Here is a 57,671-nt window from a genome sequence, read left to right as displayed (position 1 = left end):
CTCTTTGCGCAGGTTCTGGATTCGGTTTACGAGTTCGCGGGCCAGTCCTTCCTTGGCCAGCTCATCCGTGACGGTTACGTCCAGGGCAACGGTGATTTCACCGTCTGAGGCCACCTTCCATCCGGGGATGTCTTCGGTGAGGATGTCCACTTCGTCGGGGGTGATGACGACGGACTCCCCGTCAACGTCCAGGGTAAAGGATCCGGAGGTATCAAGCTGGTTGATGTCTTCCTGGCTCATCTGGTTGATCTTACCGGCCACGGCCTTCATCTGCTTGCCGAGCCGCTTACCCAGCACCCGAAAATTGGGCTTGATGGTTTTCTTGAGGAAGTCCTTATCGGTCAGGAATTCCACTTCCTTCACGTTTACTTCTCCCACAATGATGGGCGTAACGGCCGCTACCCGACGCTGAAACTCTTCGTCGAGGGCGGGCACGAGGATTTTCTGAAGGGGCTGACGCACCCGGATTTTCTCCCCCTTGCGCAGACTGAGCACCAGGGAGCTGATCCGTTGGGCGTAGTCCATCCGGCGTTCCAGGTCTTCGTCGATCCTGGCTTTGTCCGCTGCTTCGAGCAGCGAGAGGTGTACCGAGTCCACGGCACCTGCGTCCGCGCCATTGTTCGTCAGATTGCGGTAGAGCCAGTCGGCGAAGAAGGGGGCCACGGGAGACATCAACTGGGCCACCCGTTTGAGGCAGGTATCCAGCGTTTGGTAGGCCGCCCGCTTGTCGAGGGTCATTTCACCCCGCCAGAAACGGCGACGGCTCTGCCGCACGTACCAGTTGGAGAGTTCGTCGTTCACGAAGGACTCGATGGCCCGACAGGCCGGGGTGGCATCGTAGTCCGCGAAGTAGGCGTGCACCTCCGCGGTCAGCGAATTCAGGCGAGAGATGATCCAGCGGTCGATTTCGGCCAGGTCCTTGTGCGCTACGGGCGCGTCCTCGCTGGGGCGATAGCCGTCGATATTGGCGTACAGGGCGTAGAATCCGTAGGTGTTGTAAAGGGTGCCGAAGAATTTCCGACGCACCTCGTCCACCCCGTCAATATCAAACTTGAGGTTTTCCCAGGGGTCGCTGTTGCTGATCATGTACCAACGGGTGGCGTCCGCACCGTATTTCCCAATCGTCTCGAAGGGGTCTACGGCGTTGCCCAGGCGTTTGGACATTTTGACCCCACTCTTGGCCAGTACCAACCCGTTCGACACCACGTTCTTGTAGGCTACGGAATCGAAGACCATCGTGGCGATGGCGTGGAGGGTATAGAACCAGCCCCGCGTCTGGTCTACCCCTTCGGCGATAAAGTCCGCGGGGAAAACCCGGTCAAATTTATCCTTATTCTCGAAGGGGTAATGCCACTGAGCGTAGGGCATGGAGCCGGAATCGAACCAAACGTCGATCAGGTCCAGCTCGCGCTTCAGTTCCTTACCGTTCTGGAACAGTACCACGTCATCGATGTAGGGGCGGTGCAGATCTTCGGGAACGGACTGATTGAGGCCCAGGGCCTCGTTGGCGGCCTCCACCGCTGCAGTGAGCTCGGCCACCGAACCGATGCACAGTTCTTCCTCGCCGTCCTCGCTGCGCCAGATGGGCAGGGGGATTCCCCAGTAACGGGAACGACTGAGGTTCCAGTCCTGCAGGTTTTCCAGCCACTTACCGAAGCGCCCCTCGCCGGTGGCGGCGGGCTTCCAGTTGATGGTTTTGTTCAGTTCGCTCATCCTCTCCTTGACCGCACTGGCCTTAATGAACCAGCTGTCCAGAGGGTAATACAGGACAGGTTTGTCCGTCCGCCAACAGTGTGGGTAGTTGTGGACGTACTTAGCCACGTTGAAGGCCAGACCGGCCTTCTTGAGGTGGACGGCGATGTCTACGTTGACGTCTACGTAATCGGGGTCGTCCTTGTAGTTCTTCACGTACCGGCCGGCGAAGGGGCCGGCGCCTTCCGTAAATTTCCCGGTCTTATCCACCAGGGTAAGGGAGCCGATGCCGTTGGCCTTGCCCACCATCATATCGTCCGCACCAAAACTGGGGGCGGTATGCACGATCCCCGTGCCATCTTCCGTGGTCACGAAATGACCGGGGATGACGCGGAAGGCATCCCCGTCGTCGGGTTGCTGGCCGGGAAGCAGCTGTTGGTAGCGGATGCCAACCAGCTGATCGCCCTTGAAGGGCGCACTGATGGCCTCCACCTTAGGTTGATTCTTGGCACCAAACCACTTGCCGACCAGGGCTTCCGCCAGTACGACGTCCACGGATTCTCCCGAATACGCGTTGGTGGTGCGAACCTTGACGTAATCGATCTTTGGTCCCACCGTAAGTGCCGTGTTACTGGGCAACGTCCAGGGGGTGGTCGTCCAGGCCAGGATGTATACTTTCTCGCTATCGGCGGACCCCATAATGGCACCCATACCTTCTTCCGCTTCGTTCTCAGCGGGTGGAGGGGCTACCGGGAGAGTGTAGAGCCACTGGCTGGCGTCATTTTTATCGGTGTCGAACATGGCCACCACCGTGGTGTCGCTTACCTCCTGGTAGGCCCCGGGCATATTCAGCTCGTGGGAGCTGAGCCCAGTTCCGGCCGCCGGAGAGTAGGGCTGGATGGTGTAGCCCTTGTACAGCAGGTTCTTGTCGTAGATCTGCTTGAGCAGCCACCATACGGATTCGATGTAGTCGTTCTCGTAGGTGATGTAGGGATTGTCCAGGTCTACCCAGTAGCCCATTTTCCTGGTGATATCATCCCAGATATCCTTGTATCGCATGACCGTCTCCCGGCAGGCGCGGTTGTAGTCATCGACGGAGATTTTGGTACCGATATCCTCCTTGGTGATGCCCAGTTCCTTTTCTACGCTCAACTCGATCGGCAGGCCGTGAGTGTCCCAGCCTCCCTTGCGTTCGACCCGCTTTCCGTTGAGGGTTTGGAAGCGGCAGAACATATCCTTGATCGTACGGGCCATGACGTGATGGATGCCCGGCTTACCGTTTGCGGAGGGCGGACCTTCGTAGAACACAAAGGAGTTTTCCTGATCGCGCTCCTCGATGCTGCGATCAAAAATCTTTTCCCTTTCCCAAAAGTCCAGGATGTCCCGGTCGATGGCTGGAAGGTCTAATTTTTTATACTCCTGGTACATAAGCTGAGATTGGGGTGCGAAATTACGGAGGTCAGGCAGGAATGCCTAGTAGTTACGAGACTTTAGTTCATGGCATAAAAAAAGCTCCCACGGAAGTGTCCGTGGGAGCTTTTGACTGGTGAATAACAGCGGCAACCCTACGGACGCATCGCGCTCGTAATAATTATACCGCCAATAATTCGCTGATTCTTCGTCATGATGCAAAGGTAACGAACATCGGACAAAAAAGGTTTCGGCTCGTATTTTGACGTCCGTCGGGTGAATCGGACTGCGTCTGGGAGGGTCCCGACCCAAAGCAAACAGCGAATTTTCGCAAGAGAATTATGCCTATTTTCGGACTTTTTCGGGAAAGTCTTAAAAAAATTAACAGTCAACCCTTGTCGGTAAAAAAATAAATTATACCTTGGTGATGCAAACGGGCGATACTTAATACCGCACGCTTAGCAAAACTTTAGTTTTCATTTGGTTTTTTGGGGTTATTGGGAGGCAACGGCGTTGCCTCTTTTTTTTTGCCTTCCCCCAGCCAACTCCGGACTTTACATACAGTTTACATCCAAAAGGATGTGCCATTAGTACCCATGACGTACGGGAGGTAGCCCCGCCATTTCTCTTTCTGTTTAGCCAACGCTAATTTTTGGGGCGTAGGAAATATCAAACTTGAGGGAATTGGCGATGAAGCACTTCTTCCCCGCTTCGTGGTGCAGATCGTGAGCGATGTCCACCTTATCGGATTCGGCGATGACAATCTTCGGGCGTAAGACCACCGAGGAAAACTCCCCGGCCCCGTCACTGGCCTCCTGCATGACCCCTTCCGCCTCGTCGACGTATTCCATAACCGTAACGCCGTTGACGGCCGCCAGGTGCAGGTACCACAGCATGTGGCAGGCGGAGATGGAACTGATAAAGAGTTCTTCCGGGTTATAGCGCCCGGCATCCCCCCGAAACTTGGGGTCGGAAGAGCCTTCGATAATTTGAGACTTCCCCGCCACCGAAATTAGGTGGTCCCGCGAGTAAGCCCGATAGTCGAGGGTACCGGACCCACGATTTCCGGTCCATTCGTTCCTGACGCTGTAATGGTGTGCTCTTTCCATGAATGGAAGATAGGTCCGCCCCGGGGAAGGTGGTAATTATCCCGCAGGAAATCTTTTCCAAGCACGACGCCGTTGGGACACGAGACCAAAAACGGCCTACGGATTAAGCAAACTATGGGCTGAGGATATTTCAAGGGAGCTCGCTTCTATCGTCACTAGCCCCGGCCTTACGGACGACTGGCTTGCGGAGCAAGCCTTTTTCGGAAAGTTGTTCGGTTTTGGGAATGACTCGGCGTGGAACGCCTCGACCGGTTTGGGGGTCCCCACTGGCTCCGTTACGCTTAGCCTTCTCCTTTGCCTAAGCCTTGTTCTCGGCCCCTTACGACCGGCCTGCGCTTACCCGACCATTCGTCCATAGGGCGGGGGCAAGCCTTTTTCGGAAAGTTGTTCGGCTTTGGGAATGACTCGGTGTGGAACGCCTCGACCGGTTTTGGGGTCCCCACTGGCTCCGTTGCGCTTAGCCCTCTCCTTAGCCTAAGCCTTGTTCTCGGCCCTTTACGATCGGCTTGCGGAGCAAGCCCTTTCCAGACTTCTTCTCCATCGACCGGCCTGCGGAGCAGGCCGTTCCCGTTCCGGACTTCTTATCCGTAAACCACAAAGTGGCCATGGGAGGGTTCCCATGGCCACTTTGGACAATTTGAGGTATTCTCCGGACTTAGTAGCTCCAGAGATCCTGTTCGTAGTTAAAGATTTCCTGCTTGATGCGCTCGGCTTCCAGGAGTCGTTCGCGGCCATTGGTCAGGTAACCACCGATCCGACGATCCAGTACGTTGCTTTCCTTGAAGATGTAGCTGTTGAAGTACCGGCTCTCGAAGACGTCTTCCCAACTACGGTTCGCGGCGTCGTTACCGAAGGCGTAGGCCTCTTCGTTAGCCAGCATCTGCCGGGCTGCGGGGTAGTACACCCAGAACATGGGCAGCTCGTAGAGGAAGTTACCGTTCTCGTCAAATTCGTCCTTCAGGGGGGCAATGCCCAGGATGCGGACCTTCATGGTACTGCTTTCCTTATCGAAGAACCAGATTTCCTGCAGGCGGTAGCGGCGGATGTCGTCGGGGTTGAGTTCCCGGGCCACCAGTTCGTAGGTTACCTCGTAGGTTTCGGGGTTCACGACGGGTACGGTGTCGATACCACCGGCCAGGCCTTTACGCTCGTCCTCGGTCAGCGGGGTCGTAAACTTATCGTCGAGGGTTCCGTAGAGCTCAATGTCTCCGCGCTCGGCAGCCTCCATCAGGATGGTGATCAGGGGGCGCTGGGGGTTGGCGAAGGGCAGGTTAATTTTTTCCCGAACGTCGAGTACGCGCCAAATGCGCTTTTGCCACATGACGTCAGCTTCCCGTACGTCTTCGTAGGGAAGGATACGGCGCTCCATCTTCGTTCTTTTTTCCACGATATCGTTCACCGGAGCGGGGAAATCCGTGGTGGGATTGTCCGTCTGGCCAGCACCGGGGAGTTCGAAGTTGCTATCGGGATTGGTATTCGGATTACCGGGGCGCTGGGCGACCAGGGTCGTGGAAGCACCGAGGAGAAGCAGGAGGATCAGTTTGAAAGCTGCCTTCATGGGGTAAAGAATGATTAAGGGAAAATGACTTGTAACGAGATACGAACGCGATGGATAGCGGGCATAGTGTAACAAGCAGAAAAAATAACGGGCCTTCGGGGAAGAAATTTCCGCCGAAGGCCCGCAAAAATCCGTCAGGAATTCGGATTACGCAAATTCACTGTCGGACTTAACGTTATTGGATGTTGAAGACCATCGTGCCGATGGGGCGGGTAGCCGCATCACCGGGGCACTTCGCCCGGATGTTCTGGGCGTAGAAAATGTCACCCGGCTTGGCGCGATTGACGAGGTTCTTAGACTTCGTATTGAAGTTACCTCCGGGGTTCTGGCTCAGCACCGCGTCTTCACGCTTAGGCACGTACACCAGATCGTATCCGGCGATGTTACACTTGGCTTCGAAATCGAAGTTATCCAGGAAGGCGTACAGACCGGTTTGTGACTTAAACACGTTACTCCGGATTTGACCACCCTTGGAGTTACCCAGCATGGGGATTGGATCGGGAATACGCTTCACGCGGAAGGGGAAAGAACCCAGCGTCTGTCCGTTGGCGGTTACGGTTACGGTAGTTTCGCCCTGGCGTTGTCCCTGGACGGTGTACTTACTGCCAGAACCTCTACCCGTAATGTTTTCGCCGAAACGTACGCGTACGTCACCGGAGGGAACACCCGCGGCAGAAACCGTCAGTGGGTTGTCTACGCCGATGTAGAATACGTTCATCTTGTCGGCGGACACGGCTACGGAGCGCTGGCCTACTTCGTAGGTGAACTTACTTTCACCTTCGGTCACCTCACCGGTCAGCGGATTGGTCACCGCTACGCTAAGGTTGAGCGTCTGAGGTCCCTGACCACGAGCGACCGTAGAAAAGTCTGCCTTACCGTCTGCACCAACCGTGAGTCGCTGGCCGTTCACCCGAAGGTCTACGTTGGCGGGGTCGAGGCTGGAGCTGTAGCTACCTACGGAAACCTTTGCGTTCAGGCTTTCTCCACCGATAACGTAGCTGCGATCAGCTTCAAATACCGGGAAGAATGCGTCAAACTTAACCGTACGACCACCAGCGAGGCTGGCCATATCGTTGATGAGGTTAGCTTCTGATACCTTAAGGTCGGACTGCATTTGAGACATCAGGGGAAGGACTGCCGCGACGGGCATGTGACCGAACTTGTAGTCGGACCAGCTTTCGCGGTCTGCTTCCTTCCAGGCCTCATCGTCAACGCTGAAGGGCATGTTATTAGCGACCGAATTGATACGCTCCTGAATCTCATCTGGCTTCAGGCCGAAGGGTTTTTCACCGTATTCGTTCAGCAGATTTGTATAAATTTCGATCAGGCGATCACGCGTCTCTACGATCTTAGCTTTGAGGGCTTCTCCTTCTCCAGGTTCACCTCCAACGCCGTCTTCTCCCAGCACCAGAATGCGGGTAGTGACGTCCTTGTTTTTCTTACCACGAACGGTACGAACTCCGTGATCTTCTTTGTAGTCTTCTTCATTAAGTTCACCGTCGTTATTACCCGCAGCGTCGATGATGGTACCACGCAGTTGATTGACGTAGCTATTGAAATTAGCGGTTTCGGACTGGATCGCTTCGATGGCGGGGAGAATGGGGCGAAATTCAGCTTTTGAATCGTCGTCCAGCAGAGCTTCCAGGCCTTCAACCGTGGAGCCAAGCTGTTCCTCCACCGTGTTGATGCTGGCCTGGTTACCCTCGTCAAGGGTTTGGAAAGCATTCATCACCTCCGCGGAAACGTTCAGGGCCAGCAGTGCCATCAACACCAGATACATGATGTTGATCATCAACTGCCGGGGTTCCTTTGGGATTGACATATTGATTTTATTTAAGACTACCGTGGCGGAGGGGCATCACGAAGACGCTGCACTCCGCCACGGAGTAATTTTAGAGAAATATTAAGTACGCTGAGAATTGGGCTACTTAGGCGTTAGGACCGCGCATGGCGCTGATCATGTTGCCGTATACCGTATTCAGGGTATTGAGGTTGCCGTTCAGCGACTGCATGTTCTCCTTGTAGGCCTTGGTCTCTTCGGAGGTAGCGGCCAGGTCAGCCATGGCTTCGTTGAGCTTAGCGTAGAAGTTACCCATCTGGCGGATCTGCTCTCCGGTACCGGAGAAGTCCGCTTCCTGCAGGGCCTTCAGGCTACTCATGCTCTTGGACATGTTTTGCAGTTCGGTGAGCATGCCACCGAGCTGGGCTTCCACCACTTCGCCGTTGAGCTGAGCGGGAGCGGCACCAACACCACCGGAAGACAGTGGCTGCACGTCAGCGTCGTACTTGCTCAGGCCGGGGTAGAGTTTGTCCCAGTAGTAATCGGGCTCGGGACCGAGGATACCGATCAGGAAGAACAGGAAGGCTTCTACGCCGAGGCCGATGGTGAGGAGGTCGAATTTGATGCCAAAGAGTTCTGGCATCTCCCATGATTGAATTTTCCAGAGGGCGCCAAGCATTACCACCGCGGCACCAACGCCGATGATGAAGTTCTTAGCATACTTGAATGTGGGCGATTTCGTAATTGCCATTTGTACGAAAGTAAAATTTGGGGGTAGATGATGAAAGTTAAGTGATCCGAAAGGATCATCCGGGTCTTCCCCACTTTTGGAAAAATGATTGTGTGCTCAGTGGTAAAAAACCACGTTAACGCCGTCTTAACCGTAGTTAAGCCCGGCTTATTGTTTTGCGGCTGCGAAAATAACGCAATTCGCCAACTTATTCAAAAAATAGTCAGTTGTAAAGCTTTCCGGCCCTCTGCCCCAAACATCCTTTGGTCAGGCCGCCCGGTGGGCCTGCTCACTGTCGTAGATCAGCTGCTGTCCGGCCAGGATGACGGAGGTGGGCGTCCGCCCGAAAATGTCGGCCAGCTTATCCTGATCGTTAGTATAGCACATGGCCTCGACGAGCAGTGCCTGTTCCTCCCTGGTCCAGGGCTCGAAGGAACGGGGGTAATTCACCCGGGCACGGACGATATACTCGGGTAAACGGTCTGCCGGGCGGCGCAGGCCCAGGTCCCGAACGGCCCGGTAAAGCTCCGTAGCCTTGGCTTCCTCGAGATTATTAAAGGTCTCTTCTTCGAAAAAAGTGACCGCTTTCCAGGGCTGATGCACGGTGGCCCGTCCCTTCGGGGGGTATTCCGGCAGGCGATCCGGAAACTGCCGGTGATAGGCCAACAAAAATTCGTGAATCATTTTTCGGGTGTATACCCCACGGAAACGGTTGTAGGCGGGGATTCCCTTGAGCCTTCGGTCCACGATGGACCGACTGCCAATAAACACTTTTGCCAGTTGGCCGACACTGGGCGCGTAGCCCAGCTCCCGCAAATCGCGACAGGCATCGGTGATCATCTGCTCCGGAATCTCCACCGTTTCCTGGCGTTTTTCGTTGACCGCCCGGATGAGGCGGTTGAGGCTCGCCCGCACGTCGGGCTCGCGCAGGCGGCTTTCTTCACCAACGGGTTCCCCCGTGAGTGGATTAACGTTGGCCCGCAGGGCGTGCAGCAGGTCCAGTAGGGTCTGGGTAGTCATGGTACATCGGTTTTTGGTGAATGACTTGGTTGATCGATCACCAAAACTCCTGGGCCAAGACGGAATTAGTCGTCAAATAAACGTTTACTTACGTTTTTATACGTTTATGAACGACTCTGGTGACGCCGTTTCCGCTCGGCCGGCCAGTCAGCTCGTGCCTCGCGCCTGGGCGGATGAGTTACTCCATCCTTAGTCTCAGCCTCCACCTCCACGACCGGCTTGCGGAGCAAGCCTTTTCCAGAAGTCTACCCTTAGTCCTAGCCTTACCCCTCCGCCAAAAAAAGCCCGGCGGACCAAATCCACCGGGCTCTAAAGGCAAGCTTATTCAATCAAATATTCTTGAGGGCTAGGCAGCCTTGCGGGTGCTGGCACCCGGCGTTTTCATGGTCTTAACCTCATTTTTCTTTTCCCGCCCGAAGCCGACGCCAAGCATGGCGCTCAGGAAGATGGGCAGGGCGAAGCCGGCGATCCAGAACTGACCGATGAAGCCTCCGATGATGACGCAGGCCATCATGAGGATGAAGCGAATGAAGAGTCCGTCGATTCCAATGGCGAAGAAGCGCATGAGGGTAATATTTTGGTAGCGCCGGAGGCGCGGTTAGTTGTGGTTGATTGCAGGACAAAGATGTCCTTATGTGCGGCCGATCACATTGCGTTAGGTCAGCGCCAAAGTTGATTTTTCTCATTTTTTTGGCGCGGGTGCAACTATTCGTACCGATGGGCCCATTATCCCCCCGTCCTGCGGGACAAACACCTAAAACCGGGACTTACCCACCAAACCACTTTTTACCATGCGACAATCACTTCAACAACGGATCGGGAGGGGGCTTACGACCCAGTTTTCCGGCCACGTCGCCCAACGGTAAGCTCCCATCAACGGATCGGAGCCCCGGGCGGGCTCCAAGATCGGTTCGGTACTCACGGACGCGGGTTACTTCGTAGCTCATTTGGTAGAGCATTTGACCCATAATCAAATGGTAGCAGGTTCGATCCCTGTCGGTTTTCCGGCCCCGCCGGAACTCGCTCCTCTTTCGTCCGAACCTTCTTTTACGGCATCAGATTTGGGCGCGCCGCGCAGGTGCCTGGCTTCCTGGTGAAGCGCGTTGCACCTGCGGCCCCTCGCCCTCCCCTCAATGACCGAAGGGAGGAAGGATTGAATTATTGAAGGAAGAGAATTCTGGAATACGCCTTCCGCCATTCATTCAATCCTTCCATCCTTCGATCATTCAATCCTTTCCTTTCCACCCCAGTAGCCCAACGGGCAGAGGCATCCGGCTCAGAACCGGTTCAGTATAGGTTCGAATCCTATCTGGGGTACAGCGGACATAGCTCAATGGCAGAGCGCCGGCCTGAACCCCCGGAGATACTGGTTCGATTCCAGTTGTCCACACCAGCGGGTATAGCTCAATGGCAGAGTCACTGGCTTCCACCCAGAAGACGAAGGTTCGATTCCTTCTATCCGCTCTAGTTAGTCTCAACGTACGGTGGTCTGCATTAAAAATCCGTTTCGATCTGGTGCAGACTTCCCCCCGGAAGATAGGCGAATGCTGGTTTGTCGCGCTGCCCTGGAACGGCAGTCCACCCTCCGAAACGGGGTGGCGAGGGTTCGATCCCCTTGTCTTCCTCATACCAGCTGGTTGGCGGTGCCGGCCAGCGTCCTTCCGCCCGGTCGTATAACGGCAATTATTTCTGAATTTGGCTCAGAAGATGGGGGTTCGATTCCCTCCCGGGCTGCCAACGTAAAAGCCCCGATGACCGGGTGGTCATCGGGGCCTCTCTATGTTAAAGCCTAATCCAAAAAAGCAATTGATCCCAAGACGCCCGAGGCGTACTGTATTATGCGGAAGCCGATGGCTTCGGTGTGGCGATTAGGCTCTTCCGGTCAGGTGATGGGTTCCCTACCGGGCTTTGGACCGCGACTTGCTCTGCGGCACCATGCTTTTGCCCTTCTTCTTTGCGGAAGAGTTATTGTCCTGCTGGCCTTTGGCCTGACGAACGGATTTGCGGGCTGCTTTGATGGCTTCGGCCTGTTTACGGGCCTGGTTGCGTTTTTCTACTTTGGTTTTCATTGTTGTTAATCCATCGGCCCAACGCGGGCGCGATTACTGCATCTAAAACGCTCGGGTCACCGCTTAGTCACCATTAATTCGACTCTTTTTTTGGTCGATTTTAGTTAAAGTTTTTCGCCTCTTTTTCGGGCCTATTGCCCCCAAGAAAAAAGCCCCCGTCCGGGGCGTCAGACGGGGGCTTTTCCAGTTGTTTTCCGGGCCGTTTACAGGATCAGCATGGCGTCTCCGTAGGCAAAGAAGCGGTACTTTTCTTTCTGTGCCTGCTCGTAGGCCTCCAGGATCAGATCGATGCCGCCGAAGGCACAGGTCGTGATGAAGAGGCTGGACTTCGGCAGGTGGAAATTCGTCAGCAGATGGTCGGCGATGTGAAAATCGAAGGGCGGGAAGATGAATTTGTTCGTCCAGCCTTCGTTGGCCGCCAGCAAACGTTCGGCGCTAACGCTGTTTTCCGTGGCCCGGACGGCGGTCGTGCCGATGGCACAAACCTTTCCACCGTCTTTTTTGGTCGCGTTCACAATTTCGCAGGCCTCCCGCTCCACGCGAAAGTACTCAGCGTCCATCTTGTGCTTGGAGAGGTCCTCCACTTCAATGTCCCGGAAGGTACCCAGTCCGAGGTGGAGCGTTATTTCTGCTTTTTTAACGCCCTTGAGCTCCATCCGCATGAGGGTTTCGCGGCTGAAGTGGAGCCCGGCGGCGGGAGCCGCCACGGCCCCGATCTCCTTGGCAAAAACGGTTTGGTAGCGCTCGGCATCCCGGGAATCAGCTTCCCGCTCCAGCATCTTAGGCAGGGGCGTATTACCGAGGCCGTGCAGTTCCTTAAGGAATTCGTCGTTAGGGCCTTCGAAGAGGAAGCGGATGGTACGTCCACGACTGGTAGTATTGTCCACCACTTCAGCGACCAAACGGGTGTTGCCCCGCTTATCGTTGAAGTATAGTTTGTTGCCTACCCGGATTTTCCGGGCGGGATCGACCAGAACGTCCCAGAGGCGGGCCTGGGAGTTGAGTTCCCGGAGCAGGAAAACCTCGATCCTGGCCTGGGTTTTCTCCTTAAGGCCGTAGAGCCGCGCGGGGAATACCTTGGTGTTGTTGAAGACCAGGCTGTCGCCCTCTTCGTAGTAATCCAGCAGATCCGTGAACTGCTTGTGCTCAATCTCCCCGCTGTCTCGATGCACCACCATCAGGCGGCTATCATCTCGCCTTTTGCTGGGGGTCTTGGCGATTAGTTTTTCGTTAAGTTCAAACTTGAATTGCGACAGCTTTGTCCTCATTCCCGTAGGTTAGTTTTTTTGGCCGCTTGGGCTCAAACAGCGTGCAAAGATAGGGGCTTTTCAACATTTCGTAGAAACAACCACCTAGATGTAATGTGGCTAGTGGACGGAAAGTTCTTACTCCGGCGAGGAAAAGGGGGTATTCGTCCAACAATCGTTGCGCTTAGTCTATTGTAAAGATTCCCGGCCAACCTTTTTCATAATTTTAGGGCCTTCAATCCACCCATATGTTATTCCTCAAAGTTCTTTCCGAAAGTGTCCGTCAGGCCTGGGCACAGCTGACTGGCAACAAGCTGCGGACTTTCCTGTCGCTACTCGGCATTTCGATCGGCATTTTCTGCATCATCGGCGTGCTTTCTGCCGTCCAGTCGCTGGAGGATAACGTTTCCGGAAGCCTGGCCAAATTGGGAGACGATGTAGTCTACGTGGACAAATGGCCCTGGAAGGACAATAGTAACGACTGGTGGGAGATCTTCCAACGCCCCTTCCCGGACTACGACGACTACGAAGCCCTGAAGAAAAATATGCCTACCGCCGGCCTGGTGGGCTACTGGACGGTGCCGGGAACCCGCACCCTCAAATGGCAAAGCCAAAGTGTAGAAGGAGGTTTCCTGTTCGTTACCACCTACGAGCTCGACCGACTGTTCAACATTGAAATCGGACAGGGACGCTACTGGAGTTCGTCGGAATACTCCAACGGGGTGGATAAAATTCTGCTCGGCAACGCCATCGCCACGGAATTATTCAGCGCCGTTAACCCGGTGGGAAAGACCATTAAGATGCAGGGGAGAAAGTACGAAGTCATTGGCGTGCTCGAACCCGCCGGCGATGACCTGATCAACCCACTGGACTTCGACGACGCCATCCTCGTTACCTACAACAACGCCGCTCGCTTCATCAACCTGAAAAACCGAAACCGCTTCGGAGGTACGGTAGCCGTAAAGGCACGGGAAGGCGTGGAAATGGGACGCCTTCAGGACGATATCCGGGGCATCCTCCGCAACAATCGCCGGCTACGCCCGCGGGAAGAAGACAACTTCGCCCTGAATGAGCTCAGCATGACCGCCGATGCCCTCGGCGCCTTTTTCGGAGTGCTCAACATGATCGGCTTCATCATCGGTGGTTTCTCCATCATCGTCGGAGCCATCAGTGTAGCCAACATCATGTTCGTAAGCGTCAAGGAGCGCACCAGCCTCATTGGGGTCAAGAAAGCCCTGGGAGCACGACAGTTCGTGATCCTGCTGGAATTCCTGACCGAGTCCGTGATCCTCTGCGTCATCGGCGGTGTCATGGGGCTGCTCCTCGTCGTAGGCATTACGGCCATCATCAATACGGCCTTTGACGCCTTCGCCATCACCCTGAGTCCGTTCTATGCCATGGTCGGGGTAGTGCTCTCCGCGCTGGTCGGTATCGCGGCCGGTTCGGTCCCCGCGGGCCTCGCGGCCCGGATGGACCCGGTGGAAGCCATGCGGAGCTAGATACTGGTTTACCTGGTTGCTGGTTAAAGGTGGCTATTCCACGATGAGTTCGTCCAGGTAAATTCTTGCCCGGGCACCCGCCCGGTGGTGGCCTTCCGGAATGGCCCCGAAGGCCGCCATCTCGACTCTGATGGCACGCAGGGTCGTCGCGGGAAAGCTTAACTGATGAGCAACTTTATTTCTGCCCTGTTGGGTAGCCTTTTCCGGCTCCTCCAGACTGGCCAACTCCACGAACTCCCCGTCTCCCCGGTCGCCATAAACCGTGATGCTTCCCGGAGGATAAATACCCGAAATCGTATAGCGGAGGGTGGAGAACCTCAGTGAACTGGCCGACCGGGGTTCCGGGAACGTCATCGTCAGGGCCAGTTCGTTGCCGGAGAACTTATGCCAGTTGGTGTCCACTGGTGTCAGTTTGGCGTACTGGAGATTGGATAATTTGGGTAATGCCTGACCGCTCCGGTCCGTAACCTTCGCGTCCATTCCGGCGTGAATGGGCAAGTCGAGCGAAACGGGATACCCGATGGGTTCGCCGTCGAGGAACGCCTGGGCCGTGACGAGCTCACCCGCCCCAATCGTGAAGGGGCCGGAATACTTCAGGGCACTGGTGTCGGGTGCGGTGCCGTCCAGGGTGTACCTCACGTCCAGGCCGGTGGCTTCCGTTTCCAGGCGAATCTCAATCTTGTCGCCCAGCCTGCGGTGATGCATCCAGGGACTGAAGGCGCTTTCGGCGTACCGTACCTGCCGGGCATCCAATTTCCGGAAGGCGTACAAAACGCGGCCAATGAAATCATCCCAGTCCTGGCGCGCACTACTGGTCCAGGCATTTTCGGCCACCGCAAAGACCCGGGGGTAATTCATGTAGGTGAATTTACTCCAGTCACTGATAGACTCCGTCCACATATTCGCCTGGATTCCCTTGATCAACCGGGCTTCTTCCTCCGACAGCTCCTGTGGGATTACGTCATAATTGTAGGCCGTCGACAACAGGAGCCGGGAGTATCCGAGATTGGGCTCAAGGTCGTCGTGCCCCTGCTTCAGGTCCAGGTAGCAGAACTTACTTGGCGTCATGATGACCTCGTGGCCGGCCCGGGCGGCCGTCAGGCCGCCTTCCTCGCCCCGCCACGACATTACCGTGGCGTTGGGGGCCAGTCCTCCCTCCAGGATTTCGTCCCATCCGATCATGGTCCGGCCGCGGGCATTAATGATTTCTTCCATCCGCTGGATGAAGTAACTCTGCAGTTCTTCCTCGCTTTGCAGGCTCTCCTCCCGCATCTTTCGCTGCGCATCCGGATCAATTTCCCACTGCTCCTTGTTGCATTCGTCTCCCCCGATGTGGAGGTAGGGAAAGGGAAAGAGGTCCATCACCTCATTGAGCACCACCCGGGCAAAGTCATAGGTTTCTTCCTTTCCCGGATTGATCGTGTTGTAGCGAAAGACCCCTCCCGTTGCCACCGTGGGCAACGCCTTTACCGCGCCGATTTCGGGATAGGCTGCCACCGCCGCCTGGGCGTGACCCGGCATATCAATTTCCGGCACCACCTCGATGAAGCGGTCCGCGGCGTAAGCCACGATTTCCCGTATTTCCTCCTGAGTGTAGTACCCGCCGTAGGTGGCGGGCTCGTCTGCTCCCTGTGGGGCCCGGCCCCACCAGTCGGAGTAGCGTTCGTCCGTATTGAGGCGGTCCGCCCGCCACGCGCCTACTTCGGTCAGATTGGGATACCCCTTGATTTCAATTCTCCACCCCTGGTCGTCCGTCAGGTGCCAGTGGAAGCGGTTGAACTTGTTGGCCGCCATCATGTCCAGCACTTCCTTCACCTGCCCTACGCTAAAGAAGTGCCGGGATACGTCCAGCATGTAGCCGCGCCAGCCGAAGGCGGGAGCGTCCCTGATCTCCACGGAGGGGATACCTACCGGGGATGTCATAACGCCTTCCTCCGCAAAGAACTCCGGGGGCATCATTTGCCGGATACTCTGCAGGGCATAAAAGAAACCCGCCCCGGTGGCCGCCGTGATGCGAATTTGCGCGGGCGTAACGGATAAATTATAGGCCTCCTCCCCTAGCGCAGGGTCGGTGGCCAGGGTAATGTTCCCCCCAGTGTCCGTCGTTACCGCGGGGCTCCACCCCATCCGGTCCGCAAAGTTCGCCAGGAAGGGTTGCAGTAATTTCTCCTGGGCTTCCTCTTCCACCGAAATGGTCATCCCTGGGGTAAAAACAAAGGCTCCGGTTCCCTCGACCAGCTCCGCCGGACGCGGGATGATCAGCGCTTCACCGATCACGGGATCGGGTTCATCGGTACAGGCCAACAGAGGAAGAAAAAAGAGGGGTAAAAGAAATCGCAGCATGCGATAAAAGTAGCCCTAGCGCGATTAATCTTCCGCATCCCGTGATAACCGGCACAAAAAGAAAGCGCGGCACGAAGTCCTCTTCGTGCCGCGCTGATTGGAAAATGGTGCCTGGGGAATTACTCCTGCACTACTTCCATGTCCATTTCCTGAACAACTTCGGGGTGCAGACGCAGGGTCAGGGTGTAGCTGCCGATCTCCTTGGCCTCTTCGGGAAGGATGATCTTCTTGCGCTCCACCTCGACGCCGAACTGCTCCTGAAGGGCATTCTTTACGCTCAGTTGAGTGATGGATCCGAAAATCCGACCGCTGGTACCGGCCTTGGCACCCACCTTAAGGGTCTTGCCCTGAAGTTGAGCGGCCATTTCTTTGTAGACGTCCAGACGCTTCTGCTCCTGAGCTTCCTCCCGACGGATCATCTCGTTGAGACGGCCGAGGTTAGACTTGTTGGCGATGATGGCCAGTCCACGGGGAAGCAGGTAGTTACGACCGAAGCCGTCTTTTACGTCCAGCACTTCGTGCTTGTCGCCGACTTTGTCGACATCTTTCAGCATAATTACTTTCATGGTAAATTATGTTGTCCCACCCTTTCGGGGCGGTGCCCCATGTAGGTGGTGGTTAGATAAAAGGGATTGAAGGACAGAATGATTGGAGGAGTGAATGATTCAATCCTTCATTCCTTCCGTCCTTCAGTCATTATTTACTTGAGCAAGTCCGTTACGTAGGGCAGCATGGCCAGGTGGCGGGCCCGCTTGATGGCGGTGCTGATCTTACGCTGGTACTTGAGGCTGTTGCCGGTGATTCGGCGGGGAAGGATCTTACCCTGTTCGTTCACGAAGGTGAGCAGGAAGTCAGGATCCTTGTAATCGATGTACTTGATGCCGTAGCGCTTGAAACGGCAGTACTTTTTTTTGCGTCCACCAATCTTGGGATTGGAAAGGAACTTGATATCGTCGCGACTTGCCATGATTGCAGTCTTTCTTAGTTAGTGGATGTGGATTATTCTTCCTCCTTGAAGGATTCAGCGTCGCCGGAGGGAACGCCGGACAGGCTCGGGGCGTCAGCCTTCTTGCGGCTCACGCCGTGGGCGGCGGGCTCGTTCTTGGCTGGTTTCTCCTGCTTCTTACGCTTGGCTTTGCCGATCTTGCCGGCACGCTTGTCCGCGTTGTACTGAACGCCGTACTTGTCCAGTGCTACGGTCAGGAAACGCAGGATGCGTTCGTCCCGGCGCATGCCAAGCTCGAAGTTGTTAAGGAAAGCTCCGTTGGGGGCGGTGTACTCAATGCAGTAGTAGACGCCGTTGCTGCGCTTGTTGATGTCGTAAGCCAGCGTGCGCAGGCCCATCTCATCCACGAAGACGATCTCACAACCCTCCTTTTGGAGGTTGTCTACGTACGCCTGAGCCGTCGACTTGATGTCTTCGGTCGACAGCACCGGATCTACGATGAAAGTAGTCTCGTAATTTCTCATATGGATCAGTCGTACTGATATGGTTAGAAAAGAATGTTAATCACCCTGGCGCCAACAGCTTGGGCCAAAGCGGGTGCAAAGATACGACTTTTTGGCAAACGAGGAAGACTTTTTTGCGCCACCCACCTTTCGGGCCAGAGTTACGGGCCCGAGTTCCGTTCGCTCGTCGGGCGCTTCGATTGTTTTAAGCATGCGACGGCGCGCAGGTGCCATGAATATTAGGATTTAGGCTCAAGGATTTAGGATTTAGGCGAAATTTGGAATGGGGACGAAAGATCTTGTGTCCTTACCAGGAAGATGCCCCAATTACATCTTAGATCCTTCATCCTAAATCCTTAATCCTTCATCCTAAACCCCGGCACCTGCGCTTGCGCCCAAAAAACCATCCTTATTAATAGGATAGATTACAATTTCGCCAGAATCTTCCGTCCCCGGCTGAGGAAGCCGGCACTGGCCCCCTCGGCGATCTGGTTTTCGATGACGCCCCGGAGCTCGTCCTTCAACTCCGGGTAAAGGGTGCAAAAATTGGCCACAATCTGCATGGCGAACACGCGCATGGCCACCGCGTCGGCCGGACTGGCCGTGACCCGAAAGGCCAGGTCCAGCAGGTGGCCCTGTGGTTCTTCGGCGATGAGTGCCAGGGGGATTTCTGAAAAGTACCGCAGTACGTTCCGGCGGATGGCCGGATGGACGGGCTGTCCCGCCGCCTCAATCAACCGCAGGTGAAAGGGAATCAGCCGGTCCGGATGCCGCCGCCCCAGGTCCCCCACCACCATGGCGGCCCGCTGGGCCTCCACCACTTCCCGTCCAAAAAAATGCTCCATGAAAGCAGTGAGGTCTTCCGGGTGCCTTTCCAGATGGTCGAGCAGCAGGTCTGCGTTCGCCCGGGAGTGTTCGCTGAGAAGTTGTGCCCGAAAATCCATGTCGTAAAGGGTTCGAATGCTAAAGTTGAGGATAAGCACGGGGCCGGCCGAGTGGTGCCCCGGCACAAAATACAAAGCGGGAAGCGCAAGGCACTTCCCGCTTTGGGTATTCAGTTTAGTTGGTGGAGCCGAGGGGTCGGTCCGCTCCTGGTTTAGTCGAAGGACTGGTTAGATTGCTTGGAGGCGGCCACCAATTCGGCGTACTCTTCGGTGCTCAAACCGTCGTAGCAGTACTGAATGGGATCGACCTTCACGCCGTCCTTATGAATTTCGTAGTGCAGGTGGCTACCCGTGGAGAGTCCCGTGCTGCCCACCTTTCCGATGGTGGCACCACGTTCTACCTCTTCGCCTTTTTTGACCAGGACCTCGCTCATGTGGGCGTAGATGCTTTCGAAGCCGTATCCGTGGTCAATGATTACGCATTTGCCCAGGTGACCGCGGACGCCCGCCCACTTCACCTTGCCCTTACCGGACGCCTGGATGGGCGTGCCCCGGGCGCAGTTGAAGTCAATGCCGTAGTGCATCTTCTTCACCTTATATACCGGGTGAATCCGGTAACCGAAGCCAGACAGGTTTTCGATCTTGCGGTTGAAGCGGTCGCTGCGGATGGGCTTGATGCTGGGAATGGAGGCCAGCATGTCTTCCTTTTGCTCGGCCATCATGGTGATGGAGTCCAGCGAACGACTCTGGAGGTCCATCTGGTGCTTCAGGCGATCCACGTTTTCCCGGAGCTGGGCCATGTAGTCACCGCTGCGGGGAAGCGACCGTAAGTCTTCGTAGGCGTCGTGACCACCACGACCACCCTGCCAGACGTCCTGGTCAATGGGGTCCATGCCGAACACCATGCGGTGGGCGGCGGCATCACGTTCCTGGAGGTTGCCCAGCACCGCAGAAAGCTCGGAGAACTCTCCCTGAATGGACGCGATTTCTGCACGAAGAACGTCGTTCTCCTGCATCAGCATCCGCTCACTCGGACTGGGGAAATAGCGGTGCACCAAAAGCAGCATGACCACCGCGGTAACGGAGGCTGCGCAGAAGAAGCCGAAGATTCTCAGAATGGTGTAGCGCAAAGGCTCAACAACGCGATCGTACTGAAGCGTCTGTTGATTAAAGATAAATTTCTCTCGTCTCATAGACGTTGTCTTAAACCTAAAATAACAGTCGCATTGAAGGCTGAAGATAAATTACTGTTGGTATGCAAGGCACTCAAAACGATTAACGACTGTTTTATCCCATGAAACCAATAAACCTATCGCCATTGGATTTCGTTGTGCGCGAATGTAGGTTATTTCCCAATCGGTTACTAAAAAAGCATAGAAAAAGTTATTAACAATTTAACCAATTTGGTTTCAAAAGCTAAATATCGTCAATAATTCACAAATTAGTTAACAAAAATTGCTTGTTTAAATTTGGTTTTTATACGTTTTTTTAACACAAAAAATAGCGAAAAAGCCTACTGAAGCACCAAAAGGATTAGCACCCGAGGCGCCTAGCGAAAATTCGCTACCTTGCCGAAAATTACTGATCATGCAGGGAAAAACGGTTTTCATTTCCGGTGCCAGCCGGGGGATTGGCCTGGCCATCGGCAAGCGACTGGCCAAGGCGGGTGCCAACATCATCGTTACGGGAAAAACCACTGAGCCGCACCCCAAGCTGGAGGGCACCATCTTCACGGCCGCTGAGGAGATCGGCGCCATGGGGGGAGGACAAGCTCTTCCGATCGTGATGAACGTGCTCGAAGAAGAGCAGGTAGCCGCCGCGCTGGAACAGGGGGCTAACCACTTCGGATCCATTGATTACGTGATTAACAACGCCAGTGCCATCAGCCTGACCCCAACGGCCATGACGACCATGAAGCGCTTTGACCTCATGTTCGGCATCAACGTCCGGGGCACTTTCATGGTCTCTAAATTGGCGATACCCTACCTGCGGGCCGCCGGAGGCGGACACATCCTGACGATGAGTCCTCCGCTGAACCTCAAACCGGAATGGTTCGAAAACCACCTTGCCTACTCCATGAGCAAATACGGGATGAGCATGACCGTGCTCGGTCTGGCTGAAGAACAGGAGCGTTTCAACATCAAGGTCAATGCCCTCTGGCCCCAGACCACCATCGCCACGGCCGCCGTGCGTAACGTTCTGGGCGGGGAAGAAATGATCAAAATGTCCCGCACCCCGGACATCGTCGCGGATGCCGCCTACGAAATCCTCACCAGCGACCGCAGCGGGCAGTTCTGCATCGATGAAGATATCCTCCGGGAAGCTGGCATGACGGACTTTAGCCACTACAGCGTTACCCCCGGCACGGAACCGCTGAAGGACCTTTTTGTGGAATAGATTGGTCTGTTGGTCTGTTGGTCTGTTGGTCTGTTAGTCTGTTGGTCTGTTAGTCTGTTAGTCTGTTAGAAGTTAAGGGAATGATGAAACACCAAACTAAAATACTAACGAACCAAAAGACTAACGAACTAAATTACTAACGAACCAAAAGACTAACGAACCAAAAGACTAACGAACTAAATTACTAACGAACCAAAAGACCAACAACCGCTACCGAAACATGCCGAAGCAATCATTATACCTACTGGCAAATTTCTTGCGCTGAAGTTCCCGGCTTTGTCCGAGGTCAATCTGGATACTGGCTTCGAGGGTGGGGCCCAGGCCACCGGGTACGTTCCGCAGGTCCGACACCACGGCGTCGTAGCTGATCCCAATCCGCAAAATATCCTGGCGGAAGCTGACGCTGCCGATGAACCCGTCGGCGTTGGCGAAGGCATGACGGTACCACCCGCCCAGGGCAAAGGGCCCGTAGCCGAAGTAGGCCCCCAGGTTTAGCTGCTGAAAACTCGCCTGGGAGGTGTACAGAAAGTTGGGGGTGACGTAGGCCGGGCGCCGGCGATTGCTGTAGCGTTTGACGTTGAGCTGGGCTCCGCCGTGGATGCTGAAGCGCTGGGGACGTCCGGCGTAGAGGTTATCGTTGAGGTCGATGAGTTGTTCATCGGGGCGGTTCAGGTGCTCGATGCTGATTCCGCCATATAAATTCTTGGCGTACATCAGCACCCCGATTCCGAAATCGGCGGAGGTTTTCGAGGCCGAAACCAATTGCTCTTCGGTAATGCCCGTGGCGCCGTCGAGTGGATCGAGTACGTCTCCGAAGATGAGTCGATTCTGGTCCAGGGCCGTAGAAAGGATGCCGGCCGCCATCCCGAAGCGGGCGTGAAATTCCCGGCTCACCTGTACGTCGTAGCTGTACACCAGGGCGACTTCCGTGGTCGTGTAGCTGCCCTCCAGCTGACTGTCGTTCATCACCCGCAGGCCGAAACTCGACGGCGTATTCTCAATGGGCTGTTCGTAGGAAGCCGCGATGGTGGTAAACGCACTCGGAAAGGTGGTATGCTGCGCCCGGTAGTTCAGACTTATCCGCGGAGCGGGGCTGACCCCGGCAAAGGCCGGATTGAGCCGTAGGGGAGCGGCGTAGAATTGAGAAAAGACCGGATCCTGTGCCCCAAGGGAAGGCAGCAAAAACAGGAGGGCAAGTATGGTAAAGGTTTGGCGCATCGTTTGGGGATAACTAAAGGCACTGGCACATCGGGCGGGCGGACAAGGCCCCACTCCGGAATACTAACGTAAAAAAGGGGAAATGTTTACATCTACCTCCCGCCGGATTAACGTTAGTAAGCGCTGGTGCGGCCCTAAAGCTAGGGTGCGGCACCCCGCTTTCCAAACCCCATGCGTTAAAGTGCGATCTTCGCGTCGTGCCCCCGACAGCCCCCAACGATTCGGGGCAAAAACCCGTTTACCAAACAACGTTTCCCGGTCCTGACCGTATCTTGTTTTAGCCCCCACACGTATACCTATGCTTAAGCATCTGCTTACCATTCTTTGCCTGTTGACCCTTACCGGTCTTTCCGCTCAACTTCGCTTTCAGGATGAGCTCCTCTGGGACGACTCCCCGCAAATCATCGAGTGGGAGGGCGTTCGTTCCGTAAGCTTTTCCCATACCCTGGTGCCCCGGGGAACGAGTACCGTTTCAACGCAGGGGCGACGGAGCGCAGGTGCAAAGTTTAGTAGTCGGGCCCCGGTGTACGTCCGGCAGTTCCCCGCGGCCCCGAACCGGGAGTACACCGTGGAGGTCCTCTCCGCCAATTTTGAATCCATTGCGCTGCCCGCTGGCGCGGCAGCATTTCCCGAAGACTTCACCTTTTCGGTAAATACCACCCAGCAGCCCGAGGGCTGGATCGGACTGGTCAGTGCTCCGGCCATCATCAATACGTCCACCGGTCCCCAGCGGCTGGTTTCCGTAGACATTCGCCTGGTCCCAAATGGCGGCCGGGGAACGGGCCGTATGGATTACGCCACCAACTCCGTGCTCTCCCAGGGGCAGTGGTTCCGGGTGGCCGTGACCCAGTCGGGTATCCACCGCATTAACGGAGACTTTCTGGCCAACGAGCTTGGCCTGGATCCGGGAAGCATCAATCCACGGTCGCTGGCCCTGTTTGGCCAGCCCACCACCGGAAAGCTTCCCGAGCCCATCGAAGTATCCACACCCGATGACCTGACCGAACTGGCCATCCGGGTAACGGGAGAAGAAGATGGCTCCTTTGATGGAGGTGATGCTATCCTTTTCTACGCCGAGGGGCCCGATCGGCAACGCTACGAGGCCGACCAGGATCGCTTCTTTTACGAAAAGAACGTCTACGCCACCGAGAACTACTACTACCTGAGGGTAGGAGGTGCGGACGGCCGCCGGATCAGTCAGCTTCCCGCCGCCAACGCCACGACCAGCACCAACAGCTACGACGCCTTTTACCACTTTGAGGAAGATCGCTTCAACGTCCTGCATGAACTGGGGGGGAATTCCCACGGCTCCGGTCAGCAGTGGTTCGGCGAATTTTTCAAGGTATCTCGCGAGAAAAACTACCCCACCCTCTTTCGGGTCCCCAATGCGGTGGCGGGAGAAACGGCCGAGCTGCGGGCGCAGATGGCCCTGCGCACGGACGTTACCAATCGCTTTTTCGTGGAAGTGCAGGGGCAACGGCTGACCAGCCGCTCCGGCAGCAGCGTCAGTTTCGGTCGTCAGGAACAGTTACCGGCCGCCCGCCCGACGGAGCTGATTGGCAACATCGAGCTGAGCTCGCCCGAGATCGACGTGCTCGTGGATTACCCCTTCCCCGCCAACGCCAACAACAGCGAAGGTTGGCTGGACTGGATCCAGCTCCGCGCCCGGCGCCAGATCAGCTTCCCCGGCCAGGATCAGTTCAACTTCCGGGATACGCGCACCATGGAGGCTCCCGCCGTCACTTACCAGCTGAGCAACCTCCCCGGAGATGCCCTCGTGTGGCGGGTGGACGGTGCGGACGTTCGGCAAGCAGAACTGACGAACGGCAGCTTCAGCGCGCCCGCCGGTGGCACCTTGTTTGAGTACGTTGCCTTCCGGCCGGGGGGCAATCTACCCGCCCCCGTCTCGGGCTCCCGGGTGGATAACCAAAACCTGCACAGTATCGAGCGGGCCGACATGATCATCGTCAGCCACCCCACCTTCCTGACCCAGGCCGAGCAGCTGGCCGAGCACCGCCGCAGCCACAACGGCCTGGAAGTAGTGGTGGTCACCACCGAACAGGTCTACCACGAATTCAGCAGTGGCCGCCCCGACGCCGCGGCCATCCGGAATTTTGCGCACATGATCTACGGCCGGGACCCTAACCTCCGGTTTCTGTTGCTTTTCGGAGACGGAAGTTTTGATCACCGCAACATTCTGGGGCTCGGTACGACCTTCATCCCGGCCTTTGAGCACAGCGGTAACATCACGGAAGTGGGTAGCTTTCCCGCCGACGATTTCTACGGGATTTTCAACCCGACGGCGGCCGGACAACCCCTCGGCCCCATGCTCAACATCGCCGTGGGTCGGCTTCCCGTGAAGTCCGGCGACGAGGCCAATCAGGTGCTGGCCAAGCTGATTCGCTACGACACGGAACCGGCGACCCTTGGCGACTGGCGCACCCGCATGGTCTTCGCCGGAGACGACGAAGACGGAGGCACCCACTCCCGCGACGTCAACACCGTCGCCAATGCCGTTGCCGCCCGAAAGCCGGACCTCAATTTTGACAAACTCTACTTCGACCTCTTCCCCCAGCAGAGTCTCTCCGCCGGGGACCGCTACCCGGACGTTACGGAAGGCCTGGACCGGGCCATCTTCCGCGGTGCACTCGCGGTCACCTACCTGGGGCACGGCGGCCCGCGTGGATGGGCTCAGGAGCGGGTGCTCACCATTCCACAAATTCGGAACTGGACCAAGGAGCCCAACGCCATTGACCCCATCCAGCCGCCGGTCTTCATCACGGCGACCTGTACGTTCAGCAACTACGACGATGCGTCCTTTGTCTCGGCCGGAGAGGAAGCACTACTGACCCCCAACGGCGGGGTAATTGCCCTGCTGACGACCACCCGTCCGGTGTTCGCCAACCGTAATTTCCAGTTGACCAACGAAACCATGCAGGCCATGATGGACCGCCCCGAGGGGGAATGGCGCAGCCTGGGAGACATCATCCGGATTGCCAAGAACAACGCCATGGGCGTTGATTCAGGAACCCGCCTCGACGGGCGAACCGAGAACGTCCGGAAGTTCACCCTGCTCGGGGATCCGGCCACGGTGATCGCCCTACCCCGCCACGCCATCCGCACGACCATGATCGACAGTCTCCCCGTCAGTGCGGAGCGGCAGGATACCGTCCGGGCACTACAGAAAATGCGCATCAGCGGGGAAGTAACGGACGTGGCCGGCAACCTGTTGGAAAACTTCAACGGACAGGTATTTCCCACCATTTACGACAAACCCCAAACGGTTACTACCCTCGCCCAGGACCCCGGGAGCCCCGAGTTGGAGTTCTCCGTGCAGCGCAACATCGTCTTCCGGGGCAAGGCCACCGTTACGAACGGCCGGTTCTCCTTTGAATTTGTGGTTCCCAACGACATCAACTACGCCTTCGGGGCGGGAAAAATCAGCTATTACGCCGAAGACCTGAGCCAGTTTACGGACGCGGCCGGATTTTACGATCGCCTCGTTATCGGCGGCACGAGCAGTGTGGCCATCAGCGATAATCAGGGTCCGACGGTAGACGTCTTCATGGACACCGAAGACTTCGTGGCCGGTAGCCAAACCTCCAGTGATCCGGTGCTGCTCGTTAAGCTGTCCGATGACCTGGGAATCAACGTTACGGGAAACAGCATCGGGCACGATCTGGAAGCCGTGCTGGACGAAGACACCCGCAACGCCATCGTCCTGAACGACTACTACGAAGCCGACGCCGATGATTTCCGGAGCGGCACCGTGCGTTACCCCCTGTTTGACCTGGAACCCGGCCTGCATACGGTTACCGTACGGGCCTGGGACGTAGCCAACAACAGCGCCGTTGGCCAGACGGAATTCGTGGTGGCCGCGGACGGCAATGACGCCCTCACCCGGGTGCTGAACTACCCCAACCCGTTCACGGACCGAACGTGCTTCCAGTTTGACCACACCCTGGTCGGTCAGGAGGTAGAAGCCATCGTGCAGATTTACACCATCAACGGTCGCCTGGTGAAGACCCTCACCAGGGACTACCCCTTCAGCGATGGTACCGTCCGCCAGGACGACTGCATCGAATGGGACGGGCTGGACGACTACGGTGAGCCGCTGGCCCGGGGCGTATACCTCTATCAGGTTCGCCTGCGGGGGGACCAGACGAATATCCTGAACGGAGAACTGGAGAAGTTGGTCATCTTGAAATAGAGTGGTGATTTGATCATTGAAAAGCCGCTACTTACCGCGATTGGTCAGTCAAACTCGATATTGACTGCGCCAGCAATAGGGAATGTACTACGCAGTACTTCGTGCTTATCTGACGACCGCTCGTAGAATAGGCGGTAAATACGTTTGCCTTTCTACCAATAAGCATGGCTTCGGTCCAACGAACCCGGCACCTGCACGCGTTGCCTAATTATACTACTCCCTTGGGTTCGGCCGCTTAGTTTCGACGGTCATATTTTCCTGGCTGACCAATCCCACCGGTAGCTCACGAAAAGCAATTCCTTACGCCGAATCGGTTTATCTTTGCCACCCATTTACGTTCAAGCAATGATGTACCGCTTTTTACTCCCGCTAATCACCCTGAGTTTTTTCCTGGTTTCCTGTGGCAGCGACGCCGCGGAAGAAGCCGGAACCACCGATACTGCGACCGAATTCGTGGAAGAGTCCGACGAGGAGCGTCTGTCCAAGATTGCCCCGCCCCCACCCGTTTGTGTCTTCCTGACCGAAGCGGAAGTCCTCGGACTTTTCGCCGCCGGCGTACAGGTCCCCCTGCCCGGCCACCGGGCAGCTACCAGCTACAACTCCTGCCAGTATGAGCTGACCAGCCCCGACTGGAGTGGAACGCTCATCGTGGAGATGCCCGAGGAACCAAGCGGCATTCAATCCATCATCGATGAGGTGGCCGGTGCCAAGGGTGCAGATGCCGTCAAGATTGGGGAGTACTCCGCCCGCATCAAGAATGAAGGACGCATTATTTCCGTGGAGGCCGGCAAACCCTTCCGGGTTAAATTTTCCGCGCTGCCGCTGAACGGCAAGCCCGCACCCTTCGACGAGGCGGCCCGCCGTGAACTCATCATTAAAATGGCCGAAGGCGTGCTGGCCGTCTAGGCCTCGCCAACCCGGACATTTTTTTGCGCAATGGCTGATTCAGCAGGTTTCTCCCGCCGAGGAAAAATATTACCTTGGCCTACCTAATGAAGAAAATCATCACGGACCTGCTCGACCACGTCAGATTCCTCTACCTGAAGGATCGCTTTTTCGTGGCGCTGGGAGGCTGCCTCCTACTTTCCGTGATGGGCTTCTGGTGGACGCCAACCTACTACCTGGCCATCGTGGGGCTCCTGGCGCTCCTGGGGGCACTGGGCTATGATCTCTTTCAACTTGCCCTGGCGGCCCCAAAGATTACGGGGCGGCGGACGCCCCCGAAAATCCTTTCCCTCAGTGATGCCTCGACCGTGCGGGTACGGATTCAGAATTCCGGCCAGCAGGGTTTTCGGGCGGTACTGACCGACGAGCTTCCTCCGGAACTCCAAATCCGCGACCACGCCCTTTCCTTCGATCTCGAACCCGAGGGGGACCAGGAACTCACCTACCAGATTCAACCCATGAATCGGGGGTTGTACCGCTTTGGGGACCTCAATATTTTCCTCCAGGGAAGCCTGGGGTTAGCCGAACGCCGGGTGAACATTCCGCAGGAGCAGGAAATTCCGGTCTACCCCAGTATTTTGCAGATGCGGCAGTTTGCGTTGCAGGCAAAGACTACCGTCCCCGCTCCCGGTCGGCGGCGCCTCCAGCGCCTGGCCAAGAGTTACGAATTTGATCAGATCAAGGAGTACGTACGCGGCGATGACTACCGCAGTATCAACTGGAAGGCCACCAGTCGGCAGCGCACCCTGATGGTTAATCAGTATGAAGACGAGCGGGCCCAGAGGATATTTTGCTGTATCGACAAGGGCCGGACGATGCTCATGCCCTTCAACGGCCTCAGCCTGCTGGACTATTCCATCAACGCTTCCCTGGCACTGAGCAACGTGGTGCTGGAGCGGGAGGACCGTGCCGGGCTCCTCACCTTCTCGGACAAGATCGGTACCGTTCTTCCCGCCGACGCCAAGCCCGGGCAAATCCGGCGCATCATGGAAAGCCTCTATCGGCAGGAGGACCGCCAGAAAGAGAGCAATTTTGAATTGCTCTACTACGCCGGCCGGAAATTATTGGGCGGAAGAAGTCTGCTGATTCTCTTCACCAACTTTGAAAGCAACTACGCCCTCGACCGCATCCTGCCCAGCCTGCGCCGGGTAGCCAAGATGCACCCCCTCGTGGTGGTGCTCTTTGAAAACACCGAAATCGCCGGCATGCTGGACGACCCTACCGAGGACGTTGAGGACGTGTATCGGAAATCGACGGCCCGTAATTTTCTCCAGCAGCGGCAGCTGATGGCGGCCCGGCTACGGCAAAATGGCGTTCACGTGGTGCTTACCCGTCCCGAAGACCTGACGGGGGACGTCATTAATAAGTACCTGGAGCTCAAATCTATGGGGGTGGTGTAAGCCCGGGCTGCGCTAAAACAGCCCCGGAAAAAAGGCATCCCGCAGGTGCTCCAGGGTATGCGAGCCATCCTGATGCAGGAGAATGGAAATGATGTCGAAGCGCACTTCCCAATCGTGGCCGGTTTCGTACATGTAGGCCTTCGCCGCCCGACTGATGCGCGCCTCCTTGGCCGCCGACACGGCACCGGAGGGATGGCCGTAGGCCAGTCCGCGGCGGGTTTTCACCTCCACGAAGACCAGGCAATCCCCTTCCCGGGCGACAATGTCCAGCTCCACCCGCCGGTAGCGGTAGTTGACCGCCTCGATTTCGTAGCCCAGATCGAGTAAGTGCTGACGGGCGATGGCCTCGCCCCGGCGTCCGGTATCCTGTCGGTCAGTTTTCACCAAAGGAAGATAGGGAAATAAACCTTCGTCGGCCTCGGGACATCTTATTCCCAGCCAATTCACCGTTATATTTGCGACTCAAGCGTACCCCTACCATGAAACGACTACTCCTTTCCTTATTAATGCTCAGCACCCTCACCCTCAGCCTGAGCGGACAGAACACCCGCGAAGACGAAGCCCGGGATGACCTCGACTACACCAGCAGTAGTGAGGACCGCCGGCGGCAGCAGAGCAACTTCGGCGGACAGCTGTGGTACGGAGCGGGAGCCCAACTCGGGTTTCAGGGGGGCAACGGCACCAGCTTTTTCCAGATTGGGGTCTCCCCCATCGTCGGGTACAAGCTCAACAACGTCATCAGCGTTGGTCCCCGGGCCAGCCTCACCTACAACAACTTCCGCTTCGAGACCTTCAACGGGACCGAGCGGAACAACTTCCTCACCTGGTCCGGCGGAATCTTTGCCCGCGCCAAGGTATTCCAGCAATTTTTCGTGCACGGGGAATACAGCCTCGTGAGCGACGTCGACATTTTCACCAACGGCGACGAAGTGCGGGTGAACCGCACCATTCCCTTTCTCGGGGGTGGTTTCCAGCAGGGCGGTGGCCCCGGTATGGCGGGCTTCGAAATCCTGATCCTCTTTCGCCTGACCCAACCCGACCGGATCAACGACAGCCCGTACGAATTCCGGACGGGCTTCAACTATAATTTCTAAGCCGGAAGCTTTTCTGGTCCGATCACCATCGGGGCGCGAGCGCAGGTGCACAGCTCTTCCGGAAGGAGCCCGGCACCTGCGTTCGCGCCCCGTTGCTTTTTTCCAATACCCACGGTCCAACACCGCGTAGCCGGCATCAATCTTTCGCTAGCCCTATCTTTCCCGTATGCTATACCCAATTAAAGACTACCTGTGGCCGGAACGCTGTCCCCGTTGCCGGCAAAGTATGGCCGTAGGCGACAAAGTGCGGCGGCTGTTTACGACCCTCGGCAAAATCGGTCGACTGGTCAGCGGCAAGGAACTCGCCGAAGAGAAGCCCGGGGCCACGCACTGCCCCTTTTGTCAGCAGGTACTGCCCAAAAAGTAGGCCGGCTACTCCCCGATGGTGCCCAGCTCCACCCCCTCGGAGTAGGCCATTTTGACGTTGTGGGCGGACAGGGCGGACTTCACCCGCTCGTTAACGGCAAAGGTGGCCGCCCAGTAGTTATTGGGGTCCACGTAGGGCCGGATGGCGACCACGATGTTGTGGGTATCGTAGGATTCAATACCCACTTCGGGAGCCGGATCGTGGTGGATTTCGGGCACACCTTCCAGCGCGTTCAGGATAATTTGCTTCAGCTTGGGGAAGCTCTCCTCGTAGGCCATGAGAATGCTCAGCTCCAGGCGAATGTGGCCCTGCTGACTGAAGTTGGTGACCACGCCATTGATCACCTCGCCGTTGGGGACGATCAGGGTTTTCTTGCCGGGAGTCACGAGGATGGTATTGAAAATCTGAATTTCCTCAACCTGGCCGAAGAATTCATCCGGTACCTGAATCCAGTCGCCCACCTTGTAGGGACGGAAGAGAATGATGATGATGCCCGCCGCAAAATTGCTCAGGCTTCCCTGCAGAGCAAGGCCAACGGCAAAGCCGGCGGCAGCGAGTACGGCCACGAAAGAGGCGACGTCGATGCCCAGCACCCCCGCTACCGTAAAGAACAACAGGATTTTGAGGCCGATGCCCACGATGGAGCCCAGGAAGGGCGTCAGCTCGGCGCCGATTCCCCGGTCCTGCATGGCCTTGACCGTGATCCGCACTAGTCGATTGATGATGCGAACACCAACCAGCATGATGATGATTGCCCCCGCAACCTTGGGGGCATATTCGATGACCATATCACCGGCCGTCTTCAGATAGCCCTGTAGCGTTTCCGTATCCATGCCGCGAAAATAGTGGGTTGGCGCGGGTATGACAATTCGAGTTACCGAAGAAAATCGCTAACCCTCCAAAATCCCCGTCGGCGCCACCGCATCTCCGGCCGTTTGGCCCGAGTCGGGTGACCGCAACACGAGATCCTGTTTAACGGACCAAGGCCCTAATGAGGCCGTTCCACCAGAAAGCCGGGTGTCCTTTCTTTATGGGAAAATCCACTCTGCCGGGCCTAGGTCTTCCGCTTCTTCTTTTTGGCGGCGGGGAAGAGGATGTTGTTCAGGATGAGGCGGTAGCCGGGGCTGTTGGGGTGGAGACTCAGGTCCGTCTCGGGATCATTGACCAGGTGACGGTAGTCGGCCGGGTCGTGTCCGGCGTAGAAGGAGAAGAAGCCTTCGCCGAAATTACCGTGCAGGTAACGGGCTTCGTCGGCCGGTTTGGTTTCGCCCAGCACCAGCACGTCGGATTTGATGTGCTCGTTACGGAAGGCGGTCGTTTGCCCCATGAAGCCCTTCACCGTCCGGGTGTGGTTTTGGGTCAGCATGGTGGGGACGGGGTCCCACTTCGCGCTGAACTCAAAGAGGGTGAAGTAATCTTCGTTCTGGGCCACCCGGCGGGGATTGTGGTCGATGCTGCTGAACTCGTACTCGAGGGGATTCCGCTGTAGCTGGAAGTTCTCGAAGGCAAAGGTTTTGGAGTAATCCAGCTTGCTCTGGGCGTTGGGGTCGATGGGATCTCCGTCGTAGTAGGGTGCACAGATGTCTACGCCCTCCGCCGCCAGGGCGATGTCGTAGCTATCGGTGGCCGAGCACATGGCGAACATGAAGCCACCGCCACCGACGTATTCCCGGACCTTTTTGACCACGGCCAGCTTGAGTTGGCTCACCTTTTCGTAGCCGTTGGCGGCGGCCAGTTCTTCCTGATAGGCCACCTGCCGGCGGTACCAGGAGGCAGTGTGGAAGCTGCGGTAGAAGCGCCCGAACTGTCCGGTAAAGTCTTCGTGGTGCAGGTGGAGCCACTCGTACTGCGCCAGTTGATCGTTGAGAACCTCCGTATCGTAGATCGTTTCGTAGGGGATTTCCGCGTAGGTGAGGACCAGCGTAACGGCGTCGTCCCAGGGCTGGACCTTAGTGCCCTCCCGGAAGTTAAACTCGGGGGTGTACACCGCAATTTTCGGGGCCTTTTCGAGCTTCATGGCGTCCATGTTCTGCTCCGGGTGGTTGATCTGTTCCAGGATGGCGTTGAACTTGGCGTCCGGGATGACCTCATACTTCACGCCCCGGGTGAGGCACTCTCGCTCAAAGGCCCGGCTATGCTGGAAGGCAAAGCTTCCGCCCCGGTAATTGAGCAGCCACCAGGCATCTACATTATTATCGAGGACCCAGTAAGTGATGCCGTAGGCCTTCAGGTGATCCGTCTGGCTCTCGTCCATCGGGATGAGCATCGTGGAGGCCTGCAGACCAGCGGTACCCAGCAACAGCAGGAATAAAAAAGAGAGTTTACTAGCAGACATACGTTTGGGGCTTAATTGGAAAGTAGAAACGTTTGAAGGGGGTTACCTAGTGCACTAAGGTAGGGAATGTAGTACGGTAGTGGGTAGTAAGGTAGGGGGTAGTATGGTAGGGGGTAGACTAGGTAGGGAAAATTAAATGCCGGGGCGAGCTTAATGGTTTAGGGTGGAGCGGGTAGCGGGTAGGGAGGGTAGCGGGTAGCGCGGCGGGGCCAACAAAGAAAAACAGTTTGTATCAAGTATTAAAAAACCCTACATTTACCATTAATTAGCTTACTGAATTACCAATGAAAAAGCAAAAGGTTAACCGCAAGTATAACTTCCCGGACGCAGATCTGTACCAGATGTGCATGGACGCCATTCGCCTGGCGAAGCGGGACCTGGCGCACTTCAAAGCCTACAATTATGACGGCCACCGGCTGAAGGGTTTTCACGATCGCTGCAAACGTTTCATGGAGGTTCCCGACGACGACGAGCTGTTGGGTGATCAGATGGTGGTGACGGACAAGAAATACGAAGCCGCCGAGGCCGTCAAGGCGGGTATTCGTTCGGTCATGACCCGGGTGCGAATGAAGTTCAGTAACCGGACCGGACGCTACCGGAAATTCGGTACGGCCAAGATGGGGGACATGACGGACGCCCAACTGCTCTTCTGTGGGCGACGGGTGATTCGCGTAGCGCGCGCCCAGTGGGACTTCCTGGCGGAAACCGGGCTCAACGAGGGGCATCTCGAAAAACTGGCGAAGGCTTGCCAACGCTTTGAAACGGCCATGAATATCCAGCAGGACAAAATCGCCGACCGCGACATTGCCGTGGAGAGCCGGATCGACATCGGGAATATCCTCTACGATGAAATGATTAAGGTCTGCGACATCGGTAAGGACATCTGGGCCGAGACCGATCGGGCCAAGTACGAGGCGTACTGCATTTACGAGAGCAACAACGAGCAGAAGAAGATCGCGAAGGCGAGGAAGTAAGGGAATGATAGTCTGTTGGTATTTTAGACTGTTGGTATTTTAGTCTGTTGGTATTTTAGTCTGTTGGTATTTTAGTCTGTTGGGCTGTTGATTCGTTAATGTTTTGGGCGGTTGGAAATTGAGGTGGTGTTGCCGTTGGGATAATTTTTTTACCTTCCGAAAAACCTCCGGCTCACCTTGTTGCTCCCCCTCGCCCTGACGGTGCTGACTGCCACCATTTTTTGTGAAATCGCCGCGCGGCGGGAATGGATTCCTTACTGGATCAGTCGGAAACTCCTGCACATCATTGCCGTGGGAAGTTGCGGGCTGGCCGCCCGCTGGATTGATCGCGAGTTGCTAACCCTCATCGTGGCCGGGGCGGAAATTGGCCTCATCGGACTGGTGGCCTCCGGCAAGTTGATGCGGGACGAAAGCGGGCGTAAGGCCTGGGGGATCGTGTGGTTTCCGCTGGCGTTTTTGCTACTACTGACATCTTCCTTGCCGGATGATCGCGTCGCCTTCTGCATGCTGGTCCTGGCCCTTTGTGACCCGGCGGCCACCATCTTCGGGAAGCTCTTTGCGCGCAGTAACTATTCGCTGACGGGGGACCCAAAATCCCTGGTGGGCAACCTGGCCTTTCTGGGCTCCTTTCTGGTGCTCGCCCTCTGCTGGGGGATGTCCCCTACCCCAGGACTTTTCCTGACGGGCGGCCTGCTGGCCGTGACGGAAGCCCTCGGCTCCCGGGGAATGGATAACCTCTTCGTGCCCCTGGCCACCGCCTGGTTATTGGGGCCGGTGGCGAACGTCAACGGGCAGCAACAAACCCTACTGGTGACCTGCCTTGCCGCGGTGGTCTTCGCCTGGTGGATGGTCCGCCGGGGAAGCCTGACGTGGGGGGGCGCGGCTGCGGCCGCGCTGCTCGGTATCGCGGTAACCCTGAGTATGGGACCGCTGTGGCTGCTGCCGCTGGTGCTGTTTTTGGGCAGCAGCAGCCTTATCGGGAAGTTCTTTCCCTCCCAGTCCGCCGCCGGTGACCACAAGCACGCCCAGCCGCGGGACGCGATGCAGGTGTTCAGTAATGGGGCGGTGTATGGGTACTGGGCAATGAAAGTCCAGCTCTTCTCCGGAGTGATTTTCATTTTTGCCCGAACACCGCCGGAGCCCATGCTACTTTGCGCCATGGCCGTGGCCACCGCCGATACCTGGAGCAGCGAACTGGGCCAATATTTCCGGCAACCGACCTATGACCTGCTACGCTGGCGGCGGGTGCCGCCGGGGCTGAGTGGTGGGGTCAGTTTGGCGGGGACACTGGCGGGACTGGCGGGGGCGGGCTTCATCGCGCTCTGCGGTAGCTGGATGACCGGCATGGATTGGGGCAACGTAGCGCTGTTCACCCTGGTGGGTTTTTTGGGGATGCTCCTCGACAGCGTGCTCGGGGCCCTGCTGCAGCCCACCTATCGGCATCCGGAAACGGGGGCCCTTAGCGACGTACGCCCGGAAGGTGGCACCAAGATTTCCGGCCTTAACTGGATGACCAACGACTGGGTGAACTTTGTGGCCATTGCGGTGACGGTGTTTGGGTATTTCTGGGGGACGATCTTTCTGTAGGCGGCGGCCAAAGTATCCGCTTACCATTACGCTCTGCATCCCGGGTAAACTCCGCGAGGCCCTGGCCAATGCTGCGCATTGTCTGCAGACCTCGCTCGGGGAGGAAGACCCCTCCGGGGCCACCACTAATCCAGTAAACGGTACTCCAGCGCGATGCGCACCAGGCCGGCCGTGTTGCGGGCCCCCAGTTTTGACAGGATGTTTCTCCGGTGGGTTTCAACCGTGCCGAAGCTGATGAAGAGTTTGTCGGCGATCTCCTGGGTGGTGTATTCATCGACGATGAGCTGGAGGACTTCCTTCTCCCGGCGACTCAGGCGTGGGAAGGGACTTTTGCGGGTGCTCTTCTCCCCCGCGCTGCCCTCCAGTAGTAATTCACTGATGGCTTCACTGAAAAACTTCCGGCCCTTGCCAACCTGCTGAATGGCCATCAGGACTTCATCCTTACCGGCATTTTTGTGCAGGTAACCACTGGCCCCGTTCTTGATCATCAGCCGCACCATGCTGATCTCACTGACCATCGACAGTCCGATGACGGACACCTTCGGGTACGCCCGCTTGACCCGCTTGCACAACTCCACGCCGTTGGTGTCCGGCATGTGGATATCCATCAACACCGTGTCAATCGGGGGGCCGCTTTCCAGGGCGCAGAGTAACTGGTCCCCTCCGTTGAAGAGTCCGACCAGTTCAATGTCCGGCTCGTCCTTCAACATCAGTTCCAGGCCCTGTAGCACCAGGGAATGATCGTCAACAATTGCCAGGTGTGTCATAGTGGTAAGCTTAGCGTAACGGTAGTCCCGTGGCCGGGGCTCGAATCATACTGAATGTCCCCCTTCAAGTAAGCCACCCTACTTTGTATACTATTTTGCCCCAGGCCCTTACCCTCGTCGCTTACTTTTTTCGGATCGAAGCCGATGCCGTCATCCTCCACCGTCAGCAAGAGTTGGTTCGGCTGATCCAGCAACTGAATGAATACCCGTTCGGCTGCGGCGTGTTTCACCACGTTGTGGGTCAGCTCCTGCACGATCCGCAACAGCATCTCCTGGGCGGAGGCGTCGAGCCGTAAATCCGGCTGACCGATGATCTCGAGTTCCGTCTTCAGTCCCTGCTGCCGCAACTGGGCCGCAATGTCTTCGATGGAGCCCGAGAGTCCGGAAAGCGCCAGCGTCTGGGGCATCAGGTTATGGGCGATGCGGCGTACCTCGGTGCAGGCGCGGTCCAGAAGGGTGTTGGCTTCCGAGTCCGGTGCCGACTCCCGGGAGAAATGTGCCTTCACGGTGGCCAAAAGGCCACCGAGCCCGTCGTGCAGGTCTTTGGCTACCCGCCGGCGCTCGGCCTCCTGCCCCTCGATCATGGAACGCAGACTGGAGAGTTCCGCCGCCTGTTTCAGCCCCTGAATTTCGGCGATCCGTTCGGTTTCCACCCGAAGGGCCTCGCTTTCCTGATAGCGGAGCCGGAACCGGAAAAGGAAATATCCCCCCATACTCAGGGCCGCCAGCAGGGCCATGCCCAATCCCATCAGGGTGGTCCGCTGTCGTTGTTGCTCAATGACCAGTTCCTGGCGCTCAATTTCCGCTTCCTGCAGCTGTCGCTGAAACCTTTCGGCGATGTCCATTTCTTCGTCGAGGCGCTCCCGGAGGTGCACGCTGTCGATCTGGGAAGCGAAGGCAGCGTAGTGGACGCTCGCCTGCTGGGCGTTGCCCGTGGCCAGGTGAGTTTCTCCGATGACCCGGTCGAAGTCCGTCCGCACGGACAGCAGGTTCATCGAATCGGCGATCATCCGGCCCCGGTCAAGTATGTTCAGCGCGTCCGCATAATCACCGTCCTCCCGGTAGATGTCGCCAAGGGCCAGGAAGGCGTAAGCCCGGGATCGGGGGTCCATGATCTCGGCGTCGTCGCGGAGTACGGATTCAATGATCGTACGGGCCCGCGGAAAATCATCGAGGTTATAGTAGGCCACGCCGAGGAAAAGGTCCAGCAGCGGGAGTTCTTCCGGGCGGTCGAGGGCGAGGTAGAGGTTACGGGATTGCTGGAGATCCTTGAAGGCGCCCTGGGCGTCGCCGGTTTCCATTTTCACCTTACCGAGATTGGACAGCGTAGCGGCCATGCCCAGGCTGTCATTGTCCGCTTTCTTCAGTCGCATGGCGGCTTCGTAGGCCCGCTTGGCCGCCAGCGGCTGTTCTACCCGCCGGTAAAGGACTCCCAGGTTGTTGAGAATTTTCGGCACGTCACGATCGTAGCCACTTTCTTCGGCAATGCGGTAGGCCTCCCCGAAATGGAGAATGGCCGCGTCGTAATCAGTGTGTACCATCTGGTAGGCCCCCAGGTTAACGAGAACCCCCACCCCCACCCGGGGGTAGTCGGCGGGGTCGCCCAGGGCCTGCAGCGCCAGATTGTTGTAACGGTAACTGGAGTCGAACACCGAGGTCAGCCAGTAAATGGTTCCAGTGGTGCGGTAGCCCAGCGCTTCCCATTCGGGATTGTTGCGGGCCCCGGCCCGCAGGGCCAGTTCCCGGGCGTGGGTCAGGGAGATGTTGGGGTCATTACGCAGCTCGAGCTTCGCCAGTTCGTAGAGGGCGTTCAAGTCCGCCGTGTCCGCTTCCGTCACCGGTCGGGTACTGGCCACCGCGAGCAGGCTGTCCTTTTGTGCCAGGAGCGGTAAGTTTATCATCACCAGCACCAACAAGAACCAGCAGCAGGCCATGGAATGGCCACCAAAAATCACCCTATCGTGCACCATGGCGAGACGTTATTGTGCCAAAAATTACGCTTTCGGGGCCGAAAAAGCTCTACGAAAGCGGGGGAATTGCCGTTCTACCGGAATTCATGGAGGGGCCCCAAAGAAAAGAAGCGCGTCTGGAAAATTATTCCTTGTTAAATCAAATTTTAAGCATTACCTTTGCGGGCCGCAAGCAGCGGTCTAAAAAATATCTAGCCATGGACGCTATTTCTTTCGTACACGAGCAAGTTACGCAGAAGCAGGACTTCCCTGACTTCCGCGCCGGCGACACCGTAGTCGTCGACTATAAAATTATTGAAGGAGACAAGTCACGGATTCAGTCTTTCCGTGGTGACGTGATCCAGATCAAGGGTGAGGGCCTGACCAAGACCTTCACGGTGCGCAAAATGTCCAACGGTGTTGGCGTAGAGCGTATCTTCCCCATCTCCTCTCCCAACATCGACAGCATCAAGGTAATCAAGCACGGTAAGGTTCGCCGCAGCCGTCTTTTCTACCTCCGCGACCGGGTTGGTAAGAAAGCTCGCATCAAGGAGCGTCGTATCTAAACGCCACGTTCATTGGCTAATCGGTAAGCCCGATCATCTTCACGGTGGTCGGGCTTGCTGCGTTTAGGGTACTTCATGCGGGTGTAGTTGTTTAGCGTTACCCCCGGCGGAGCATGAGGGCGCGGACGCAGGTGCATAAATTATGGGTAGGGCTATGGATTAGAGAAGGTGAATAGCTACCCCGATAGCAATAGGTGGAATGTCCTGTAGTGTTCGGACAAGGGTTAATTGTTGTCGGAAGCCTATTTCAAGAAAGCGCAGCTAAGTTAAATGGCTTCCGACCACTTGAATACGAATTGCATGTGTGCAAAATTTTATCGCCCTAGGATCAGCGGGTAGATTACTATTTTGACTTGAGGTTAGCCCGCTGCGACACTCAAAGGACCTCAAAATCTTCGATTTTTCGGACACTTCGAGGTCGCTCATTGAATTTTGGAGTGACCTCGAAGTGTTCAGTAATTTGAGCGGCACGCGAAAATATGCTGATCCTTTGAGTGTCAACCCGCCCATACCTCTGCGAATTATTATTTTAACCCGAAATACCGATCATGCCCAAATCCCCCACCCCTCCGAATCGCCGTAAATTTTTGAAAAAGATGGGCGGTGCTGCCCTGGCCTCCGCCTTCTGGAGTTCCACCCGGGCCCAAACGCTGGACTTCCCGGATGCACCCGCCGTCAGTGCCAACGACACCATCGGCCTGGCCTGCATCGGTATGGGTATCCAGGGTTTCAATGACCTCGCGGCCGCCCTCGAAACGCCGGGTGTGAAGTTTCTGGCCGCCGCCGACCTATACACCGGTCGCCTGACCCGCGCCCGGGAAGTGTACGGCAAGGACCTTTTCGTGACCCAGGATTACCGGGAAATCCTCCGGCGGGACGACATCGACGCCGTGATCGTGGCCACCACCGATCACTCCCACGCCCAGATCACCATCGATGCCCTCGCGGCGGGCAAGCACGTCTACTGCGAGAAGCCCATGGTGCAAAAAATTGCGGAGGGTGCCGGCGTAATTGCGGCGGAGCAGAAGTATCCCGGCGTCCTGATGGTGGGCAGTCAGGGGGTAAGTTCCATCCTGCTGGACAAGGCCCGGGAATTTTACCATCGCGGAGACATCGGAAAGCTGGTCCTGGTGGAAACCTACAACGACCGCTTCAGCGCCATGGGCGCCTGGCAGTACTCCATTCCCCGGGACGCCTCCCCCGAAACCATCGACTGGCCCGCCTTCCTGGGCGATGCCCCCAAAGTAGACTTTGACCCGGTGCGCTTCTTCCGCTGGCGTAACTATCGGGACTACGGCACCGGTGTGGCCGGTGATCTGTTCGTTCACCTCTTTTCCGGCGTACACCACCTGCTGGATTCCAAAGGACCCAACCGCATCTTCGCTACCGGCGGCCTCCGCTACTGGGAGGACGGTCGGGACGTCCCCGACGTCTTCATCGCCAGCTGCGACTACGGCAAACAACCGGGACACGAAGCCTTTAATATGCAGCTGCGGGTCAACTTCATCGACGGCGGCGGCGGCGGCTCCCGCACCCGACTGGTGGGCACCGAGGGCACCATTGACCTGAACGGCGGCCGCTTCACCCTCCGCCGCAACAAACTCCCCGAAGCCCCCGGCTACGGCGGATGGGATTCCTACAATACCTTCCCCGAAGCCACCCGGAAGGAATACGCCGCCTGGTATGAGCAGACCTACGGGGGCACCTACCCTCCCGTAGAGGGGCCGGAATCCCTGACCTTCAACGTTCCGGACGGCTACTCGGACCACGCCCACCACTTCCGCAACTGGTTCGACGCCATGCGTCGGGGCGGCACCGTGGTGGAGGACGGAAGCTTCGGCTTCCGGGCCGCCGCCCCCTCCCTGGCCGCCAACGAAAGCTACTTTCAGCGGCGGGTAATCGGGTGGGACCCGGAGAAGATGGAGAAAGTGTAGCGGTAGGACTACGGCAAGTTTGGGAGGCAGGAATTTGACCACGTCGAAAACCCATTTACCCGGCTCCTTGGGATACTCCGCCGGCACCTGCGTCCTCGCCAGATACTCCTACGATAATTTTTACCCTAACGGCGGGTAGTTTTTACCTAGCCGGGGTGAATTCACCGCCTACCACATACAAAAATTTTTCGAAATTTCAACTTTTCTCACCTACCACGGACCCACTTTCGCCCCCGCCAAGAGACCATCAGCGTATCGGTTGCTTTGGGCCACGCGCCCGCCAGACCAACCACGTAAAGAAAGCCTTTTATAGCCCCCTGATTTTCAACGCTCTGGAATTCAACCCTCCGTACTGCCGGGCGACGAAAATTTGAAAACAATGGAACCTCCCTTCTGCGCAGCTTAATCGGGCTTACGGTAGCGTCTGCCGTACCCAAAGGCCAAAAATTGGTGATAAAACTTTAACATTTCTCCGTAATACTTTGTCGGGTAAGCGCGTTTATACCCCCGTCCGAACGATGAACACGACTTAAATACGGACACTATTCCGAATGGTTCGTTCCGCCGTTGCACCGGCACAGTAGCGAGCCTTCATCACCAAACCAACGCCATATGGCAACCACACAAAATTCTCCCTCTAATACCCCCAAGTTCACTCCGACTCCCGAGCCGAAGAAGAACTACACGCCCATCCTTGCAGGTCTCGCGGCGGTGCTGTTACTGGCCCTCATCGGCCTTGGCATCGGCTACGGCAATCGCGGCACGGAAAATGCTGAGCTGAGCGCCGACCTGGTAGAGATGGAGCAATTCAAAGCCCAGGCTGAGCAGCAGTACTACGAAAGCCTGGCGGAACTGGAAGAGATGCGCGGCAGCAACGAAGAGCTGAACGCCATGATCGACCAGCAGAAAGAAGAACTGCGCGTACAAAAAGACAAAATTGCTTCCCTGACGCGCGACAGCCGTAACCTGGCCGCCGCCCGCCGCGAACTCGCCGAACTGCGCACCCAAACGGAAGGCTACGTAGCCCAACTGGAGGAGCAGCGCGTGAAAATCGCCGAACTCGAGGAAAACAACACCCGCCTGACCGGTGAGCGTGACCTCCTGAGCAGCGACCTGCAGGTGAGCCGCCAGCAGAACGAAGCCCTGAACAGCGAGCGTGCCGTCCTGGTAAGCGAGCGTGATCAGTTGACCAACACCAACGAAGAACTGAGCCGCAAGGTCGGTATCGCCAGCGTGATCAAGACCAACAACGTAACCGTCGTTGGCCAGAAGCAGCGCAACAACGGCAAGTGGGTTGATCGCAACTCCGCCAAGAACGTCGAGCGCCTCTACGTTTGCTTCAACAGCCTGGACAATTCCGTAGCCGAAGCCGGTGAAGAGTCTTTCCAGGTACGGATCATCAACCCCAACGGTGAGACGATCCAGATCGAAGCCGAAGGCAGCGGTGTGCTGATCAACGCAGAAAACGGTGACCAGATTCCTTACACGACCAGCATGGGCTTCAACTTTGACGGCAGCGCCGCCAGCCACTGTGCGGAATGGAATGTGGCCAGCCAGCAGTACGCGGAAGGCACCTACACCGCCGAGCTGTACAACAAAGGTTTCTTTGTTGGCACCGGTACCGTTACGCTGAAATAAGGCAGTATCTTTTAGCGGTTTATCCGCAATCTCACGAAAGAACGATGGGGGGCGCACCAGCTTGGTGCGCCCCCTACGTATTTTTGCCCCTCACTTAAATCGTCAAACCTTGGCCGACAAGCACCAACAGACCACGGCCTTGCTTTCCGCCGCCTTTGAATTATCGGAGAACGCCAGTGGTCGTTCCGTTAACGAAGACCAGTTCATCCAGTGGCTGGCGGACGTGGTTGACTACTGGATGCAGCACCGCATGGAACGGCTGATGAGCCTGTGTTATACGCTGGACGTCAGCGAAGCGGCCGTCGCGGAAGCCCTGCATCCCAACGCCCCCGAGCCCGCGAATGTGGGCCTGGCGCGTTTACTCTACGAAAGACAGCTCAAGCGCCTGGAAACCAAGGAGCGCTTTAAACCCGAAATGCTTGACGATGAGGACGCCTGGTGAACGAAAAATAAAATCGGACCTTCCGCCCTTCGGGGGCCCCATCTTCCCCCCCATGCGGGGAAAAATTCCTTCCTGGCTGCTGATCGGCTCCCTGATCCTGACCCTTACCGTCGGGTTCCGCATCTGGTACTTCACCCCGTCCGTGGCACCGCTTACGCCAGCGAAGGATTTCACGGCCACCGCCCCCGACGGCAGGGAATTTTCCCTACGGGAACTGCGCGGGCAGTACGTTCTACTCGATTTCTGGGGAAGCTGGTGTGCGCCCTGCCGACGGGAAAGCCCGGAGCTGGTGCAGCTCCACCGCGATTATCCCGACCAACTCGAGATCGTCAGCGTGGCCATCGAGCGCGACAGTAGTGCGTGGGCACGGGCGCGAGCGCAGGATGCCAGGTTGTGGCCCCTGCAGGCCATGGACCAGAGTAGTAGTTTGCGGTTCCTCGACGGCCCCCTGAGCGATCTCTACGGCGTCAACCAGGTGCCCACCAGTTTTTTCATCAATCCGGACGGACTCGTATTGGGCGTCAACTTTTCCTTCGCGGATATCCGTGAAATCCTGGATCAGCAATAATATCCTCATCCCACCACCGCCCCCCGTATGCGCGACGACATTGACTACACCTTTGAATACGCCGAGCGACTTTCCGGTCCCGTCCCCGAATACCTCCGGGAGGTAGAACGGCAGACCTTCCTGAAGACCATGGCCCCGCAGATGCTCAGTGGTCAGCTTCAGGGCAGGCTGCTGGCGCTGCTCAGTAAACTGAGCGCCCCCAAGAACATTCTGGAGCTGGGCACCTTTACGGGCTATTCGGCCCTCTGCCTGGCCGAAGGCCTGCCCCCCGGCGGACGGCTGCACACCATCGAGGGAAATCCCGAAACCGCCTTCTGGGCCCGCAAGCACTTTGCGAGCTCCCCCTACGCCAAAAACATCCAGCTCTACGTGGGCCAGGCCAAGGCACTGCTTCCCGACATTCCCGGTCCCTTCGACCTGATTTTCCTGGACGGCGACAAACGCGGCTACCCCGAATATTTTGACCTACTGATCGACCAGCTACGCCCCGGCGGATTGCTACTGGCCGATAACGTCCTTTGGGACGGGCGCATCAACAAACCCGCCGACCAGGATCCCGACCTGATTGCCCTGCGCAAATACAACGATCTGCTGGCCGATGACTCCCGGGTAGAAACGGTGGTCTTGCCCATCCGGGATGGGCTGTCGGTGGCGCGGAGGGTTTGAGGGCTTATCCCCCTCGCTCGGCAGACCAGTCAGCTCCTGCGTCGCGCCTGGGCGGACGAGCTTATCTTTCAACCTGAAGCTCTTTCCCGGATTTGATGACCGGCCTGCAGAGCAGACCTTTTCCGGGGTTTTCGCCTCAGCATTGGCCCTCTCCTCAGTTTCCACGACCGGCTTGCAGAGCAAGCCTTTTCCGGGGGGCTTCGACCGGCCTGCGGAGCAGGCCTTTCCCGGGGGGGCTTAGCCCTGGACGCATGTATGCGTCGGTACTACCGATGGCTCTCGTAGAACTGCACCACCTCCGGGTCCACCATGACGTCACGGGGGGAAAGGGGTTTGCGGAGGACGATGCCCTCCAGGGTGCGGCAACGGGACAGGGCCACGTAAGTCTGACCGTGTTCGAAGGCCCCGCGGCCGAGGTCGATGATGATCCGATCAAAGGTTTTGCCCTGGGCCTTATGGATGGTTACCGCCCAGGCCAGGCGCACGGGCAGTTGGCGGTAGGTGCCGAGGGTTTCGGTGCCGATCTTCGTGGCGTCCGCGAGATCCGATTTGTAGCGGATGATGTCCCACTCCTCGTACGCCACTTCAATTTTACGCACCTTGCCGGCTTCGCTTACCTGGATGACCACCGATTCGGTTTTGCACTCCAGGATGGTGCCGATGGTGCCGTTGACGTACTGGCGGTCGGTGTCGTTGCGGACCGTCATGACCTGAGCGCCGACCTTGAGTTTCAGGGCCGCCGGCACGGGGAAGAGCCGATCGGGGAAATTCCCCTTGACCTTCGCCAGGTACAGCATTTCGGGGTTGTCGAGGGCCGCCAGCGCGGAGGTATTGATCCGGTTGACGGTGGCGTTACGGGCGGCCAGGGTCAGGTAATTTTCGCCCGCCTCCGGTTGAAAATCGGGCAGGTAGCGGCGGTTTAAATCCTCCAGGTCATCCTGGTCTACGGTGGCGTTGCGGATACTTTCCAGTAGGCGCAGGAAGTGCCGACTGTCCTGACGGTATACTTTGCGCAGTTCGATCATCTCCAGATCGATGTGGTCCAGGCAGTCCGCGCTGAAGAAGTAGGGGCTGGCGTAGCGGTAGGAAAAGAACTGCTTCTCTTCGTTGGTACTGACGACCGGAGGCAGTTGAAATAAATCTCCGAACAGGATCACCTGCACCCCTCCGAAGGGTTTCGAGCTGCTGCGGTTCAGTTTGAGGGCGTAGTCGACGGCCTCCATCACGTCCGCCCGCACCATACTGATCTCGTCAATGATCAGGGTTTCGAGGTTCATGAACAGCCGCTTGTAGCGGCGGTTGGCCCGGATGTCGCGGCTCTGTAACAGCCGGGGAGGGAAGTTGAACAGGGAGTGAATCGTCTGCCCCTGCACGTTCAGGGCCGCCACCCCCGTGGGGGCCAACACCACCACGTTTTTCTGGGTACTTCGCCGAAAAATCTGGAGGAGGGTGGACTTTCCCGTTCCCGCCCGCCCGGTGATGAATAAATGCGCACCAGCCTCAATGCGTTCGAGCGCATAGTTAAACTCCTCCGAAAGACGTAGGGGCTGCAGACCGTCGGGTGTATCCATGGTGGCGAAGGTAGGGAGAGGAGATTGATCCTCCAGCGGGCGGAGTAGAATAGTTCTTTGCCAAACCCAATCATCTGCTTTCGACGGGATATTTGCCGAGTCCGGATAAACCTCACTTTCGTTGTCCGGTTTATTGGAGGGTAATCCGTCTACTTTCGGGAAGTTCTCTTCCCCGGCTTTGGCGGATGATCCGTCATAACCATCTCATCGGGCCGACAGCGGCCCCGAACAACCCACACTTCATGACTAAGTTTTTCTACTTAATCATTTTTCTACTCAGCGCCTCCCTGTCGGCTCAACCCTGGGACGTCATTGCGCTCGAAAACCTCTCCTCTTTTTCCCCCACCGGTAGTAACTGGTCCGTCGTCGGCGAGGTTTTTCTCCCCCAGGGGAAAACGGAGTTTAAAACCAAGCGGGGCACGGGCATCCTGCTGAACCAACCCACCGATAAGCAGCGGCAGGGCCTCCAAACCAACTGGGAGCACGGCGACATGGACCTGGACGTAGAAGTCATGCTGCCTCCCGGCTCCAACAGCGGCATCTACCTTCAGGGACGGTACGAAGTACAGCTGCTGGACAGCTGGGGAAAGGCCCGACCCACCTTCGGCGATATGGGCGGCATCTACCAGCGTTACGACGAAGCCCGGCAGTACGGCTGGGGGGGCATGGCCCCGGCCATGAACGCCGCCAAGGCCCCCGGCCTCTGGCAACACCTGACGGTCGAATTCCGGGCGCCCCGGTTCAACGAACGGGGAGAAAAGACGGCAGACGCCCGGCTTATTTCCGTCAAGCTGAACGGGGTGACCATCCACGAAAACGTTCGGTTGACGGGTCCGACCCGCGGCCCCATCGGGGCCGAAGAAGTAGCCCGCGGTCCGCTGTTCATCCAGGGCGATCACGGCGCCGTGGCCTTCCGAAACCTCCGGTACCGGAAATACGACAACCCACCCCTTCGCTGGAAAAACCTCCGTTGGGAAGCCACGGAGCTGAGCGCCAACACCGACCGGGAATTCCCCAAAAATCCGGGAGAAGTAACTTCCGGCACCGGGGAGGCCATCACGACGGCGGTCACCAATATTCGCGAGCGGCTCGCCCTGCGGTACCGGGGAACGCTGCCGATCCAGTCGCCCGGCACCTACACCTTTATGCTAAAGGACGCGGGCTTTGGCAGCCTGACCGTCGACGGCAAAAAACTCATTGAAAACAACTGGGGAGAAAAGGAAGTCTCCGTTGACCTCGATCGGGGCGACCACGAAATCGAACTCCTGTACGTAAAAATTGAATCCTGGGTCCAACCCACCCTGGCGCTGTACGTCTCCGGTCCGAATCAGGCCCCGCAACCCCTCCACGACCCGGCATCGCTTCCCGCTTCCGGGGGGAACCCCATCTTCGTGGACCTGGATCGGGAGCCCACCATCCTGCGGAGTTTTCTGGACCTGCGGGTTCCGAATGGGGACCCCTTCCGGGTCAATCACGCCGTCCACGTGGGCTTTCCCGAAGGCATCAGCTATACCTATGACCTGCGGGGCGGGCACCCGGTCGTTAGCTGGCGGGGCGGCTTCATGAACGCCAGCCAGATGTGGAACGGCCGGGGCAACGCCACCGCTTCTCCGGTGGGCATGCAGGTTTTTCTGGACACCCTGCCGGCCTGGTCCGGGGCGACCTACGCGCCGCAGGCGGCCATGATTGAAGCCGACCACGTCCGGCCCCGGGGCTATCAGCTGGACGAGGCCGGTCGGCCGGTCTTTCGGTACGCCCTCGGCGAGGCGGAGGTGACCGACGTCCTCCACCCCCTGCCCGGCGGCAAGGGCCTGAAGCGCGAAATCCGTTGGGAGGGAACGCCCGCTACGGCCGGCGCCTGGCGCCTGGCCAGCGGCCAGATCGTTGCCAACGGCAAGGGACGGTACCTGGTGGACGAGCGTTTCTGGATCGTCTTACCGGATGAGCTGGCCGGTTCGGCCACCCTGACACCCCTCCGGGGAGATCACCACTCGCTTACCCTTCCGGCTAACGGAGCAACGGGCAGCATCAGTTACCAAATCATTTACTAATGCCCGGCTCCTCACCAACCACCCTGGCACCCGCCCTCCGTGGCCAAAACTCCTCCCAAAAAATCACGTCGATCCTCATGTTTCCATCTAGCACCATTGTCCGGACCATCTTGCTGCTCCTGACCTTTCCACTGGCCGCCGGACTGGTCGCCCAGCCCGAAGAAGACGAATACTACAAAATCATTACCCTCCCGACCCCCGAGGGTTCCATGCTGGAAGTCGGCGGGCTGGTTACCCTACCCAACGGCAGCCTGGCCGCCAGTACCCGCCGGGGCGACGTGTGGATCATCGACAATCCCTACATGCTGGCCGGTGCCCTGCCGAAATACCGGAAGTTTGCCTCGGGGCTCCACGAAATCCTGGGACTGGCCTACTACAAGGAATCCCTGTACTGCGCGCAGCGCACGGAGCTTACCCGCCTCGAAGACACCGACGGGGACGGACGGGCCGACGTATACGAAACGGTGCAGAGTTGGCCCGTGAGCGGCAATTACCACGGCTATGCCTTCGGGCCCAAAGTGTCCGCGGAGGGAAAAATGTACGTCACCCTGAACGTCCACTTCGACGGACAGGAGTGGTGGCGCGGGCAGAGTCGGGTGCCCTGGCGCGGCTGGACGATGGAGATCGATCCGGAAGCCGGCACCATTGAGCCCTACGCCGCCGGCATGCGCAGCCCCTGCGGCATTGGCATCATCGACGGGCAATTCTTTTACGCCGACAACCAGGGCGACTGGATGGGCTCCGGCGGACTGGTCCACCTGGAAAAGGGAGACTTTGCCGGCCACCCCGCCAGCCTGAACTGGGCCGAGCATCCCGCCAGTCCGGTGGCCATGACTTCAAACGACGTTTATTACCGGGTGAACCCGCGTTTTTCCCGCCCGGGAGAGCCGTTCGTGAAGCCGGAAAACATCGAGGACGAAACGCCCTACCCCTTCTCAAAACTGGCCGAAGAGATTCCGGCGGTAAAGACCCCTGCCGTCTGGCTTCCGCACACCATTCTCGGCATTTCCACTTCCGAGATCATCGTCGACGAAACCGAAGGCACCTTTGGCCCCTTCGCCGGTCAGGTGTTCATCGGGGACCAAGGGCAATCAAAAATCATGCGCGTCAATCTGGAGCAGGTGGACGGCGTGTACCAGGGCGCGGCCTTTAACTTCCGCAAGGATTTTCAGTCGGGCATTCTCCGGATGAGTTGGGGACAGGACGGCACCCTCTTCGTGGGAGAAACCAACCGCGGTTGGGGCAGCGCCGGCACCGAAGCCTACGGACTGGAGCGGCTGGCCTGGACGGGAAAAACGCCCTTCGAAATGCACTCCATTTTGGCCGAGCGGGACGGCTTCACCATCCACTTTACTCTCCCCGTGGACAAGGCTACGGCCAGTAAACCCGAGAACTACGCCATCACCGGTTTCACGTACAAGTACCACCCCGTGTACGGCAGTCCGCTGGTGGACCAGGTGAACCACGACATCGAATACGTGGAAGTCGCCGACGACGGGATGAGTGCCCGGCTGAAGGTCTCGGGACTGCGGGAGAAATACATCCACGAGATCAAGGCCAGTGGGGTGCAGAGTTATGATGGCAACCTTCCCCTGCTGCACGAAACGGGCTACTATACCCTAAATAAAATCCCCCAGCGGGATACCCTGGCCGTGTCGCTGGCCTGGAAAGAAGCCCGTGCCGCCGAGCAGGCAGCCGCTGCGGAAAAGGCCCGTCTGGAGGCCCGGATCAAAGCGTTAGAGGCGGCGCAAGCGCAGGTGCCGGCCAGTGCTCCGAAAGCCACGGACCACGACCACAGCACGATGGCCAAACCCGCTCCCCGGCGCGTAACGGCTAAGTCCGTCGCTTCCCCCGATAATCCGGCCAGCCGCAATTCGGCTTCCGGCGGCAAGAACCCCACCCGGATGCCCGGCGCCTGGGGCGGAAAGGCCGACGCGACGATTACCCTGTCCACCATTCCGGGCATGAAGTACGACCGGGGCACCATGACGGTATCGGCGGGCAGCAAGGTGAAATTCACCTTCTTCAATAACGACGACATGCCCCACAACATCGTCTTCGTTAAACCGGGCACCCTGTCCACCGTCGGGCGGGCCGCCGGAGAACTGGGACTGGACGGACCGGCCAAGGAGTACGTCCCGGACCTCTCCGCGGTGCTTTTCCACACGACCCTGCTCGGTCCCGGAAGTAAACAAACGCTCTACTTCACGGCCCCCGAAAAGCCCGGTGTTTACGCCTACGTATGTACCTTCCCCGGTCACTGGCGCACCATGAACGGTAAGTTGGTGGTGAAGTAGTTTGCCAACGCGAAGCGGGCGCCCTGACTGGTGGTCGGGGCGCCCGCTTGACGTAAACACATTCCTCGTTACCGAACGAGAATCCGCTGAGCGGCCACCATCTGACCGTCGCTGGTCCGGTGGTTAAGCAGATAGATGCCGGCGGGCAATTCTGCGGGTAGGGTAATCGATTGCTGGCGGCTATTCGGCTGCCGCGAATAGGTGGCCAGCCGGCGCCCCACTAAATTCATGAGTACCAACTCGTCGCCGGTGACCAATGAAACTTCCGGGAACCGGACCCTGATTTCCTGTCCGGCCGCCGCGGGGTTCGGGTAGGCGGAGAAGGAAGCGGCAGGTGATGTTTGCGGCTCTTCGTAGCTATTCCGCGCGGGCAGTAAGTCGGCGGTAGCGGATTCAAGGAGGATCATGGGCTCCGGCTTGTCGGCCCCGGCACGCTCCGGGGAACCCGCGGTTAATTCGGGCGTAAAATCTTCATATGACTCCTCCGGAGTCAGGGCCGGAATCGGCTCCCCCGGAGCCAGTAGGCGAACCGCATAATCTTCGTACTCCCCCCAGAAGTCAGCGTCACAGGGATTCACGTAGTTGCCGTAACTCATGACCACCCTCATCCGGCTGAAGCCGTACCGGGGAAAGCTTGCCGGTAACACCACACTTGCCGTGTTGCCCGTGGTGCCGTTCCAGCGGTGCAACAACTCTCCGGGATCGTTGAAGTCTCCGTCGCGATTCGTGTCCAGAAAGATTTGCCAGTATTCCCGGTAGCTGCCCCAACTGAAGCCGGGTTCGTAGTTGAAGGTGACCGGATCACCGGCGCGGAAATGACGGAGGCCGGTAAAAAATATGGCTCCTCCGTTGTCTCCGGAGGGGATTTCCCAAACTTCATCGGAAGAAATCACCCCGAAGGACTGGATGTATTCGTAGGTCGAGTTTGCCCGGGTCCCGCAGTATCCCGCGGGTGCGTAGGGAGAACGGGTCTCAATGTATCCGGAACAACTATTGGAATTCCCCCCACCATCCAGGACCTGCAGGGTATAGGGGAAGGCTCCCCAGTAGTTGGGGCTGGGCAGAGCGAGGTAATAGATCAACGCACAATTATCGTAGGAGCCCTCATCCACGTCCAGATGAGAAACCGCGAAAGGGAGCGTGGTGGGGTCGTCGATGGTGACAACTACATTGGGGCTACAGGCCACTACCGGAGCGATCTTGTCCTCCACCAGTACCTGAGTAGTGCAGGAGCGGGTGCCGGCGAAGTCCCGCACAAAGAGCTGGACCGTATGGGTTCCCGGGCCGACGACCTCCGGACTTACCCACCGATCGATCAATCCGGATCCAAAAACGCTGTAACTCCCCGCGTCCAGCATATCCGGTGTCAGGGTCGCCTCGCAACCGGTGGCGGGCAGGCTTACGTTAATGGCCGATTCGCAAACGGCCCGGGGACCAAGGTCAATAAAGGGAAACTGGGCAAAGGCGGAGGCACTGAGCAGGGAAAAAAGGGCACAAAAAAGAATACGGTAACGAGGGTTCATTTTGGCAGTAGTTTACCCTTTATCCTTCGGTGTGGGTACTCGTTACACCAATCGCCTTTTTATTCGTAGCGCTGCCGGGGGCAGCACCCGGTTTAAATAAAGTTCATAAATAATTTGCCTCCATCCGTAACGGGCTAAATTTTAGGGCCATAAACATTTGACAAACCACCCTTCTGCGGTGGACTTACCTAAACCCAAACGTCATTAACCCTATGGCAAAATTATCTAAATCCGAGGGCCGCTCCATCCGCCGGTCCCTCGCCGCAGCCGTTGCTGGGCGAAAAGTTTCCGATACGAAAGTAACCCGGATTGCGGAGGCCATTTCTGCGGCCGACTACCGGATCGCCGGCATTGATGTATGTATCTATGGCATCTGCCTGGACTACATTCTCGACGGTCCCGTCCTCGAACTCGAACGACTTCAGGTGAAGGAGGGCATCCTCCGCAAGTTGGAGGTTTTCCCCTACGGCATCATCGCTCCCGAGCTGATGCACGTACGGGCTTCTTTCGACTTTGAGGAAATTCCCCGTCCCCGTGGATAATGGACTTCAGGAGCGAGCCGGCTTTTTGTCGGCTCGCATTGTCCATCTTCACCCTTCCCGTTTCTGCAATCTGGCCTGCGCGCACTGCTACAGCAGTTCGGGGCCCCAGCATCGGGATCATCTGGAGTTGGATAAAATTCTCTGCGGCCTTGCTCTCCTCCGGGAGGAAGGCTATCAGGTGCTTAGCCTCTCCGGGGGCGAGCCCCTGCTTTACCGGCACTTTACCGAACTGGTGAAGGAAGCCAGTGCCCTGGGTTATCGCATCAACCTGATCAGTAACGGTGCTCCGGTCAAGGGCCGACTCCTTGAGGTGCTGTGTGAATACGTTCACCTCGCCACCATCAGTCTGGACGGTGCTCCGGACCTCCACAATGAGCTAAGGGGCAACCCCAAAGCCTTCGACATGGCCCAGCGGGCCATCCAGAACCTACGCGATCACGATCGACCGGTGGGTATAGCCTACTGCGTTTCCCAGCCTTCCCTGATCGACATGCCCTGGGCGGTCAACTACGCCGAAGCCATGGGCGCGCAGCTCGTACAGTTTCATCCCTTTGCGGATACCGGCCGGGGAAAGGAAATTGACCAGCGGCTGGGTTTAAGTCCGCTGGACCTGGCCCGCATGTACGCCGTAGCCAAAATTTTGCAGGATCCCGAAGGACCGGGCATTCACGTAGATTTGGTTCCGCGCCATCAGGCGCTGGCGGCCAAAGGCGATTACAAAATCCTTGGTCTGGATCAGGCCACTGATGTCCCCCTGGCGGATTTGGCTAACCCCCTGATCATCGATGAGCGCGGATCGGTGGTTCCCTTTGCCTACGGCCTTCCGCGGCATTACACCATTGGTGAACTGGGAGAAAATTTTGCCTCCGCCGTGGCCGCCTACAAAGCCGAAGGATGGCGGGCCACCCGAACCCTGATTGATCAAAGCTTTACGGCCCTCGGGGAAGCCGACCAGGATTTGGTCGACTGGTTTTTCTGGATCGAGAATTGCACCAAAGCTACGGTAGCAGCCTAAGGTGCCCTCAGGCTCAGGTGATTGGCGAATCCTAAAATCTTGCCGAATTCAGCCTACCCAATATCAGATGACCTCCACGACCGAAGCGGGCAGCCATCCCTGGCTACCGTCGGACAGGGAGACTTTGATGTAGTTGTCGAAGCGATCAAGAATACGCAGCTTATACCCCTGGGTGAGTTGCTGTTCGAGGGTAGCTTCGGGACCGGGAGCGACACGGAGATTGGCCCTGGGGGCCACAAGCACTGCCTCCGTTTCCTGGTAGAGGAAGTTGTTGCGGGAATTCCCGAGCGAAAAGCAAAGGAAGGCCATTAGTAGAAATACACCCGCTAGCGGCAGGAGAGCAAACCTTTGTTTCTCCTCCATATCCTTGCGCTTCAAGAACCACCGGGTGAAGCCAAAAATGGCCAGGGCCCAAAAGACGATGGCCAGGTAAAAGGCCGTCGTGGCACCCAGCGCGGCTCCGGCCGCCCGCCACCATCGCTGCAGGAAAAATCCGGGCAGTTCCAGGCGTTCAATTCCCGCCTCACCACGGGTGAAGGCCAGATTATTTTTGAGTGCTTCGTGTCCGGGCCGAAGTCTGAGGCCCCGTTCAAAAGACAGTATGGCCCGGCCATAATCACCCCGGGCCACGTGGGCATTCCCCAGGGCCTGGTAGAGTTCGGGGCTGACCAGCCCCGTAGACCGGAGGCTGTCCAGGGTTGCGATCTGGGTAGCGGGGTCTTCCTGCCGTAAACTCTCCCGTGCGGCCCCGAGGAGTGACGCATCAGATTGTGCCCGGAGGGCAAATCCGAGTAAGGGTAGCAAGCTGAGAAACAGGATTATTCGCTTCATGAAGCAAAAGTAGCTGAAAAGTTTTTCTTGCCTGATCGGGTGAAGAATTAACCAGTGGAGGGGTTTCCGTCCCGTCAAATCACTCCTCGTTCCGCACTTCCGGTGGTACTGCCGGCAAGGGCTCCTTGATGATTACGGCACGTCCACCGAAGAGATCATCCAGGGTTTTGGGTTGACGGTCAATTTCCCAGCGGAACCCTTCCAATTTAATGGCTTCATGGTCCACCGCCTGCATTGGCTGCATCTTTCCACTCGGGGCGCTCAGGAACCGGATTCGGGTAACGGCGCCCTCCGAAAACTCCAGCACCATCGAACTGCAGGCCGTCTTATTTACCCCCACGTAAGCGCCCTCCTCGTCGACGACGTAGTAGATCGCCTCGGCATTACCGTTGACCTCCGTGCGCGAAAGCGAGGTGCTGTCAAAAAAGGCTTCAATGATCTTCCCCTTCACCTGATTGAAGAAGATGAGGTCCGGGGTGGTAATCACCATGGCGTTACGCTGCAGGCGCACCTTGTCCGGAGATTGTCCCTTAAAGAATACGCTAATGGTATCACCGATTAACTGACTCGTATCCTGCCAGAGAATGGGGTCTTCGTAGAGCGTGAGGATAGAGTCCACGGTATTGAAGCCCAGCGAATCGCAGACCGCCTGCAGGTCACTCTTCAGAATCCGCACGTCGTGGTAGGCCGAAAGGTAACGGATGGTATCCCCGTTTGCGTCTACCGAGTCCGATTGCAGGGAGAGCAAGGTGTCGGCGGCCATCCACATGGTATCCTGATCGAGGAGTGCGGTCAGTAGGGGGCGGTTGTCCCGACCGCCGTAGGCCTTGACGTAGCCCGTGGCTTCATTGTAGCGGGCGTTTTCCGCCTCGATGGTCAAATCCGCGGAGGTGTCCCGGAAAATGACGGCGCCGGTGGCGATGCTCAGGTCAAGTTCCGGATCGTAATCCATCTTATCGGCCAGGATGATGTTCGGAGGGGAAGACACCCGGGGCCGGCCGCCCGCTACGGCGTAGCTGCCCACGGCGGCGTTGTAGTTAATCGTATCTCCGGTCACGGTACGGTTGGAGTCCACCACCGTGGCTGCTCCCTCCAGTTTGTAGCGATCCTCGGCGCCAAAATAGCTGATGCGGTTCGCCGTAGCCCGCTGAAATTCTCCTTCCGCCACGAAGGCCTGTCCTTCCAGAATGTACAATTCCTCCGGGCCAAAGTAGCGGATGGTATCGGCAGCGGCTAGTCTTTCTCCACTTTTATACTGGGCGTTCTTACTGAAGACGGCCTGATCGAGCGCCACGTCATAGTAGCCCGCCTCACAGTAAATCCGGTTGGTGTCCGTGCGGATGACCGTAGGCCCGAGGAAGTACACGCGTTCCATGGCCAGGTCATAGCGTAAGGTATCGGCCCGCATTTCGAAGCGTTCGTCGATGACCACTACGCTGTCGCGGAAGAAGACCAGGTCCTCCTCGGCGTAGTAGTAGCCATGTCGGCTACTCAATTCCGTTTCCTTATTCACGATTCTACCCCCGGTATGGTAGGTAGCCAGTTTGGTGCTGAGGTCGTAATCCAGTCGTTCGGTGTACAGCTCCGTGTCGCCTCGTTTCAGGACAACTTCTCCCCGGAGCAGAGCGAGCAGGGACTCGGCATTGTAATCCAGGTAGTTGGCGAAGGCCGCCAGGCTGTCGCCCTGCTGGATGATGACGTTCTCATAGGCATAGACCTGAACTTCATTGACCAGCTCGGCACTGTCGCAGTACATGAAGATGCTGTCCTGACTGAGTTCTACCTCACCGATCAGCCGCTGCACCGCGCCACGGTTCAGGAGGCGCAATTCATTGGCGTTGTCGATGTTGACGATCTGCTGGGCCGAGGAGTCTTCGGGTTCCGTCACCTGAGCCGCCAATCCGGTCGAGAAACAGGAAAGGAGAATTACCCACCAAATGGAAATGATCTGCCGCATAAGGGAGCGCAAAGATATTCTATCTCTACGGATGCGGTAAGGAAACGTTCCGTTGTCTTTACCCGCCCCTGCCTGCATGAGCTTTAAGAGGGGTTTAACGTATTAAGCTCTGCCCGGCAGCAGCAGGCAGAAAAAGACGGCACCCTGGATCAGCGCGGCACCAGTGCTCCGCACCCAAAAAGAGGACAGCGGTAAAATAGTGTCCGTCCCGAAGGATCAACGAAAGATTCCCATTCGGATTCCCGTGCCGGGATCCCTCAGGCATCGTAAAACCCTATTCTTCCAGATCAAAAATGGAGTCTGACTCGCCCTGGTCGACGTTGTCGCGCAGGCGATCCATGGCGTCTACGGCCTTGTCGTAAAAGTCGCGGAAGACCGGATAGAGCGACTTACCGCGGTCGATGACGAAGTCGGGCATTTTTTCCAGCAGGGGGTAGGTGATGCTTTTGGCTTTGTGCTCATCGGTGATGATTCGCGTCTGGTCACCGAAGTACACCAAACCGGAAAAGATGAAGACAAAAAAGAGGCCGGAAAGAATGCCCCCGAGGATCTGGTTAATGAAGTTGATGTTGACCGTTTCCAGGAAACTGGTCAGGCCTTTGGCCACAATTTTAAAGAGGACCAGGGTCAGGAAGAAGACCAGAATCACGCCCAGGAGGAAGGAGCCACTTGCCCCGATGGCGGGAAACCACCCCACGAGCTGGTCGCCCATGATGGGACCGAACTTCATGGCCGCCAGCACCCCAAAGACGTAACTCACCAGGGTGAGGACGGTGGCGATGATGCCCTTGCTGTAGCCAATCCAGAAACCGTAGGCGGCAAAAATCAGGCAGATAATATCAATAACCATAAGGCAAAGGTAGAGCTTGTGATCGATTCGGGGCGAGGCCCGCGGCACCGCTAAATGGCGCACTTTCCCCTAAAATACGCCGAATAGATGCCGGCAACCCACAATTTGGCCGTCGTTTAGACGAATGTCAAATAGTTGTCGACCAGCTTAGATTGCTAGGCAAAGGTGGAAGATTTCCGTTTCTTTGCCCTCAGTTTAACAAATCGCCCCAAAACATGATCCGTATTCTCGCCAACGACGGTATCGCACCTAATGGAAAAGCCCAACTCGAAGCCGCCGGTTTTGAGGTGGTCACCGACAAAATCGCCCAGGACGATCTGATGACCGAGCTCAATAACTTTGACGTCATCATCGTCCGCAGCGCCACCAAAGTCCGTAAGGACCTGATCGACGCCAGCCCTAACCTGAAGGCCATTTGCCGCGGGGGCGTTGGCATTGACAACATTGACCACGAGTACGCGGCCTCCAAGGGCATCCCGACCTACAACACGCCGGCGGCTTCCAGCGCCAGCGTGGCCGAGCTGGTCTTCGCCCACTTCTTCAGCCTGAGCCGCAGCGTTCACCGGTCTAACTTCGAGTTGCGGGCGACGGACAGTGACTTCAAAAAGCTGAAGAAAGCCTACGCCGGTGGTCAGGAGTTACGGGGCAAAACCCTCGGCATCCTCGGATTTGGCCGCATTGGGGTGGAAGCAGCCCGGATCGCCCTCGGGCTGGGCATGAAGGTCCTCCCCGTGGACCTCATCAAAGAGGAAGAAACCATCACCCTGGACTTCATGGGTGGCCAGCAGGTGGATATCCACGTACCCGTGGTGAGCATGGACGAGATGCTGGCCCAGGCCGACTACATTACCATCCATGTCCCCGGCGGTGACCTCATCGGGGAGGCCGAACTGGCCAAGATGAAGGACGGCGTAATCCTCGCCAACACCAGTCGTGGTGGCGTAATCAACGAAGCAGCCCTTCTGGCTGCCCTGGAGAGTGGCAAGGTAGCCGGCGCCGCCCTGGACGTATTCGTGGGGGAACCCAATCCTGACCGTGCTCTCCTCGCACACCCCCAAATCAGCGTAACGCCCCACATCGGCGCGGCTACGGGTGAGGCCCAGTACAACATTGGTACGGAACTGGCCGAGAAGATCATCAAGCACTTCGAAGAATAGATTGACGCCAGTTTGGTTCGGGACGGCCAG

46 protein-coding genes and 5 tRNA genes (1 of these 51 only partly in view) are annotated in these 57,671 nt (G+C 57.5%); 25 read left to right on the top strand and 26 right to left on the bottom strand.

All coding sequences use genetic code 11. The features are described from left to right. The 7 genes from ileS to E1J53_RS00700 form a co-directional block, all read right to left on the bottom strand. Positions 1–3,120, bottom strand: the 5' portion of a protein-coding gene (gene ileS / locus E1J53_RS00730; RefSeq protein WP_134270062.1) for an isoleucine--tRNA ligase. The gene continues 198 nt to the left of window position 1, outside the view; 3,120 of the gene's 3,318 nt are visible here — the first part of the coding sequence; its start codon is at positions 3,118–3,120; its stop codon lies off the left edge, out of view. Between the two features lie 617 nt (positions 3,121–3,737). Then, positions 3,738–4,211, bottom strand: a complete 474-nt coding sequence (locus E1J53_RS00725; RefSeq protein WP_134270061.1) for an OsmC family protein — start codon at positions 4,209–4,211, stop codon at positions 3,738–3,740. A gap of 655 nt (positions 4,212–4,866) precedes the next feature. Continuing rightward, positions 4,867–5,769, bottom strand: coding sequence for a gliding motility protein GldN (gene gldN, locus E1J53_RS00720; RefSeq protein ID WP_134270060.1), 903 nt, complete (start codon positions 5,767–5,769; stop codon positions 4,867–4,869). Between the two features lie 175 nt (positions 5,770–5,944). Beyond that, on the bottom strand, positions 5,945–7,591 hold the full coding sequence (locus E1J53_RS00715) for a GldM family protein (protein ID WP_134270059.1): 1,647 nt from the start codon (positions 7,589–7,591) through the stop codon (positions 5,945–5,947). A gap of 106 nt (positions 7,592–7,697) precedes the next feature. Beyond that, positions 7,698–8,300 (bottom strand): gliding motility protein GldL, encoded by a 603-nt coding sequence (locus tag E1J53_RS00710; protein ID WP_134270058.1) that lies wholly within the window; start codon positions 8,298–8,300, stop codon positions 7,698–7,700. 246 nt (positions 8,301–8,546) lie between these two features. Continuing rightward, positions 8,547–9,299: a hypothetical protein gene (locus E1J53_RS00705; RefSeq protein WP_134270057.1), complete on the bottom strand. Its 753-nt coding sequence runs from the start codon at positions 9,297–9,299 to the stop codon at positions 8,547–8,549. A 346-nt stretch (positions 9,300–9,645) separates the two neighbouring features. Continuing rightward, complete coding sequence (locus E1J53_RS00700; protein ID WP_134270056.1) at positions 9,646–9,864, bottom strand: hypothetical protein; 219 nt, start codon at positions 9,862–9,864, stop codon at positions 9,646–9,648. Positions 9,865–10,542: 678 nt separating this feature from the next. Here E1J53_RS00700 and E1J53_RS00695 point away from each other — a divergent pair. The 5 genes from E1J53_RS00695 to E1J53_RS00675 all read left to right on the top strand — a co-directional run bounded on the left by E1J53_RS00695 (position 10,543) and on the right by E1J53_RS00675 (position 11,036). Next, positions 10,543–10,616: transfer RNA gene (locus E1J53_RS00695), tRNA-Leu, on the top strand. A 2-nt stretch (positions 10,617–10,618) separates the two neighbouring features. After that, a tRNA-Phe gene (locus E1J53_RS00690) sits at positions 10,619–10,692 on the top strand. Then, positions 10,693–10,763 (top strand) — tRNA-Gly (locus tag E1J53_RS00685). It begins immediately after the preceding tRNA gene. Positions 10,764–10,830: 67 nt separating this feature from the next. Then, positions 10,831–10,924, top strand: a tRNA-Ser gene (locus E1J53_RS00680). 37 nt (positions 10,925–10,961) lie between these two features. After that, positions 10,962–11,036, top strand: a tRNA-Gln gene (locus E1J53_RS00675). 161 nt (positions 11,037–11,197) lie between these two features. Here the strand turns inward: E1J53_RS00675 and E1J53_RS00670 are convergent. Further along, a complete protein-coding gene (locus tag E1J53_RS00670; RefSeq protein WP_154640109.1) occupies positions 11,198–11,368 on the bottom strand; it encodes a hypothetical protein in 171 nt (56 codons plus the stop codon). 203 nt (positions 11,369–11,571) lie between these two features. Beyond that, entirely contained in the window at positions 11,572–12,636 is a 1,065-nt protein-coding gene (gene queA, locus E1J53_RS00665; protein WP_134270055.1) for a tRNA preQ1(34) S-adenosylmethionine ribosyltransferase-isomerase QueA, read from the bottom strand. Between the two features lie 227 nt (positions 12,637–12,863). Here queA and E1J53_RS00660 point away from each other — a divergent pair, with 227 nt between their 5' ends. Beyond that, complete coding sequence (locus E1J53_RS00660; protein ID WP_134270054.1) at positions 12,864–14,114, top strand: ABC transporter permease; 1,251 nt, start codon at positions 12,864–12,866, stop codon at positions 14,112–14,114. A 33-nt stretch (positions 14,115–14,147) separates the two neighbouring features. On the opposite strand, the gene E1J53_RS00655 is transcribed toward E1J53_RS00660, so the two are convergent. The 6 genes from E1J53_RS00655 to E1J53_RS00630 form a co-directional block, all read right to left on the bottom strand. After that, positions 14,148–16,457 carry a beta-N-acetylhexosaminidase gene (locus E1J53_RS00655; protein ID WP_134270053.1) on the bottom strand — a complete coding sequence of 770 codons (2,310 nt, stop codon included), beginning with the start codon at positions 16,455–16,457 and terminating at the stop codon, positions 14,148–14,150. A 119-nt stretch (positions 16,458–16,576) separates the two neighbouring features. Next, positions 16,577–17,023, bottom strand: a complete 447-nt coding sequence (gene rplI / locus E1J53_RS00650) for a 50S ribosomal protein L9 (protein ID WP_134270052.1) — start codon at positions 17,021–17,023, stop codon at positions 16,577–16,579. A 134-nt stretch (positions 17,024–17,157) separates the two neighbouring features. After that, on the bottom strand, positions 17,158–17,427 hold the full coding sequence (gene rpsR, locus E1J53_RS00645; RefSeq protein ID WP_368671722.1) for a 30S ribosomal protein S18: 270 nt from the start codon (positions 17,425–17,427) through the stop codon (positions 17,158–17,160). Between the two features lie 29 nt (positions 17,428–17,456). Then, positions 17,457–17,927, bottom strand: coding sequence for a 30S ribosomal protein S6 (gene rpsF / locus E1J53_RS00640; RefSeq protein ID WP_134270050.1), 471 nt, complete (start codon positions 17,925–17,927; stop codon positions 17,457–17,459). Between the two features lie 404 nt (positions 17,928–18,331). Continuing rightward, entirely contained in the window at positions 18,332–18,850 is a 519-nt protein-coding gene (locus E1J53_RS00635; RefSeq protein WP_134270049.1) for a hypothetical protein, read from the bottom strand. Between the two features lie 152 nt (positions 18,851–19,002). Next, positions 19,003–19,983, bottom strand: coding sequence for a M23 family metallopeptidase (locus tag E1J53_RS00630; RefSeq protein WP_134270048.1), 981 nt, complete (start codon positions 19,981–19,983; stop codon positions 19,003–19,005). Between the two features lie 394 nt (positions 19,984–20,377). On the opposite strand from E1J53_RS00630, the gene E1J53_RS00625 reads away from it, so the two are divergent. After that, positions 20,378–21,187 carry an NAD(P)-dependent oxidoreductase gene (locus E1J53_RS00625; RefSeq protein WP_134270047.1) on the top strand — a complete coding sequence of 270 codons (810 nt, stop codon included), beginning with the start codon at positions 20,378–20,380 and terminating at the stop codon, positions 21,185–21,187. 210 nt (positions 21,188–21,397) lie between these two features. Here E1J53_RS00625 and E1J53_RS00620 read toward each other — a convergent pair whose 3' ends face one another. Further along, the gene (locus E1J53_RS00620) at positions 21,398–22,405 is read right to left on the bottom strand and encodes a type IX secretion system membrane protein PorP/SprF (RefSeq protein ID WP_134270046.1); all 1,008 of its coding nucleotides are present in this window, start codon (positions 22,403–22,405) and stop codon (positions 21,398–21,400) included. A 298-nt stretch (positions 22,406–22,703) separates the two neighbouring features. Between E1J53_RS00620 and porU the strand changes: the two genes are divergently transcribed. The 3 genes from porU to E1J53_RS00605 all read left to right on the top strand — a co-directional run bounded on the left by porU (position 22,704) and on the right by E1J53_RS00605 (position 28,960). After that, a complete protein-coding gene (gene porU / locus E1J53_RS00615) occupies positions 22,704–26,615 on the top strand; it encodes a type IX secretion system sortase PorU (RefSeq protein WP_134270045.1) in 3,912 nt (1,303 codons plus the stop codon). A gap of 345 nt (positions 26,616–26,960) precedes the next feature. After that, positions 26,961–27,521 (top strand): hypothetical protein, encoded by a 561-nt coding sequence (locus E1J53_RS00610; protein WP_134270044.1) that lies wholly within the window; start codon positions 26,961–26,963, stop codon positions 27,519–27,521. Positions 27,522–27,607: 86 nt separating this feature from the next. After that, complete coding sequence (locus E1J53_RS00605) at positions 27,608–28,960, top strand: DUF58 domain-containing protein (RefSeq protein ID WP_134270043.1); 1,353 nt, start codon at positions 27,608–27,610, stop codon at positions 28,958–28,960. Positions 28,961–28,972: 12 nt separating this feature from the next. Here the strand turns inward: E1J53_RS00605 and E1J53_RS00600 are convergent, their stop codons facing one another. Further along, positions 28,973–29,344 carry a YraN family protein gene (locus E1J53_RS00600; RefSeq protein ID WP_173021320.1) on the bottom strand — a complete coding sequence of 124 codons (372 nt, stop codon included), beginning with the start codon at positions 29,342–29,344 and terminating at the stop codon, positions 28,973–28,975. A 95-nt stretch (positions 29,345–29,439) separates the two neighbouring features. Between E1J53_RS00600 and E1J53_RS00595 the strand changes: the two genes are divergently transcribed. Next, on the top strand, positions 29,440–30,054 hold the full coding sequence (locus E1J53_RS00595; RefSeq protein ID WP_134270041.1) for a hypothetical protein: 615 nt from the start codon (positions 29,440–29,442) through the stop codon (positions 30,052–30,054). A gap of 166 nt (positions 30,055–30,220) precedes the next feature. Continuing rightward, positions 30,221–30,421, top strand: coding sequence for a hypothetical protein (locus E1J53_RS00590; RefSeq protein ID WP_134270040.1), 201 nt, complete (start codon positions 30,221–30,223; stop codon positions 30,419–30,421). A gap of 5 nt (positions 30,422–30,426) precedes the next feature. Here the strand turns inward: E1J53_RS00590 and E1J53_RS00585 are convergent, their stop codons facing one another. Together E1J53_RS00585 and E1J53_RS00580 are read right to left on the bottom strand one after the other, a co-directional pair. Continuing rightward, complete coding sequence (locus tag E1J53_RS00585; protein ID WP_134270039.1) at positions 30,427–31,254, bottom strand: mechanosensitive ion channel family protein; 828 nt, start codon at positions 31,252–31,254, stop codon at positions 30,427–30,429. 221 nt (positions 31,255–31,475) lie between these two features. Continuing rightward, positions 31,476–32,756, bottom strand: coding sequence for an asparagine synthetase B (locus E1J53_RS00580; protein WP_134270038.1), 1,281 nt, complete (start codon positions 32,754–32,756; stop codon positions 31,476–31,478). Between the two features lie 284 nt (positions 32,757–33,040). Between E1J53_RS00580 and E1J53_RS00575 the strand changes: the two genes are divergently transcribed. Together E1J53_RS00575 and E1J53_RS00570 are read left to right on the top strand one after the other, a co-directional pair. Beyond that, the gene (locus E1J53_RS00575) at positions 33,041–33,730 is read left to right on the top strand and encodes a hypothetical protein (RefSeq protein WP_134270037.1); all 690 of its coding nucleotides are present in this window, start codon (positions 33,041–33,043) and stop codon (positions 33,728–33,730) included. 177 nt (positions 33,731–33,907) lie between these two features. Beyond that, a complete protein-coding gene (locus E1J53_RS00570; RefSeq protein WP_134270036.1) occupies positions 33,908–35,317 on the top strand; it encodes a DUF92 domain-containing protein in 1,410 nt (469 codons plus the stop codon). Positions 35,318–35,442: 125 nt separating this feature from the next. Here the strand turns inward: E1J53_RS00570 and E1J53_RS00565 are convergent, their stop codons facing one another. Continuing rightward, complete coding sequence (locus tag E1J53_RS00565; protein WP_134270035.1) at positions 35,443–36,084, bottom strand: response regulator transcription factor; 642 nt, start codon at positions 36,082–36,084, stop codon at positions 35,443–35,445. Continuing rightward, positions 36,081–38,054 (bottom strand): sensor histidine kinase, encoded by a 1,974-nt coding sequence (locus E1J53_RS00560; RefSeq protein WP_134270034.1) that lies wholly within the window; start codon positions 38,052–38,054, stop codon positions 36,081–36,083. Before E1J53_RS00560 ends, E1J53_RS00565 begins: the two co-directional genes overlap by 4 nt. A gap of 197 nt (positions 38,055–38,251) precedes the next feature. Here E1J53_RS00560 and rplS point away from each other — a divergent pair, with 197 nt between their 5' ends. From rplS to E1J53_RS00530, 6 genes are all read left to right on the top strand, one after another. Beyond that, a complete protein-coding gene (gene rplS, locus E1J53_RS00555; protein WP_134270033.1) occupies positions 38,252–38,599 on the top strand; it encodes a 50S ribosomal protein L19 in 348 nt (115 codons plus the stop codon). A gap of 548 nt (positions 38,600–39,147) precedes the next feature. Continuing rightward, positions 39,148–40,533, top strand: a complete 1,386-nt coding sequence (locus tag E1J53_RS00550) for a Gfo/Idh/MocA family protein (RefSeq protein ID WP_134270032.1) — start codon at positions 39,148–39,150, stop codon at positions 40,531–40,533. Positions 40,534–41,145: 612 nt separating this feature from the next. Then, positions 41,146–42,171 carry a hypothetical protein gene (locus E1J53_RS00545; protein ID WP_134270031.1) on the top strand — a complete coding sequence of 342 codons (1,026 nt, stop codon included), beginning with the start codon at positions 41,146–41,148 and terminating at the stop codon, positions 42,169–42,171. A gap of 109 nt (positions 42,172–42,280) precedes the next feature. Further along, a complete protein-coding gene (locus E1J53_RS00540; RefSeq protein ID WP_134270030.1) occupies positions 42,281–42,613 on the top strand; it encodes a hypothetical protein in 333 nt (110 codons plus the stop codon). A gap of 52 nt (positions 42,614–42,665) precedes the next feature. Next, entirely contained in the window at positions 42,666–43,181 is a 516-nt protein-coding gene (locus E1J53_RS00535) for a TlpA disulfide reductase family protein (RefSeq protein ID WP_216649987.1), read from the top strand. Between the two features lie 27 nt (positions 43,182–43,208). Continuing rightward, the gene (locus E1J53_RS00530; RefSeq protein WP_134270028.1) at positions 43,209–43,847 is read left to right on the top strand and encodes an O-methyltransferase; all 639 of its coding nucleotides are present in this window, start codon (positions 43,209–43,211) and stop codon (positions 43,845–43,847) included. A gap of 266 nt (positions 43,848–44,113) precedes the next feature. Here the strand turns inward: E1J53_RS00530 and E1J53_RS00525 are convergent, their stop codons facing one another. Next, positions 44,114–45,418 carry an ATP-dependent RecD-like DNA helicase gene (locus tag E1J53_RS00525; protein WP_134270027.1) on the bottom strand — a complete coding sequence of 435 codons (1,305 nt, stop codon included), beginning with the start codon at positions 45,416–45,418 and terminating at the stop codon, positions 44,114–44,116. Positions 45,419–45,660: 242 nt separating this feature from the next. Here E1J53_RS00525 and E1J53_RS00520 point away from each other — a divergent pair, with 242 nt between their 5' ends. Next, complete coding sequence (locus E1J53_RS00520; protein ID WP_173021318.1) at positions 45,661–47,469, top strand: family 16 glycoside hydrolase; 1,809 nt, start codon at positions 45,661–45,663, stop codon at positions 47,467–47,469. 77 nt (positions 47,470–47,546) lie between these two features. Then, positions 47,547–49,766 carry a plastocyanin/azurin family copper-binding protein gene (locus E1J53_RS00515; RefSeq protein ID WP_134270025.1) on the top strand — a complete coding sequence of 740 codons (2,220 nt, stop codon included), beginning with the start codon at positions 47,547–47,549 and terminating at the stop codon, positions 49,764–49,766. Between the two features lie 68 nt (positions 49,767–49,834). Here E1J53_RS00515 and E1J53_RS00510 read toward each other — a convergent pair whose 3' ends face one another. Continuing rightward, positions 49,835–51,289 carry a GEVED domain-containing protein gene (locus E1J53_RS00510; protein ID WP_134270024.1) on the bottom strand — a complete coding sequence of 485 codons (1,455 nt, stop codon included), beginning with the start codon at positions 51,287–51,289 and terminating at the stop codon, positions 49,835–49,837. 212 nt (positions 51,290–51,501) lie between these two features. Here E1J53_RS00510 and E1J53_RS00505 point away from each other — a divergent pair, with 212 nt between their 5' ends. Next, positions 51,502–51,831, top strand: coding sequence for a hypothetical protein (locus tag E1J53_RS00505; protein WP_134270023.1), 330 nt, complete (start codon positions 51,502–51,504; stop codon positions 51,829–51,831). Then, on the top strand, positions 51,824–52,846 hold the full coding sequence (locus E1J53_RS00500; RefSeq protein ID WP_173021317.1) for a radical SAM protein: 1,023 nt from the start codon (positions 51,824–51,826) through the stop codon (positions 52,844–52,846). Before E1J53_RS00505 ends, E1J53_RS00500 begins: the two co-directional genes overlap by 8 nt. A gap of 63 nt (positions 52,847–52,909) precedes the next feature. Here the strand turns inward: E1J53_RS00500 and E1J53_RS00495 are convergent, their stop codons facing one another. The 3 genes from E1J53_RS00495 to E1J53_RS00485 all read right to left on the bottom strand — a co-directional run bounded on the left by E1J53_RS00495 (position 52,910) and on the right by E1J53_RS00485 (position 56,484). After that, complete coding sequence (locus tag E1J53_RS00495) at positions 52,910–53,677, bottom strand: SH3 domain-containing protein (RefSeq protein WP_134270021.1); 768 nt, start codon at positions 53,675–53,677, stop codon at positions 52,910–52,912. Between the two features lie 79 nt (positions 53,678–53,756). Continuing rightward, complete coding sequence (locus tag E1J53_RS00490; RefSeq protein ID WP_173021316.1) at positions 53,757–55,634, bottom strand: OstA-like protein; 1,878 nt, start codon at positions 55,632–55,634, stop codon at positions 53,757–53,759. 274 nt (positions 55,635–55,908) lie between these two features. Continuing rightward, positions 55,909–56,484, bottom strand: coding sequence for a CvpA family protein (locus tag E1J53_RS00485; RefSeq protein WP_134270019.1), 576 nt, complete (start codon positions 56,482–56,484; stop codon positions 55,909–55,911). Positions 56,485–56,699: 215 nt separating this feature from the next. Between E1J53_RS00485 and E1J53_RS00480 the strand changes: the two genes are divergently transcribed. Next, positions 56,700–57,641, top strand: a complete 942-nt coding sequence (locus E1J53_RS00480; protein ID WP_154640107.1) for a D-2-hydroxyacid dehydrogenase — start codon at positions 56,700–56,702, stop codon at positions 57,639–57,641. The last annotated feature ends 30 nt before the right edge of the window (positions 57,642–57,671 follow it).

The organism is Lewinella sp. W8, from assembly GCF_004375085.3.
Lineage (GTDB): Bacteria > Bacteroidota > Bacteroidia > Chitinophagales > Saprospiraceae > Neolewinella.
Note: the sequence above shows the minus strand (reverse complement) of the source record. Positions and strands in the feature narration are given on the sequence as shown.

Coding starts and splice junctions, on each gene's coding strand:
- E1J53_RS00565 (WP_134270035.1), bottom strand. CDS start 36,084: ATGACACACCTGGCAATTGTTGACGATCATTCCCTGGTGCTACAGGGC.
- E1J53_RS00545 (WP_134270031.1), top strand. CDS start 41,146: ATGGCAACCACACAAAATTCTCCCTCTAATACCCCCAAGTTCACTCCG.
- E1J53_RS00605 (WP_134270043.1), top strand. CDS start 27,608: ATGAAGAAAATCATCACGGACCTGCTCGACCACGTCAGATTCCTCTAC.
- E1J53_RS00585 (WP_134270039.1), bottom strand. CDS start 31,254: ATGGATACGGAAACGCTACAGGGCTATCTGAAGACGGCCGGTGATATG.
- queA (WP_134270055.1), bottom strand. CDS start 12,636: ATGAGGACAAAGCTGTCGCAATTCAAGTTTGAACTTAACGAAAAACTA.
- E1J53_RS00520 (WP_173021318.1), top strand. CDS start 45,661: ATGACTAAGTTTTTCTACTTAATCATTTTTCTACTCAGCGCCTCCCTG.
- E1J53_RS00535 (WP_216649987.1), top strand. CDS start 42,666: ATGCGGGGAAAAATTCCTTCCTGGCTGCTGATCGGCTCCCTGATCCTG.
- E1J53_RS00480 (WP_154640107.1), top strand. CDS start 56,700: ATGATCCGTATTCTCGCCAACGACGGTATCGCACCTAATGGAAAAGCC.
- E1J53_RS00595 (WP_134270041.1), top strand. CDS start 29,440: ATGAAACGACTACTCCTTTCCTTATTAATGCTCAGCACCCTCACCCTC.
- E1J53_RS00530 (WP_134270028.1), top strand. CDS start 43,209: ATGCGCGACGACATTGACTACACCTTTGAATACGCCGAGCGACTTTCC.
- E1J53_RS00550 (WP_134270032.1), top strand. CDS start 39,148: ATGCCCAAATCCCCCACCCCTCCGAATCGCCGTAAATTTTTGAAAAAG.
- E1J53_RS00575 (WP_134270037.1), top strand. CDS start 33,041: ATGAAAAAGCAAAAGGTTAACCGCAAGTATAACTTCCCGGACGCAGAT.
- porU (WP_134270045.1), top strand. CDS start 22,704: ATGCTTAAGCATCTGCTTACCATTCTTTGCCTGTTGACCCTTACCGGT.
- E1J53_RS00485 (WP_134270019.1), bottom strand. CDS start 56,484: ATGGTTATTGATATTATCTGCCTGATTTTTGCCGCCTACGGTTTCTGG.
- E1J53_RS00700 (WP_134270056.1), bottom strand. CDS start 9,864: ATGCGCTTCTTCGCCATTGGAATCGACGGACTCTTCATTCGCTTCATC.
- rplS (WP_134270033.1), top strand. CDS start 38,252: ATGGACGCTATTTCTTTCGTACACGAGCAAGTTACGCAGAAGCAGGAC.
- gldN (WP_134270060.1), bottom strand. CDS start 5,769: ATGAAGGCAGCTTTCAAACTGATCCTCCTGCTTCTCCTCGGTGCTTCC.
- E1J53_RS00715 (WP_134270059.1), bottom strand. CDS start 7,591: ATGTCAATCCCAAAGGAACCCCGGCAGTTGATGATCAACATCATGTAT.
- E1J53_RS00725 (WP_134270061.1), bottom strand. CDS start 4,211: ATGGAAAGAGCACACCATTACAGCGTCAGGAACGAATGGACCGGAAAT.
- E1J53_RS00505 (WP_134270023.1), top strand. CDS start 51,502: ATGGCAAAATTATCTAAATCCGAGGGCCGCTCCATCCGCCGGTCCCTC.
- E1J53_RS00670 (WP_154640109.1), bottom strand. CDS start 11,368: ATGAAAACCAAAGTAGAAAAACGCAACCAGGCCCGTAAACAGGCCGAA.
- E1J53_RS00620 (WP_134270046.1), bottom strand. CDS start 22,405: ATGCGCCAAACCTTTACCATACTTGCCCTCCTGTTTTTGCTGCCTTCC.
- E1J53_RS00635 (WP_134270049.1), bottom strand. CDS start 18,850: ATGGATTTTCGGGCACAACTTCTCAGCGAACACTCCCGGGCGAACGCA.
- E1J53_RS00660 (WP_134270054.1), top strand. CDS start 12,864: ATGTTATTCCTCAAAGTTCTTTCCGAAAGTGTCCGTCAGGCCTGGGCA.
- E1J53_RS00625 (WP_134270047.1), top strand. CDS start 20,378: ATGCAGGGAAAAACGGTTTTCATTTCCGGTGCCAGCCGGGGGATTGGC.
- E1J53_RS00580 (WP_134270038.1), bottom strand. CDS start 32,756: ATGTCTGCTAGTAAACTCTCTTTTTTATTCCTGCTGTTGCTGGGTACC.
- E1J53_RS00495 (WP_134270021.1), bottom strand. CDS start 53,677: ATGAAGCGAATAATCCTGTTTCTCAGCTTGCTACCCTTACTCGGATTT.
- E1J53_RS00590 (WP_134270040.1), top strand. CDS start 30,221: ATGCTATACCCAATTAAAGACTACCTGTGGCCGGAACGCTGTCCCCGT.
- E1J53_RS00560 (WP_134270034.1), bottom strand. CDS start 38,054: ATGGTGCACGATAGGGTGATTTTTGGTGGCCATTCCATGGCCTGCTGC.
- E1J53_RS00630 (WP_134270048.1), bottom strand. CDS start 19,983: ATGAGACGAGAGAAATTTATCTTTAATCAACAGACGCTTCAGTACGAT.
- E1J53_RS00655 (WP_134270053.1), bottom strand. CDS start 16,457: ATGCTGCGATTTCTTTTACCCCTCTTTTTTCTTCCTCTGTTGGCCTGT.
- E1J53_RS00490 (WP_173021316.1), bottom strand. CDS start 55,634: ATGCGGCAGATCATTTCCATTTGGTGGGTAATTCTCCTTTCCTGTTTC.
- E1J53_RS00510 (WP_134270024.1), bottom strand. CDS start 51,289: ATGAACCCTCGTTACCGTATTCTTTTTTGTGCCCTTTTTTCCCTGCTC.
- E1J53_RS00710 (WP_134270058.1), bottom strand. CDS start 8,300: ATGGCAATTACGAAATCGCCCACATTCAAGTATGCTAAGAACTTCATC.
- E1J53_RS00705 (WP_134270057.1), bottom strand. CDS start 9,299: ATGACTACCCAGACCCTACTGGACCTGCTGCACGCCCTGCGGGCCAAC.
- E1J53_RS00610 (WP_134270044.1), top strand. CDS start 26,961: ATGATGTACCGCTTTTTACTCCCGCTAATCACCCTGAGTTTTTTCCTG.
- rpsF (WP_134270050.1), bottom strand. CDS start 17,927: ATGAGAAATTACGAGACTACTTTCATCGTAGATCCGGTGCTGTCGACC.
- E1J53_RS00525 (WP_134270027.1), bottom strand. CDS start 45,418: ATGGATACACCCGACGGTCTGCAGCCCCTACGTCTTTCGGAGGAGTTT.
- E1J53_RS00515 (WP_134270025.1), top strand. CDS start 47,547: ATGTTTCCATCTAGCACCATTGTCCGGACCATCTTGCTGCTCCTGACC.
- rplI (WP_134270052.1), bottom strand. CDS start 17,023: ATGAAAGTAATTATGCTGAAAGATGTCGACAAAGTCGGCGACAAGCAC.